Here is a 53274-nt window from a genome sequence, read left to right on the forward strand (position 1 = left end):
GCATGGCTGAAACCGGACAGGTCTTCGCCAATCCGCGCAATTCGGCAGCCGGAAGCCTCAGGCAGAAGGACCCGGCGGTCACGCGTTCGCGCCCGCTCAAGTTCTTTGCCTATGCCTGGGGCGAGACCAGCGAGCCGCTCGGCGAAACCCAGTATGAAGTCGTGCAGCGCTTCGCCGACTGGGGCTTTCCGGTCAACGACCTGATGGTGCGTTGCCGGTCGGTCGAGGAGATAATGGATCACTACCGCGCCATCGAGGCGGAACGTGCGGAACTGCCCTACGACATTGACGGCGTGGTCTACAAGGTCGACAGGCTCGACCTGCAGGAGCGGCTCGGTTTCCGCTCGCGCAGCCCGCGCTGGGCGACGGCGCACAAATTCCCCGCCGAGAAGGCGACTACGGTTCTGACCGATATCGATATCCAGGTGGGCCGCACCGGCGCGCTTACGCCCGTGGCGCGTTTGCATCCGGTCACCGTCGGCGGCGTGGTGGTCACCAATGCCACGCTGCACAACGAGGACTATATCCGGGGCATCGGCAACAACGGCCAGCCAATCCGCGAGGGTCGGGACATCCGCATTGGCGATACGGTGCTGGTGCAGCGCGCCGGCGATGTCATCCCGCAAATTCTGGACGTGGTCCTTGAAAAGCGCCCGGCCGATGCCGTGCCCTACGTCTTCCCCGACCGCTGTCCGGCTTGCAACAGCCATGCAGTGCGTGAGGAGGGCGAGGCGGTGCGGCGTTGCACCGGCGGCCTGATCTGCCCTGCACAGGCCGTGGAACGCCTGCGCCACTTCGTATCGCGCAACGCGCTGGACATCGAAGGGCTTGGCGAGAAGCAGATCGAGTTCTTCTTCAACGCCGAGGACCCGGCGCTACGCATCCGCTCCCCCGCCGATATCTTCACGCTGAAGGCGCGGCAGGAGAGATCGCTGACCAAGCTGGAGAACATCGAGGGCTTTGGCACGGTCTCCGTGCGCAAGCTTTTTGCCGCCATCGACGACAAGCGGCAGGTTGAGTTTTCGCGGTTCCTGTTCGGGCTCGGCATCCGGCATATCGGCGAAACCAACGCCAAGCGGCTGGCGCGGCATTTCCTCAGTTTTTCGGCCCTGCGCGCGGCCGCGGAAAATGCCGTGGTGCCGCAGGCCAAGGGCGATCCAGGCAACGCCGCCTGGCAGGAGCTGAACGGCATCAGCGGCATCGGCAATGTCGTCGCCGAGGCCGTGGTGGAGTTCTTCGCCGAGGAGCACAACCGCGAGGTGCTGGACGCGCTGCTGAAGGAAGTCACGCCGCTGGATGAGCAGCCGGTAGGGGAGGTTTCGTCTCCGGTCGCCGGCAAGACGGTGGTGTTTACCGGCGCGCTGGAGAAGATGTCGCGCGAAGAAGCCAAGGCCATGGCCGAGAAGCTGGGCGCCAAGGTTGCGGGATCCGTCTCCAAGAAAACCGATCTGGTGGTGGCGGGGCCGGGCGCGGGCTCCAAGCTGAAGCAAGCCACCGAACTTGGCATCGAGGTCATCGACGAGGATGCCTGGTTCGAGCGGGTGGCGAAGGGGTGAGCCCGTTTCAGTTTCGCTGATGGTTGGCTCAACCATTTTGATATGACAGATGTGCCCGCGCTCCATACATAGGGCCGTCGCGAGGAATGGCCCCATGTCGGTAGAAGCAGTTTCGCAGCCCCAGTCCGGCGCTTTTTGGCGCGGCGCGCGGCTAAGCATACCGGTGGTGGTCGCGTCCGCGCCCTTTGCCATTCTGTTCGGGGCGCTTGCCGTGGATAACGGCTTCAGCGTCGCCGAGGCCACGCTGATGAGCGCGGCCATCTATGGCGGCGCGAGCCAGCTCGTCGGCATCGAATTGTTCGGCCACCAGGTCGCGCCATGGCTGGTGGTGCTGTCGATCTTCGCGGTCAATTTCCGCCACGTTCTCTATTCGGCGGCGGTGGGCAAGCACATCGACCATTGGCCGCTGTTGAACCAGGCCATTGGCTACTTCTTCCTCGTCGATCCGCAATATGCCGAAGCCGAGCGCAAGGGCGAGAGCGGCGAAGACGTCAGCTTCGCCTGGTACATGGGCATGGCGCTGCCAATCTATGTGTTCTGGGTCGCCGAGAGTGCGCTCGGCGCGCTGTTCGGGCGGCTTATTCCCGATCCCCACGCCATCGGCCTCGACTTCCTGCTGCCGATTTATTTCCTCGGGCTCGTCATGAGCTTCCGAAAGCGCCCGCGCTGGCTGCCCATCGTCATTGCCAGTGCCGTAGCCTCGATGATCGCCTACAAGACGGTCGGTTCGCCCTGGCATGTGTCCCTCGGTGCGCTGGCGGGCGTGCTGCTTGCGGCCGCGTTGCCGGTGCGGCAGGGCGACGCTGTCGAGACGGCGGAGGCGACGATATGAGCACCACGCTGTGGATCATCGTCGCGGGCGCCATCGCGACCTACCTGACGCGCATTGGCGGGCATCTGGTCATCTCGCGCTTCGAGCGCATTCATCCGCGCGTCGAAGCCGGGCTCAACGCGGTGCCCGCGGCGGTGTTGACCACGCTTGTGGCGCCGGCCGCCATGTCGGCCGGTCCGGCTGAACTGGCAGCTCTCGCGGTGGCGGCAATCGTCTCCCTGCGCGGCGGGCTGATGACCATGTTTCTTGCCGGTGCCGCAGTGCTGATCGCCATGCGGCACCTCGCCGGCTGAGCCACGCTCCTCAAGACGCTTTGTAGGTGATCAGGCGATCGGTGCCGTCGCCTGTTCCAGCCACTTCAGCGTTTCGCCATCCACCATCGGCCCGATCTCGGCGAGAACGCGGGCGTGGTAGGCATTGAGCCACTCCAGTTCAGCTGGCGAAAGCAGGTCGGGGCGCACCAGACGGCGGTCTATAGGCGCCAGGGTCAGCGTCTCGAAGCCGTGGACGGGCAGGTCGCCGCCTTCCGGCCGTTCGGCTGGCGTGACGATGATGAGGTTTTCGATGCGGATGCCGTAGTGGCCTTCCTTGTAGTAGCCCGGCTCGTTGGACAGGATCATGCCTTCGAGCAGCTTCTCGGTGCCGGTCTTGGCGATACGCTGGGGCCCTTCATGCACGGCGAGATAAGAGCCGACGCCGTGGCCGGTGCCATGGGCGAAGTCCAGCCCCCGCTGCCACAGGGCTATGCGTGCAAAGGCATCGATGTCGCAGCCGCGCGTGCCGGCCGGAAAGCGCAGCGTGGAAATGGCAATCATGCCCTTGAGCACAAGAGTAAAACGCTCGCGCATTTCCTCCGTGGGCTTGCCCACGGCCACGGTTCGGGTGATGTCGGTGGTGCCGTCCTGATACTGCGCCCCGGAGTCGAGCAGGAACAGCTCGCCTTCGCGCAAGGGGCGATTGGTGGCGTGCGAGACGCGATAGTGCATGATCGCGCCGTTCGGCCCCGCGCCCGAGATGGTGTCGAAGGAAACGTCGCGTAGCGGCATCTGCGTTTCTTCGCCGACGCTGCGCCGCATCTCCTCAAGCTGGGTGACCGCCTTGATCTCGTCCAGCGTGCCCGGCTTCTGCGCATCGAGCCAGCACAACAGCTTCGCTACCGCCGCACCATCGCGCCGGTGCGCGGCGCGCGCGCCCTGGATTTCGGCCTGGTTCTTGGTGGCGCGGGGCAGGCGGGCCGGGTCGGGCTCCAGAACGACCGTGCCGCCGTTCTCTTCGACCAGGGCACGCAGCTTGTCGGCCGCAAGCACCGGATCGAGCGCTATCTTGGCGCCGGAGCGGGCAAGCTCGATCACTTCGGCCTCGAGCGCATCCGGGGCGCGCAGTTCAGCGAGCTGGGTGAGATAGGCCTCGACCTTGCGAGACAGCTTGCGGCTGTCAAGGAACAGGCGATGCTTGCCGTCTGCGGCCAGAATGGCGAAGCCGAGCGCCAGCGGCGTGTGGGGCACGTCGGCGCCGCGAATGTTGAATGTCCAGGCGATCGATGACGGGTCCGTCAGGACGCAATGGGTGGCGCCTTCCCTGGCGATTGCGGCTGCGAGCCGGGCGAGCTTGTCCTTCGCCAGTTCGCCGGCAAAGGCGATGGGATGGATTTCGACCTCCGCCAGTGGCTCGGCGGGTTGATCGGCCCAGATCTCGTCGATGGGGTTGTCGGCCAGCGGTACAAGGGTCGCGCCGGTCTTGGCGGCCGCCTTTTTCAACGCGCTCACTTCGCTGATCGTGTGCAGCCAGGGATCGAAGCCGATCTCGGCACCCTTGCCGATATTTTCGCGAATCCAGGCAGGCGGCGGGTTCTCGATCAGGCTTTCGATGGTGAATATGCCGAGGTCGACCTGCTCGCGCACCTGGAGCTGATAACGGCCGTCGACAAAGATGAAGGCGCGGTCTGCAAGAATGATTGCGACGCCGGCGGAGCCGCTGAAGCCGGTCAGCCAGCGCAGGCGTTCCGAACCGGGGGCGACATATTCGCCCTGATGCTGGTCGGCGCGCGGGACGATGAAGCCATCGAGCTCGCGCGCGGCCAGCCATTCGCGCAATTTGGCCACGCGGGCTGCGGCGGTGGACGGGTCGCTGGCCGAATCGAAGGTCTGGAACATGGGCGAGGTGCCTTCCTGCTGCAGGTGTCTAGCGTGGCGTCAAACTAGAGCATCGTGCCCGAAAGTGGAATCCGGTTTCAGGCATTATCCGATGCCCCGGGCCGGCCCACCCATGTCCGGCTCGATCAGCGCTTGAGGTGGAGCGTCACCCAGCCCTCGCGCAACAAGGTGCGGATGTGGCGAAAACCCTGGTTTGTATAGGCGGCGAGCACGGCGTCACCCTGCCTTTCCAGAATGCCCGAAAGGATGATGGAACCACCCGGGGCGACGTGCTGCACCATTGGAGGGGCAAGCTCGATAAGCGGGCCTGCCAGAATATTGGCTATGACAAGATCGAAGGGGCCGCGCGCCGCAAAGACGGGATGGTCGAAACCGGTCGCGGTTTCGGTCTCGACATAGCCCGACGCGCCGTTGAGCCGCACATTGTCGGCTGCAACCTCGGTGGCCACAGGGTCGATATCGGTCGCCAGCACCGGAATCTGCGCGAGCTTTGCTACGGCGATAGCCAGCACGGCGCTGCCGGTGCCGAGGTCGAGTGCATTGCGCGGCTTTTCCTCCCGGACGACCTGTTCCAGCATTTCGAGGCAGCCCGAGGTCGTGCCGTGATGGCCGGTGCCGAAGGCAAGGCCGGCCTCGATCTCGATGGCCATCTCGCCTTCGCGAGGCTCGTCGCGGTCATGCGAACCATGCACCACGAAGCCGCCCGCCCGCACCGGCTTCAGGCCTTCCAGCGACTTCGCCACCCAATCGACATCTGGTAGCGTCTCGCGCTCGATTTGCCTGTCCAGAGAGAGCGAGGCGAGCACTTCGCGAATGCGCTGTTGGGTCTCGTCAACGTCGCCGTCGGTGTAGAGCGACACTTCGTGGATGTCGCGATCCTCGTCTATTTCCATGACAGCGATGGGAAAGCCCTCGTCCTCGAATTCGGTTTCCAGGGCGGCGAAGATGCGGTCTGCATCGCTGCGCCCGGCCGTGAGGTAAAGGCGTGTCTGGCTCATGGTGCTCACAATCATAAAGAGGGCGATTTGTGCCCGCGCTTGTGGACGTTTCAGCCCTTGCCCGCAAGGCGTTTCAGCTTTGCCACGGCCGTATCCCCGCTTTCGCCGTAGGCGATGGTGCCGAAGAAGTCGCCCTTGCCATCCAGCAGCAGCACCGAAGCGGTGTGGTCCATGGTGTAGTCGCCGCCGTCCAGCGGCACCTTGCGCGAATAGATATGGAACGACTTGGCCATGGCGGCCACCTTGTCGGGGTCGCCGGTGATGCCGGTGATGCGATCCGACACGTTGCTGACATAGGCGTTCATCATCTCGGGAGTGTCGCGTTCGGGGTCGACCGTGACGAAATATGCCCTGATGTCCTTGCCTTCGTCGCCGAGCTGCTTGAGCCAGCCGTCCAGTTCGAACAGCGTCGTCGGGCAGACTTCGGGGCAATGGGTGAAGCCGAAGAACACCGCCGAGGGGTGGCCGCGGAAAGCCGCTTCGGTGATCGGCTGGCCCTTCTGGTCGACAAGGGTGAATGCAGCCCCATAGGCCTGGCCGCCATTGCGGGCCTGGTACCAGTCGAAGGTCAGCCAGCCCACGCCAGCGGCCATGAGAACCAGGATACCGACCAGAATGGAGCGCATCATGACTAGCTGTTTCCCTCGTCCAGCGTTCGGAAGTCGCGCAGCTCTGCGAGCTTGCGCCATGCCTGACAAGATAGTGGCGGAAACGCGCCCGCAAAAGGGGCCATGATGCCGCTGGCGAGCGCGCCTGGGCGGGCCAGAGCTTGCAAGCGCGACCGGGCACACCCAATTGTTGCGAACGGTCTGATTTATCAGGAGGTCTCCATGCGTGCAGCGGCAATCGGTGCGGCGGCTCTTTTGCTTGGTGCGGCAGCACCGGCGCTTGCCGAGGAAGTCGGCAGGGTCGGGGTCGACTGGCTCGGCAACGATATCATTGTGCAGGCGGTGCAAGACCCCAAGATCGAGGGCGTGACCTGCCACTTCTCCTATTTCGATCGCGGCATCGTGGACCGGCTGCAAAAGGGCAACTGGTTCGAGAACCCTTCCGACTCGGCCATCTCCTGTCATCAGACCGGGCCTATCACCATCGGCAAGATCGACCTGAGCTCGAAGGGTGAGGAGGTCTTCAAACAGGGCATCAGCCTGATCTGGAAGAAGCAGGTGGTGAACCGCATCTACGACAAGAAGAACGACACGCTGATTTATCTTTCGCATTCGCGGCAGGTGCAGAACGGCTCGGCCAAGATGGCCGTCACCACAGTGCCGCTCTACGGCCAGAACGTGACCTGGACCGACGGCAAGCCGAAATAGGCGCGGGGCCGCGCCGGCGGCTTGCCGGGCGCCGCGCGGCGGCGTAAAGCCGGGCCATGGACCCCGCACTTCGCTTCAAGGATGCCGAGCCGCGCATCCACCCCACGGCCGAGCTGAAATCCTGCCGCCTCGGTCGCTATGCGGCTATCGGCGAGCGCGTCATCCTGCGCGAGGTGACGGTGGGCGATTTCTCCTATTTCGAGCGCCACGCCGAGGCGATCTACACCACCATCGGCAAGTTCTGCTCCATCGCCGCCAACACCCGCATCAACGCGCTGGAGCACCCGGTCGAGCGCATCACCACGCACAAGGTGAGCTACCGGCCCAACGAGTATTTTCGCTATCTCGGCGTCGACCAGGATTTTCGCGCTCGCCGCCAGGCCAAGGCGGTGACCATCGGCCATGATGTGTGGGTCGGCCATGGCGCGGTCATCCTGCCCGGCGTTTCGATCGGCAACGGCGCGGTGATCGGCGCCAATGCGGTGGTGACGCGCGACGTCGGCGCCTACGAGATCGTGGCCGGCGTGCCGGCGCGCAGCAAGCGGCTGCGTTTTGTGCCCGAGACCATCGCCCGCATCGAGGCGCTGGCCTGGTGGGACTGGCCGCTGGACCGGCTGGCCGATGCGATCCCCGACATGCAGGCCATGACCATCGAGACGTTTCTGGACCGCTGGGAAGGCCGCCCGCTCTAAGTCGCGATACGGGTGCGAGGGCGTAAAGTCCCCGCGTGGGTTGACGCCTCGGGCGTGCAAGGCGCATTTTGCCAGACGGAAGGAAACGTGATGGCAGACTGGCTGGAAATACTGCGCAATCAGGCGGAAACCTGCTCCGAGATGGACAAGGAAGTGCCAAAGATGCTGGCCGATCCCGACATCGCCGCCGACCAGGTCAGGGCGCTGTTCGAGGCGCTGGAAGAGCAGGTGCAGTTCGTCGAACAACTGGTGCGGGCGCTCGAGTTCAACGACTACGACCCGGATGTGGTCAAGGCCGCCGAGGAACTCGAGGAGCGCTATGCCGATCTGGCTGCCGGAGCGGCGGAAAGGCTGAAGCAGATCCTGGGCTGATGCCGCTGCGCTACGAGGGCCAGTCTCACACCGCCGTTACAAAACTATCCAGCACGCGCTTCTGGCCCGCCTTGTCGAAGTCGATGGTCAGCTTGTTGCCGTCGATGGCCGCGACGTTGCCGTTGCCGAATTTCTGGTGGAACACGCGGTCGCCGACCTTGAAGGGCGAGGGGGCGTCGGCAACCGACTTGGCAACGAGTTCGCCCTCGATGGTGCGACCCTTCACCGAGCCGCGGCCGGCGCCATAGCCGGAATCAGTCTCGCCATAGCCGATGCGCTCGACATGGTGGCCGGAGCGCGAGCCCCAGTTGCGGTCGGTCGCCTCGTTGCGGTTTGCCTGCGCGCGCTGCCACCCGGGTGTGGCATAGGTGTTGGAGAAGGATTTCTGGTCCGAGCCGATACTGTCGAAGCGCGAGGCGCCATAGGGATTCTGCCGGCCGCCATAGCCACTGCCATAGCCGCCATAGCTGTCCCCAGCCTCGGCCACCTCCACATGCGCTTCCGGCAGCTCGTCGAGGAAGCGCGACGGAATGGTGGACTGCCACAGGCCGTGGATGCGCCGGTTGGAGACGAACCAGATGTGCAGGTTCCGCTTGGCCCGGGTGAGGCCGACATAGGCCAGCCGGCGCTCTTCCTCCAGCCCCGAACGGCCGCCCTCATCCAGCGAGCGCTGGTGCGGGAACAGGCCTTCCTCCCAGCCGGGCAGGAACACCGTCTCGAACTCCAGGCCCTTGGCCGAGTGCAGCGTCATGATGGTGACAGCGTCGAGCTCCTCATTCTGCTCGCTATCCATTACCAGCGCTACATGCTCCAGGAACGAGCGCAGCGACTCATACTCCTCCATGGAGCGGATGAGCTCCTTGAGGTTTTCGAGCCGGCCCGGCGCCTCGGCCGAGCGGTCGTTCTTCCACATGTCGGTGTAGCCGCTCTCCTCGAGGATGATCTCGGCAAGCTCGGTGTGCGGCGTGTTGTCGAGCGCCTTCTGCCAGCGCTCGAAATTGGCGGCGACCTCGCGCAAGGCCGCACGCGGCTTGGGCTTCAGCTCGTCGCTTTCGGCAAGATTGCCCGCCGCTTCCAGCATGGGGATGCGCAGGGCGCGCGCCGTGTCGTGGATCTGGCGGATGGCGGCTTCGCCAAGCCCGCGCTTGGGCACGTTGACGATGCGCTCGAAGGCGAGGTCGTCGGCCGGTTGCGCGACGACGCGGAAATAGGCCATGGCGTCGCGGATTTCCTGCCGCTCGTAGAAGCGCGGGCCGCCGACAACGCGGTAGTTGAGGCCGAGCGTGACGAAACGGTCTTCGAACTCGCGCATCTGGAAGGAGGCACGCACGAGGATGGCCATGTCGTTCAGCGCATGGCCCTTGCGCTGGAGCTGCTCGATCTCCTCGCCGATGGCGCGGGCTTCCTCTTCCGAATCCCATGCGGCGTGGACGTTGACCTTGGAGTCGTCGGGGTCGGCGACGTCGGTGAACAGCGTCTTGCCCAGCCGGCCCTCATTGTTGGCGATGAGGTGCGAGGCAGCACCCAGTATATGGGCGGTGGAGCGGTAGTTGCGCTCCAGCCGGATGACGACAGCGCCCGGAAAATCCTTGTCGAAGCGCAGGATGTTGTCGACCTCCGCGCCGCGCCAGCCATAGATCGACTGGTCGTCGTCGCCCACGCAGCAGACATTCTTTTTACCCGGGGCGCCGGTTTCCTGCGCTAGCAGGCGCAGCCACATATATTGCGCGGTGTTGGTGTCCTGGTACTCGTCGACGAGGATGTATTTGAACCGGCGGTGATATTCCTTCAGCACGTCGGGATGCGCGCGGAAGATGCGGATCGGGTGGCAGAGCAGGTCGCCGAAGTCGCAGGCGTTCAGCGTCTGCAACCGCTCCTGATAGGCCTTGTAGAGCTCGCGCCCCTTGCCGTTGGCGAAGGCGCGGGCGTCGCCCTCGGGAATTTCGGCAGGACCGAGGCCCTTGTTCTTCCACGCATCGATCATCATGGCGAACTGGCGCGGCGGCCAGCGCTTGTCGTCCAGCCCCTCGGCCTGGATGAGCTGCTTGATGAGGCGGATGACGTCGTCGGTGTCTAGGATGGTGAAGTCGGAGCGCAGGCCGGCAAGCTCGGCATGGCGGCGCAGCATCTTCACGCCGATGGAGTGGAAGGTGCCGAGCCAGGGCATGCCCTCGATCGCTTCGCCGACCAGCAGGCCGATGCGCTGCTTCATCTCGCGCGCCGCCTTGTTGGTGAAGGTCACGGCCAGGATCTGCGAAGGGAAGGCGCGGCCGGTGGCGAGGATATGCGCGATCCGGGTGGTGAGCACGCGCGTCTTGCCGGTGCCGGCACCGGCGAGCACCAGCACGGGGCCTTCGGTGGTTTCGACCGCCAGCCGCTGTTCGGCGTTGAGGCCGTTCAGATAATCGGGCGCGGAGGCCTGGCGCGCGGCCATGGCGCGCGCGGCAATGCCGCCGGGCGCAGGCGCGCCGGCAGGGCGCGGGGCGGGCGCACCGGGCTCATCGAAGAAGGGGATGTCGTCGGGAAAATCTGACATTTCCACCGAATGTAGTGATTCGGGGCCGAAAGGCCAGCGATGTTGCCGTTTTGTGCCCATGGTTGACGCGGAAGGCCGGGGCCGGCACTTCCGCGTGCAAGCGAGGAGGGGGCGGGATCAGAGCCCGATCTGGCTCTTCAGCCCGGGAATGGAGTCGACGATCTGCTTGATCGTATCCGGACCGGCGGCTTGTTCGGCCTTCTGGAACAGGGTTTGTCCGGCTTGCTTGATCTGGTCGGCGTCGAGCCCGCTGGCGCGAAGCTGCGCGATGCCGTTCACCAGAGCGCCGGCCTTTTCGCCCAGAAGCCCGCCAATCGCCGAGGTGATGGAACCCAGAAGCCCGCCGCTTTCGCCGCCGGACTGGGCGGCGGCCATGACGTCGTAGCTATGCGCCAGGTCTTCCGCGCCGGGGACGGCGGCGAAGAGCCCTGCGACGCGCTCTTCGCCCGCCTCGTGCTCGAACATCGACAATATGGTGCCAACGGCCATTTCCGCCCTGGCCTGGTCGAGGCCGCTTTGGTTCGAAACCGCGACTATGATTTCCTGTGCGTTCATGGTTTGCGGCCTCACTGGCTGGTATTCAGCCGAATGTTGCAGTTCTTCCAGTATTTCTTCCAGGTTTCGTTGCCCGATATCTTGCCGGATGCCTTGTCGGCCTTCCACTCGGCCTTGCATTCGTGCACGCGTTGCCGGAAGCCCATCTTGCGCGGCTGATGCTGCTGGCCGCTCGGGCTCGTTGTTGCTGCCACCGGGACTATCTGGGCGGCGGTAGCGTTGGCGGCGAAGCCGTAGGTGGGAAATGCCAGGAATGCTGCGCCGATTGCCAAGGCGCTTGCTGACAGCAAGGTCCTGAAGGTCATCGCACTTCTCCTTCGTTGACGTTGTCGCCTGTTCCGGCACGATCAGGCTGTGCCGACAGCGGCATCTGCGGGAAACACGCGCTGGTTCGCCAGATGGCGAGCCCGCAATAGAAGCCTTGTCCCTGAGATGTGGCGATGCCGCCGGGCTGACACCGATTGACGAAAATTTGATGAGGCTGGACCATGCCCGTCGCTCGCATATTTGCTCGATGGAACGGGAGGCAGGAGGAAGCGATGAACAGACCGGCCATTACGCAGGCAATGATCGACGCCTATGACGAATACACGCATCTGACGCTCGACCGGCGCGGCTTCATGGAGAAGCTGACGAAGCTGGCAGGCTCAGGCGCGGCAGCCGCCGCGATCGCGCCGCTGCTGGCTGCAAATGCTGCACAGGCGGCGATCGTTGCGGAGGACGATGCGCGGGTGAAGGGCCAGGACATCACCTATCCGGGCTCCAAGGGCGAAATGAAGGGTTATCTGGTGCGCCCGGCTGCCGCGGGCGGCAATCTCGGCACGGTCATCGTCATCCACGAGAACCGGGGCCTGAACCCGCACATACGCGACGTGGCGCGGCGCATCGCGCTGGAAGGTTTTATCGCGCTGGCGCCCGACTTCCTTTCGCCGCTTGGCGGCACGCCGTCGGACGAGGACAAGGCGCGCGAAATGTTTGCCCGGCTCGCGCCCGACCAGACCGTCGCGGACGGGCTGGCCACCGTGGCCTATCTGAAGCAGATCGACGGCGGCAACGGCAAGGTTGGTGCCGTGGGCTTCTGCTGGGGCGGCGGCGTGGTCAACGATCTGGCGGTGAACGCGCCGGACCTCGACGCGGCGGTGGCCTATTACGGCCGCCAGCCCAAAACCGAGGACGTGGCGAACATCCATGCGCCGCTGCTGCTTCACTATGCCGGCATGGACGAGCGCATCAACGCCGGCATCGAGCCCTACAGGCAAGCGCTGGAGGCGCAGGGAAAGAAGTTCACGATCTACGTCTATGAGGGCGCCCAGCATGCCTTCAACAACGACACCTCCGAAGCGCGCTACAACAAGGCGGCGGCCGATCTCGCATGGGGGCGCACGATTGCCTTCCTCAAGGAAAAGCTTGCGGAGTGAGGCGCAAGCCTCTCAACCTTCGTTAACGCCAGCACGCCTGCTTGGTTAACGCGAAGTGGGCGAGCGCGGCCTGATTCTCTCGGGCGGGGCTCGCTTCAAAAACAGATTTTTCGGGAGGGGGAGGTGCTGCGGAGGCGCTTACGCCTTGCAGGCGGCGCAAGCACAGAGTCAGTTTACCTTGCGGCGACGCTGGTTTCTGGCAGATGTAATGATGGCGCGGGCATAGATCATCTTCATCGGGATAGGAAGCTGAAGACGTTCAATGCGATAGAGCTCGTTGTTTATTGTCTTCAACGCACGCCAGAAATCATAGTCACTTATTGAGTGGTCGGATGCAAGGCGGCTGGAGAGCTGCGCCACGTCAATCTTCATGCAAATTCTCCGAACGTTGCCGCCCGCCACCGTTCCGGTCGTTGAGTCGAATCGTCGGGATTGTGCCCGCCACGCGGGTGGGATCAATCCGCCCCTTGGCTCAAACTGTGCAAAAACCCTTAAGGTTAATGTGTCCCTCTCCGTTAAAATTTTAACGATTGGCGCGATTTCCCGCGCTTGTTCAGCGCAAATGCGCCGTCGCGGCAGGCATCGCGTGATGCCCGCCGTCGGCCATTCCGCGGGGTGAGCGGCGCGGTGTCGCAGGAAGGTGGCTTAGGCGTTCAGCCGTTCTTGCGCTTGATGGCGATGGAGCGGCCGGCGCGCTCTGGCATCGGCAAGGCGGCGTGAGCGGCACCCATGGCGTCGACCTTGGCCTGGATGTCTGCGGGGAAGGGGGCGACCTTCGGGCCCGACATGTCAATATGCAGCGACAGCGTTTCCGAGGTGGCGGCCAGCCAGCCGTCGACATGGCGGATTTCCTGATAGGCGCGCAGGCGCTTCTCGTCATGGTCGATGAGCTGGAAGCTGACCGTGACCTTGTCGCCCAGATGCAGTTCGCGCACGTAGCAGATGTGCACTTCCGCCGTGTAGATCGTGAGCTTGCGGTCGCGGGCATAGTCCGCCCCCATGCCTAGCAGCTCCAGCGCCCCGTCGGAGCCGCGGTCGAAGATCACGTTGTAATAGGCCATGTTGAGATGGCCGTTGTAGTCGATCCAGTCTTTCTCGATCTCCATCTCCTGGGAGACGAACGGGGCCTGGATAGTCATTGACAGCTTCCTCATTTGGCGGTTGTTGAATGCAACACACTTAGACTCTTCTCGCCGGCCGCTCATGGTCCAATAGCGGAGGAAAGCATGGCTCTTAGCGACGTGGCGATGGTTGAACGCGACGAGGATGGCATTGCGGCGGTGCTGGGCATCCTCAAGCAGCGTTTCGGCGAGCGCCTGCAGACGGGCGCATCGGTGCGCGAGCAGCACGCGCACACCACCACCTATATCCCCACCCAGGCGCCGGACGGGGTGGTGTTTCCCGAAACCACCGAGGAGGTGCAGGAGATCGTGCGGGCCTGCGCGGCGCACCGGGTGCCGGTGATCGCCTTCGGCACCGGCACCTCGCTCGAGGGCCATGTGAATGCGCCGGGCGGCGGCATCTCGCTCGACACCTCACGCATGAACCGCATCCTCGCCGTCCACCCCGAGGATCTCGACTGCGTGGTGGAACCCGGCGTGACGCGTGAGGCCCTGAACACCCATCTGCGCGACACCGGCCTGTTCTTCCCGATCGATCCGGGCGCGAATGCCAGCCTCGGCGGCATGGCGGCAACGCGCGCTTCCGGCACCAATGCGGTGCGCTACGGCACCATGCGCGACAACGTGCTGGCGCTGACGGCTGTGATGGCCGACGGCCGCGCGATCACCACCGCCCGGCGCGCCAAGAAGAGCGCGGCCGGCTACGACCTGACGCGGCTTCTGGTGGGCTCGGAAGGCACCCTCGGCATCATCACCTCGCTGACCCTAAAACTCTATGGCATCCCGCAGGCGATTTCGGGCGGCGTCTGCCCGTTTGCGTCGGTGGAAGCGGCCTGCAACGCGGTGATCGCGACGATCCAGATGGGCATTCCGGTGGCGCGCATAGAACTGGTCAACCAGTTGCAGATGCGGGCGATCAAGCAGCATTCGCGGCTCGACTATCCCGAAAGCCCGTGCCTGTTCGTGGAGTTCCACGGCAGCGAGGCGAGCGTGGCCGAGCAGGCACAGAGCTTTGGCGAGATCGCTGCCGAGCATGGCGGCGGGCCGTTCCTGTGGACCAGCGTGGCCGAGGAGCGGACAAGACTGTGGAAGGCCCGGCACGAGGCCTATTGGGCCTCGCTGACGCTGCGGCCAGGTGCGAAGGGGCTTTCGACCGATGTCTGCGTGCCGATCTCGCGGCTGGCCGAATGCATCGCCGAAACCGAGGCTGACATCGCCCGCATGGGTCTGATCGCGCCGATCGTCGGCCATGTCGGCGACGGCAATTTCCACGTTATGGTGCTGATGGACGCGAGCGACCCGAAGGAGGTGGCGCAGGCGGAGGAATTCGTCGGCCGCCTGAACATGCGCGCCATTTCCATGGACGGCACCTGCACCGGCGAGCACGGCATCGGCCAGGGCAAGATGGGTTTCCTGGAGCATGAGCTCGGCGAGGCGGTTGACGTAATGCGCTCGATCAAGGCCGCGCTGGACCCGCAAAACATCCTCAATCCGGGGAAGATCCTGCCGCGCTGACGTCGAGGGCGGAAGCTTTCCGCCCCGCCCTTGCCCCTTGACTGCTCCGGCATTGTGCCAAACATTTTCTTGCTCAGCCCGAAATCCGGAACGCGCTGCAGGCGCACCGACGAGGAGCAAGCGAGATGGCCATTTCACGCAAGGAAGAAGCCCGGGCCCTGAACGGCGACGAGCGCGAGCTGGTGGAAAAATCCCACCACCCGCTAATCCAGAACCTTTCCGACGCCGAACTCCACGACCTGGTCAAGCTGATGCGCGAGCGGCGCGACAAGGCGCAAGGCGATGTGTTTCGCCGCCGCCGCGAAATCCGCGGCAAGGGGGTGCCGAAAGGCGCCAAGCCCGTGACCGGCGATGCGGGATCGCGCACCAAGCTCGCAGTGCTTGCCATGGCCATGCGTCGCGTGAATACGGAGGTGGAGCGCCGCCAACAGCTCGCGGCAAGCATGCAGCAGATCGAGAACTCTCGCCGGGCGCTGGCCATGAAGCAGCAGGCTGAGGCGCGGGAGGCGGACTTCAACACGCGCCATGCACATAGCGGCATGCGCGCGGTGGAAAGCGGCAAGACCAAGAACCTGATCCGGCCGATGGAGCTTGGCCGCCAGCGCAAGGCCGGCAAGGTCGCGCAGGCCAAGCGCGACACGCGCGGCCATCACGCGCTTTGATCGGAGGCAGCCGCCAACCGAGGTGCCCCATCGTGCAGGCGGGCGGGTTCTGTGCATCCGGCCAAGATGCCTCTTTATCGACACGCTCATACGGGTAGAGTGCAGGAGCGTTTGGGGCGATTTGTCGGAGTGAGATGCTGGCCCGACTTTTTGTATTTGTGGGCGGATTGATCGTACTGGCGCTGACTGCGGCGCTGGTGGCTCCGTATTTTGTCGACTGGACCTCCTATCGCGCCGATTTCGAGCGCGAGGCGAGCGTGATTCTCGGGCGCCAGGTGACGGTGGAAGGGACCGCCACTGCGCGCCTGCTGCCGTTTCCGTCGGTAACCTTCTCGGATGTCGCCGTGGGCGGGCCTGCCAAGGGCGAGCCCGCGATGACGGTCGAAAAATTCTCGATGGATGCCGAGCTGGCGCCATTCATGCGCGGCGAATTGCTGATCTTCGACATGCGGCTGGTGCGTCCGAGAGCGACGATCGACATCGCGGCTGATGGCACGGTTGATTGGGCGATGCGGCCGTCTTCGCCCTTCGACCCGAAGCGGATCGCGCTGGAAAAGCTGACCGTCACCGACGGGCAGGTCGTGATCCGCCACGCCGCCGGCGGGCGCGAGCATCGCCTGACCGAGATCAATACGGAAATCTCGGCCAAGTCGCTTGCCGGTCCGTGGCGGGCCAACGGTACAGCGCTGGTGGACGGCATGCGGACCGCAATTTCTGCCTCCACCGGCACGTTTGACGAGGAAAACGGCCAGCTGCGCGTCAAGGTGAGGGCTGAGCCCGAGCACTATCCGGTCGCCATCGAGGCCGACGGCAATGCCCGGATCGAAAACGGTGCTGCGCTCTATTCGGGCCAGTTCAAGATCCTCGGCGAGGAGCGTGCGGCTGAAAAACTGCGCGGCAGCGACGGCGAGATGGTCAAGGCGGCAGGCTTGAAAGCTGAGCCGGGCTTTCGGCTGAACGGCCAGTTCTCGCTGGACCATCGCAAGCTTGGCATCGACAATTTCCGCTTCGAGACCGGGCCGCTGGACAACCCCTATACGGCCGACGGCACGGCTTTCATCGATCTCGGCACCGCCCCCCGCTTTTCCATCGAGGCCAAGGGCGCTCAGGTGCGCTTCGACGAAGCGGTCGCTGGCGACGAAGCCGACGCGGGGCTGACACTGGCGGAGCGCATCTCCGCGCTGGAAAAGGCGCTTTCCAACCTGCCCAAGCCTGGCATGCCCGGCAGCATCGAAGTCAATCTTCCGGCGATCGTGGCTGGCGACACCACGGTGCGTGACGTGCGCCTGTCGGCCGAGCCCGCCGAGGGCGGCTGGGCGGTAAAGTCGCTGGCCGCGACATTGCCAGGCCGCACGACGCTGGAGGCCGATGGCCTGTTGCGCACCGACGGCGATTTGGGCTTCAAGGGTTCGCTGCTGCTTGCGGTGGGGCAGCCTTCCGGCTTTGCCGCCTGGGTGGCCTCTGATGTCGATGAGGCGATCCGTCGCCTGCCTGCCGCCGGCTTCAAGGCCAATGTCGACATGACCGAGCAGCGCCAGGTCTTCGACGACCTTGAACTGATGCTTGGCAAGGCGAAGTTTTCGGGACGTATAGACAGCCGGCAGCCGGCCGAGATGCGCCCGTCGGTGGAAATCACGCTCGACGGCGAGGCGCTGGACGTTGACGGGCTTTCGGCCTTCGCCTCGCTCTTCGTCAGCGACAAGGGCGCCAACCGTTTTGCCGACCGCGACCTCGATTTCGACATCAAGGCCGGGCCGGTTTCGGCAGGCGGGCTGACCGCCGACAGAATAGACACGGCGCTGAGGCTGCGCAGCGGCCTGCTGGAGATCGACCGGCTGTCGGTCGAGGGGCTAGCCGGTGCTTCGCTGAGCGCGACGGGCCGGATCAAGGACTTTCCGCAGAGCCCGACCGGCAATCTGGACGCCTCGATCGTTTCGGTCGACCTGGCACCGCTGATCGGGCTGGCGGCGCAGCACTATCCGGAAAACTTGCTGCTGGCGGGCCTGGCCTCCCGCGCGGCCGCGCATCATGGCCTGTTCGAGGATGCGCGCATCGATGTGGTGGCCAGCGCTGTGGCCAACGGCGAGGGCGACACCGGGCTGACACTGAGCGTGGAGGGCAGTGCCGGCGGCTCGGCGATCTCGGCCTCGCTTTCTGCCAAGGGTACACCCGACGAACTCGACCGCGCTCCGCTCGACCTATCGCTGTCGGCGCACAATGACGACGCCACCGCGCTGATGGCGCTTGCTGGCCTGCCGACGCTGCCGCTCGGCCTGACGGGCCCCGGCGAGCTTTCCCTCTCTGCTAAGGGCACGGCGGCGGGCGGACTGGACACAAAGTTCCGCTTCGGCGGCGACGGCTTTTCAACCTCGTTTGGGGGCACGACGGGCTATTCCGAAGGGCAGGCGCGCGCGAAAGGCGACGTGAAGCTCGACGCCCAGGACATCGAGCCGTGGATGATGACGGTGGGATTCGGCTTGCCCGGCATGGGCATGGGCACGCCGCTGACGCTCTCCGCCGAGGCCGACTACGAAAGCGGCCTGCTGGTGCTCGACAAGATCGAAGGCGCTGTCAACGAGGGCGCGGTTTCGGGCGCGGTCAATGTTCAGGCGAAGAACGGCGTGCCGCAGCTGACCGGCGCGCTGGCGCTGGACGAGTTGAACCTCGATCCGGCCATTGCGATGGTGCTCGGCGAGCAGGCGGTTGCGTCCACCGGCAAGGGCTGGTCGGAGGTTGCCTTCCAGCCGAAGCCGTTGGCGTCCTTTGCCGCCAATCTCGACCTCACGGTTGCCAACATCATCACAGCCGGAACGAACACCGCCCACGATGCCCGGCTTGCGCTGAAACTGGACGAGGAGGGACTGCGGCTTTCCGATGTGGAGGCAAAGCTCTTCGATGGCCGGCTCAAGGGGCTGTTCGAGATCAAGAACAACGGCGGCACAGGCCTGGTATCCGGCCAACTAAAGCTGGATGGTGCCGATCTCGCGGCGGCCCTGCCCGAAACCGGGCTGGCGGGCCGCGCCGATATCGCCGCCGCGCTTTCGGCAAGCGGCAAGTCGGTAAACGGTCTGGTCGCCGCGCTTTCCGGCTCGGGCACGGCCTCGCTGAAAGGGCTCGTGGTTCCGGGGGTGAACCCCGAAGCATTGCCGACCCTGATCGAAAAGGCAGACGCCATCGGCCGTGACGTCAACGCGGCGCGCACGGCGGCTTTCGCGCCGGAGATCGTCGCTTCCGGGAGCCTTGCGGCCGGCGATGCCGACATAGCCTTCAGCGTGGCTGCGGGCGTGCTGCGCGCGCCGCCCTTCAGCTTCGAAACGCCTAAGGCGAGGCTTTCGAGCGACCTGCGCGCCGACCTCAATGCCGGCACGGTGGCAGCAGATGGCACGATTGCCTACGCGCCGGGCGACGAGGCGCTGGTGGGCTCGGAACCCAGCCTGCGCTTCAGCCTTTCGGGTCCGCTTGCCGCACCGAGGCGGACGCTGGACAGCGATCCGCTCGGCCAGTTCCTGACGCAGCGCGCACTGGAGCGCGAGCAGGCGAGAGTTGAGGCCATGCAGGCGGAGGTGCTGGAAAAGCAGCGCCTGCGCCGCGAGGCGCGCTACTACACCGCGCTGCAGCAGGAGCGCGAACGCGCCGCCGAGGAAAAGCGCCGACGCGAGGCGGAGGAGGCGAGGCTGAAGGCGGAGGCCGAGGCGAGGGCACGCGCCGCAGCCGAAGCCCAGGCAAAGGCGGAAGCCGAAGCAAAGGCAAAGGCAGAGGCCGAGGCGAGAGCCGCCGAGCAGGCGGCAGCGCAGAAGGCCGAAGCTGAAGCCAAGGCGCGGGCTGAAGCCGAAGCTGCGGCCAAGGCGAAGGCGGAGGCAGAGAAGAAGGCGAAGGCCGAAGCCGCGGCCAGGGCCAAGGCGGAGGCGGAATGGAAGTTGGAGCAGGCGCCCGGTATCGAGCGAGAGCCCCTGCCGCCACCGCCGAGGCCGAACCAGCTGGCGCCCGGTGGAGCGAACACCTTCGATCCCGAATCGATAGAAGAGCTGCTGCGCAACCTGCAGGACGGCGGCGGCTAGATGAGAGCGCCACGGCGGCCGTAATGCGGAAAAAGTGCATACCGCTGTCGGGTTTCTGCCGGTTCATGCGTCTAGAGTGGAAAGCGACCAACCGTGGAGACGAGAATGACCGCCGCAATCGAAACCACCCCGACTTCCGACCGCGAACTGGTGCTGACCCGCATCATTGATGCGCCGCGGGAGAAGGTTTTCCGCGCATGGACCGACGCAGAACTGCTCAAACAGTGGTTCGCGCCACTGCCCTGGACCACGCCAGCGGCCGAACTCGACGTGCGTCCCGGCGGCTCCAGCCTGATCGTGATGCGAGATCCCGAGGGCAACGACTATCCGAACCGCGGTATCTATCTTGAGGTGGTGGAAAACGAAAAGCTCGTGTTCACCGACGCCTTTACGGAGGCGTGGCAGCCGTCGCCAAAGCCGTTCTTTACCGGAGTGCTGACCTTTGAGGATGTGGGCGGCAAAACGAGATACACGGCCCGCGCCCGCCACTGGACGGTGGAAGACCGCGACGCGCATGAAAAAATGGGTTTTCATGAGGGCTGGGGCCGCTGTGCCGACCAGTTGGCGGCGCTGGTGGCGAAGCTTTAGAGAGGCGCCGCGCACTTTTCTTTAGCGGAACCCGGCTCTCGCTGAAGTAGCCGGCCTCTTGCCAGCGGCTAGTCCCTGCCGTCCAGCCCACCGTCCGCAATTGGCGCGGTGACGGTGCGGCTGTCGAAACCGGCGATCAGGGGGCGCGCCTTCTCGATCGCCGCCTGCACCTGGGGCAGGGCCAGTGACGCCTTGTGGCTGGCCTCGTCGACCCAGACTTCGGTGATCCAGATGGCGTCGTCGTGGGCGGGGTCGGTGGCGACGACATAGCTGAGACAGCCTGGCATGTTCGCCGTGCCTGCCTGCATGATGGCGACCAGTTCGTCGCGCTTGCCGGGCTGCGCGACCATCCTGACGATAAGCCCGTACATGGTGCGCGCTTCCGCAGACGTGCCCGGCACGGCGGCACTTTTGCGCTTGGCCCACTCCAGAACATGGAGCCGCAGGGCGGAGGAGAGATTCGCCTCGCGCGGGCGCGTTTCGTCGATTTCCGCGACGAGGGCCGCCAGCGGTACATTGCGCTCGGCGGCGATGGTCGCCAGGTCGTCGAAGAAGGGCTGTTCGAGCGAATAGCTGGTGCGGTGGCCGCGGATCGTCACCGAGTGCTTGCGCACCAGGCTCACCGGTCGTCGCCCGAGGAGGGTGAGGGAGCTTCGGTGCCGCGCTCGCGCCGGTGGCCGTCGAGGAAACGCTCAGCCGTGTCTGCGGTCTGGCGGTCGCGGGTCTTCTCGGCCTTGGTGCGGCCGTGCAGGATGCGGTTCTGCTCCGCGGCGCGTTCCTTTTCGGCGCGCGCCTTGTTTTTCCGGGCTTGGCGAAGATTGACGATTTCCGCCAATTGCCGGGCCTCCTATTTCTTGCGGAACGCGTCCAGCGAAACGACGTCCGCGCCCTTGGCGGGGGCTTCGCTTTCGGCTTCGGAGGATTTTGCCGCCTTCTTGCCGCTCTCGGCCTTGGCCGGAGCGCTCTTCTGCCGCTTGGCAGGTACTTCGGGCTCGGGCTCTTCCTCGATGGAATCGATGAGGCCCTCGATCTTGACGTCGAACTCCAGTTCGAAGTTCACGGAAGGATCGTAGAAGCCGCGCACGGCGGAGAAGGGGATCTCGAGCTTCTCGGGTATGTCGGAGAAGGACAGGCCGATCTCAAAGCCGGTCTCGCTGACCTTGAGGTCCCAATACTGGAACTGGATGACGATGGTCATCTGCTCGGGGTAGCGTTCGCGCAGCCGACTGGAGATGCGAACGCCGGGCGCGCCGGTAAGAAAGGTGATGAAGAAGTGGTGGTTGCCCGGCAGGCCGGTGCGGGCCACCTCTCCGAGCACCTTGCGCATGACGCCCCGCAGCGCTTCCTGGGCAAGAATATCGTAGCGAATCTGGTCTTCGGGCATATGCGGGCGTGCTTCCGGTGAATCGAGTTGGCTAGCTGTACTCAAGCTCGGCCCTATCGTAAACCGCATATAGCGCACGAGCGCAACAGGCACAGGGCCGGTCGCGGTCTGGAAAAGTTACCGCCAGGTTAGCAACCGGCCGGCGGAATTCCTTGGGTCCGAACGGGTTAGCTGCGCCCTGATCCAACGGGTGAAGAAAGCGGCGCAACTTCGAGGGAGAAGTGGAGGTTTCTGTTGCCAGGTACCTCCGAACCCCGCCTAGAGGTGCGAACCGCTAGGGCTTGATTTGAAGCTATCGCGCCGCATTAAGCAGCGAGACGTGCTTCCGCATAGTTGTCGTTGGCAACTATAAGAATAGCCCGATAACGGTGGTACAATGCCGAGCAAAAGTACGATCTTTACGCCTTCGTCGATCCTATTTCGCCCCCATCAAAAGCCGCTCCAAAAAGCGGTTTTTGGTGGAGGCGCCGGGTACCGCCCCCGGGTCCGAACGGTTTATTGCATCGCCCATTTATTGCCATAGTCAGGCAAGCTGACAGCGCGAATATAGGCAGGGTCTGCTAAAAATAAAAGGGCCCATCTGCGTTATCCGCCGCCGGCACGTGCTTGACACGACGCTGGTCCCCGCGGAAGCTTCGCGACGGTGGGAAGGACGCGGAAACGCCCGGTTTGCGGTCCGCGGGGGCGAAAATCCTGTTGTTGTTCAACGAGGGGATACCCATGACCGACTATCTCGCAGACGTGAAGAAATACGATGCCAACGCCGACGCTGCGGCGGTCGACAAGATCGTGAAGCATCTGGGGATCGCATTGCGCAATCGCGATTCCTCGATGGTGTCCTGCACCGATCCCAAGGAACTGGAGCGCGTCAAGGAAAGCTGGATCGTCCGGAAGTTGGGCGTGGCCGACGACGCCCAGGCAGATGCCGCGATGGAGAAGGTCTGCAAGACCATGTCGGCCGACCGCACCAAGAGCCGCGTGACCTTCTATTACCTTGCCGCGAAGGAGCTGGGACAGTTGGCTGCGCTCTGATTTGGCGTGCGTCCCACGCTGCCGCTCGGCAGAAGGCGCGAAATGAGCCCCGGTTGGCATGGCGCGAGCCGGGGCTTACGCTATAATTAGCTTTCCCCGACCATTCCCCGAATCGAAGCGGAACAATGCGCCAGTATCTCGACCTCCTGAAACACGTGCTCGAAACCGGCGTGGACCGCAGCGACCGTACCGGAACCGGCACGCGCTCGGTGTTCGGCTACCAGATGCGCTTCGACCTGGCCGATGGCTTTCCCGTCACCACCACGAAAAAGCTGCACCTGAAGTCGATCATCCACGAACTGCTCTGGTTTCTGGCCGGCGACACCAACATCAAGTATCTGCACGATCATGGCGTGACGATCTGGGACGAATGGGCCGACGAGAATGGCGACTTGGGCCCCGTCTATGGCGCGCAGTGGCGTTCCTGGCCGGCTCCGAACGGCGAGCGCATCGACCAGATCGCGAACCTTCTGCAGCAGTTGCGCAACAACCCCAATTCGCGGCGGCTGATCGTCTCGGCCTGGAACCCGTCCGAGGTTGACGAGATGGCGCTGCCTCCATGCCACTGCCTGTTCCAGTTCTATGTTTCGGAAGGGCGGCTGTCCTGCCAGCTCTACCAGCGTTCGGCAGACATTTTCCTCGGCGTACCCTTCAACATCGCCTCCTATGCGTTGCTCACGATGATGGTGGCGCAGGTGAGCGGGCTGAAGCCGGGCGAGTTCATTCATACGCTGGGCGATGCGCACCTCTACTCGAACCATTTCGAGCAGGCGCGCGAGCAGCTTTCGCGCACGCCGAAGCCACTGCCCACGATGTGGGTCAATACGGAGGTGAACGACCTGTTCGCCTTCCGCTTCGAGGATTTCCGGCTGGAGAACTATCAGGCCGACCCGAACATTCGCGCGCCGATTGCAGTGTGAGGCGCGAAGCCATGCGAGCCTGAGGAAGCGGGAGCGGCCTGAAACAAGCGGCCGCTCCCGTTTTTCATTCCGCGGTCACGCGAAGAAACCGACGGCGAAATAGGTGAGCGCCGAGATGGCCGCCGCCGCGGGCAGGGTGACCACCCAGGCAATCACAATATTCCCGGCGATGCCCCAGCGCACCGCCGACACACGGCGTGCCGCGCCGACGCCGATGATGGCGCCGGTGATGGTGTGGGTGGTGGAAACCGGAATGCCGAGCCATGTCGCCATGAACAGGGTGATGGCGCCGCCGGTTTCGGCGCAAAAGCCTTGCATCGGATTTAGCCGCGTGATCTTCGAGCCCATCGTGTGGACGATGCGCCAGCCGCCGAACAGCGTGCCGAGCGCCATGGCGCTCTGGCAGGTGATGACGACCCAGAATGGCACGTAGAATTCGCTGCCGAGATAGCCCTGCGAGAACAGCAGCACCGCAATGATGCCCATGGTTTTCTGCGCGTCGTTGCCGCCATGGCCCAACGAATAGAGCGACGCCGAGATGAATTGCATGACGCGGAAGGTACGGTCGACCGCAAACGGCGTCTGGCGGATGAACAGCCAGGACACGAACAGCACCAGGCTCAGCGCAAGCAGGAAACCGACCATCGGCGACATCACGATCGCCGCCGAGGTCTTGAGCAGGCCCGTCCACACCACCGCGCCGCCGCCGGCCTTGGCCACGCCAGCCCCAACCAGGCCGCCGATGAGCGCATGCGAGCTGCTCGAGGGAATGCCGAAGATCCAGGTCAGGATGTTCCAGATGATCGCGCCCATGAGGGCGGCGAAGATCACCTGCGGATTGACGATCTCGGCATTGATGATGCCGGTGCCCAGCGTCTGGGCCACATGCAGGCCGAAGAACAGGAAGGCGATGAAGTTGAAGAACGCCGCCCATGCGACCGCATATTGCGGCCGCAGCACCCGCGTGGAAACGATGGTGGCGATGGAATTGGCGGCGTCGTGCAGGCCGTTGAGGAAGTCGAAGAACAGTGCGACCGCGATCAGGCCGGCCAGCAGCGGAAAGGCGAGGGAGGCATCCATCACGAGGCGCTATATGTTCTCGATGACGATGCCGCTGATCTCGTCCGCGACGTCTTCGAAGCTGTCGACCACCTTTTCGAGATGTCCGTAGATCTCCCTGCCGATGAGATAGGCCATCGGATCGCTGTGGCCGTGGACGCGGAACAGCTCCTTCAAGCCCTGGTCGTGCAGCTCATCGGAGCGACCCTCGATGCGCGTCACCTCCTCGGTGATCGCCGCAAGCCGCGGGGCGTTCGGGTTGACCTTGTTGAGAAGCGGGATCGCCTCGTCGATCAGCCGTGCGGCAGAGACGATGATGCTGCCCATATCCTGCATCAGCGGATCGAACCGCTTCTGTTCATACAGGCTGACCGTCTTCACGGTCTTGCGCATCATGTCGATGGCATCGTCCATGGACTGGATCAGGTCCTTGATGTCGCCGCGATCGAACGGGGTGATGAAGCTGCGCCGCACGGCCAGCATCACCTCGTGGGTAATGGCGTCGGCCTGGGTTTCCAGTTCGACGATCCGCCGGCCGTATTTCTCGACCTCTTCGCCGCCGGCCAGCAGGCCCTGCAGGGCTTCGGCGCCGCTGACCACCAATTGGGAATGCCGTGTGAACAGATCGAAGAAGCGGTCTTCCCGCGGCATCAGCGCCCGAAACCAGCCCAGCATCTCAAATACCTTCTATACTTTTCCACGAGGACAGCCGCAGGCGAGAAACCACGCGGCGGCGTTCCGGCCTTGGGACGGGAGCCCGGCCAAGGATATCCGGCTTCCGTCTATTGCACGATGCAGCGCCTCGCTAGTGCAGAAATGCCGAGATCAACCGCGAAATTGCCTCACCCCGACAGCTGAGATGCGGCGCGAGCGCTTGTGGAAAGTCCGGCAGCCGCGCCTTTTGCTTTGATTGTGCTTCGACCGGAGGGTTAGATACCGCCGCGTCGGCCGACTCGTGCCAGGCGCTGCGCGAGGAGAATTTTTCCATGTTCCGCCGCCTGATGTTCGCCTTGCCGTTCCTGGCTCCGGCCCCGGCGCTGGCCAACGACTCCATTGCAGAGCTCGGCACCGGCGGGTTGATCCTGTCGCGCAGCGATGTCGTGGCGATGGAAAAGGAAGAGCTGTTCATTTCCCGCGAAAAGATCACGGTGGACTACGTGTTTCGCAACACTTCCGACAAGGACGTGGCGACCATCGTGGCCTTTCCGATGCCTGAGATAACCGGCAATCCCTATTTCATGCCGGCCATTCCGAAGCGCGAGGACGACAATTTCCTCGGCTTCGAGGTCTTCGTCGACGGCACGGACGTGCAGCCTGAACTCGAGCATCGGGCGATGGCGGTCGGCATCGACATTTCCGACGAGCTGAAGGCCCACGGCGTGCCCTTCTATCCGTTCGGTCCGGAAACCACCAAGTCGCTGCAGGCGCTGCCGCAGGAGGTCGCCGACGACTGGATCGACCGCGGCATTATAATGATCGAAGAATATGACGACGGCTCGGGCTGGAAGCGCGAGCGGTCGCCCTTCTGGCAGCTGCGCTCGACCTATTGGTGGCGCACGGTGTTCCCGGCGGGCCAGGCGGTGAAAGTGTCGCACCGCTACCAGCCGAGCCTGGGCGGCAGCGTTGGCCTGACTTTCATGGGCGGCGGCAGGCTCGCCGGAGCCACCTATGAAGACTACAAGCGGCGCTACTGCATGGACGCGGCATTCGAGAAGGCCGTTCTGAAGGCAGTAAAGGCAGCCCCGAGCGACTATCCGGCGCTTTACGAGAACCGCCTGTCCTACATTCTGAAGACCGGCGGCAACTGGGCCATGGGAACCATCGGCGACTTCACGCTGACCGTCGACAAGGGCGATGCGAAGAACCTGATCAGCTTCTGCGGCAGCAAGGTCGAGAAGATCGGCCCGACCACCTTTCGCATGAAGGCGCAGGATTTCTATCCCGAGCGCAACCTCGACATTCTGATCCTCAGCCATCCCGACCCGGAAGGCGCTGAAGCCAGCCAAGACGGGAGCGGCAATTGATGAGACTAGCGATCTATGTGGCCATAGCCGAAAACGGCGTGATCGGGCGCGAGGGCGGGCTGCCCTGGCGGCTTTCCAGCGACCTGAAGCGCTTCAAGGCCGACACGATGGGCAAGCCGATCATCATGGGCCGCAAGACCTGGCAGAGTATCGGCCGGCCGCTGCCCGGCCGCCTGAATATAATAGTGACGCGGGACAAGGATTTTCGTGCCGAGGGCGCGGAGGTAGTCGGCTCGCTGGCCGAGGCCATAACGCTGGCCACCGCGCGTGCGCGCTGCATGGCCGGTGCCGACGAGATCTGCGTCGTGGGCGGCGGCGAGATCTACCGCGAGGCGCTGCCGCTGGCGGACAGGCTGCATGTCACGCATGTGCTGGCCGAGGTTGAGGGCGACACGCGCTTTCCCGACATCGATCCGGATATCTGGCAGCTTGTCAGCGCGATCGACGTGCCGGCGGGCGAAAAAGACAGCCACGCGACGCGCTATGCAGTCTACGAGCGGCGCCGCGATGCGATGAAAGAGCCTAAAGCGGCGGTTTCGTAAGCAAATCGACGAATGCGCGCGGTCGCCGCGTTGAAAGCGCGTGGCGGCGTCCCTATAGAAGGAAGCACGTGCACATGGCGCCTGGCCGAAGGCCGGAAGATTTTGAACCGAAAGGACATTCATGCCCTGGAACAATCAGAGCGGTGGCGGCCCATGGGGGGGCGGCGGTGGAAACAGCGGTGGCCCCTGGGGCCAGGGATCTCGAGGCCCGGGCGGCCCGCAAGGCACCCCTCCCGATCTTGAAGACATCATCCGGCGCGGCCAGGACCGCCTGAAGAATGTTCTGCCCGGCGGAAACGGCGGCGGGGCGGCCATGTTCGGGCTGATTGCCGTTGCGCTTGTGGTGTTCTGGGCCTTCCAGGCCGTCTACACCGTCCAGCCGGACGAGATGGCGGTGGAGCTACGCTTCGGCAAGCCGAAGGAAGAGATTTCCGGGCCCGGCCTGCATTTCCACTGGTGGCCGGTCGAAACCATCGAAAAGGCCAATATGGCCGAAAAGCTCATCAATATCGGCGGCGGCACCGACCGCTCGACTTCGGGCCTGATGCTCTCGGGTGACCAGAACATCGTCAACGTGCAGTTCTCGGTGGCCTACCAGGTCTCCGACCCGAAGGCCTATCTGTTCCGTGTGTCCGACCCGGACGGCATGCTGCGCCAGGTGTCCGAAAGCGCCATGCGCGAGGTTGTGGGTCGCCGTCCCGCGCAGGACATCTTCCGCGATGACCGCCAGGGCATCGCCGACTCGGTCCGTTCCACCGTGCAGGGCACGCTGGACGAATATGGCGCCGGCATTGCGGTCAACGCGATCTCGATCGAAGATGCGGCCCCGCCGCGCGAAGTCGCGGACGCCTTTGACGAGGTGCAGCGCGCCGAACAGGACGAAGACCGCTTCGTGGAGGAGGCCAACCAGTACTCCAACCAGAAGCTGGGCCAGGCTCGAGGCCAGGCCGCGCAGATCCGCGAGGATGCGGCCGCCTACAAGAACCGCGTTGTCCAGGAGGCCGAGGGTGAGGCGCAGCGCTTCATCTCCGTCTACGACGAATATGCCAAGGCACCCGACGTGACCCGCCAGCGCTTGTTCCTCGAAACCATGGAATCGGTTCTCAAGGGGGCCAACAAGGTCATCGTCGACCAGGGTAATGGGCAGGGCGTGATACCCTATCTGCCTCTGCCGGAATTGCAGAACCGCGCGCCGAACGCGACCCAAGGAGGCAACAAGTAATGTCTAACCGTCTCCCAATCATCGGCGTGATCGCAGCGGTCATCCTGTTGCTGCTCTACTCCTCGGTCTATGTCGTCAATGCGCGCCAGCAGGCCATCGTGTTGCGCTTCGGTGAGATCGTCGACGTCAAGAGCGAGCCCGGCATCTACTTCAAGATGCCGTTCTCGATGTTCGACGCCGACACGGTGCAATATGTGGATGACCGCATCCTGCGCTTCGATCTCGACAACATCCGCGTCCAGGTTTCGGGCGGCAAGTTCTATGAGGTGGATGCTTTCGTGGCCTACCGCATCAAGAACCCGCGCCTGTTCCGCGCCGCCGTTTCGGGAAGCGTGACGCTTGCCGAGCAGCGCCTGAAGACCCGCCTCGACGCGGCGCTGCGTCGCGTCTACGGCGTGCGTGGCTTTGAAGCTGCGCTGTCGGAAGAGCGCGCCTCGATGATGCGCGAAGTGCGCGACCAGCTTCGCCCCGACGCCACCTCGCTGGGGCTGGAGATCGAGGACGTGCGCATTCGCCGCACAGACCTGACAGCCGAGGTTTCGCAGCAGACCTACGAGCGCATGAAGGCCGAGCGCCTGGCCGAAGCCGAAAGGCTGCGGGCACGCGGCCGCGAAGCGGCGCAGCGCATCCGCGCTCGCGCAGACCGCGAGGTCGTGGAAACGGTTGCCGAAGCGCAGAAGGAAGCAGAGATCGTGCGCGGTGAGGGCGAGGCGGCGCGTAACGCCACTTTCGCCGACGCTTTCCAGCGCGACCCTGAGTTCTTCGAGTTCTACCGCTCGATGAACGCCTACAACAAGGCGCTCGACAGCGCCGACACCACCATGGTGCTGTCGCCGCAGTCGGAGTTCTTCCGCTACTTCCGCAGCCCTTCGGGTGGTGCAGCGGGCGCGGCGCCGTCCACGAACGCACCGACCACGAACGCACCGGCTGCTGCAAGCGGGGCACCCACAGCCGGCGCCAGCCAGTAAGCAGCGCCGGTGTCCGACTTCCTTGTCGCCATAGGGCTTGTCTTCGTCATCGAGGGCCTGATCTATGGCGGCTTCCCCTCGCTTGCGCGGCGGCTGGCCGCGCAGGTTCTGGTGATGCCTGAGAACATGCTGAGAGCGGTGGGGCTTGCGGCAATCGCCGCGGGCGTCGCCCTTGTGTGGCTGGCCCGCGCATAGGACCAGCGGCGCTTCCGCCGGATTTCGCCTGCGGGCGCCTACGTGGCCGCGGCGGCGGCGCGGAAACCGCCGCCGACCAAGATTGTCTTGCCGAGCCAGTAGGCAAAGCCGCAAACACGCCTTATTTTTCCTCACACATGGCGCTGTCTGAACCGGAGGCTATTTTCCCATGACGTCCAATCCCTTCCTGCCCGTGGTCCGCAAGACCGTATTGGCGGCGACCATGGCCATGCTGACCGCCGGGGTCGCGACGCCGCACCTCGTCACTCCGGCTTTGGCGCAGGAACAGTCACGCCCTCCCGCGCATGGGCCGGCTTCCGTCGCCGACCTGGCCGAAGGCCTGCTGGGCGCGGTGGTGAACATTTCCACGTCGCAGACGGTGAAGGGAAGTGAAGGGCCGGGAGCCGTGCCGATGCCCCAGCTTCCCGAGGGCTCGCCCTTCCAGGACTTCTTCGACGAATTTTTCAAGAACCGGCAGGGCAAGAAGGAAAGCGGACCCCAGAAGGTGCAGTCGCTGGGCTCCGGATTCGTGGTCGATGCCGAGAAGGGCATCATCGTGACCAACAACCACGTGATCGCCGATGCCGACGAGATCGAGGTCAATTTCTCCGACGGCAGCAAGCTGAAGGCGACGCTGGCCGGTACCGATACCAAGACCGACATTGCCGTGCTGAAGGTCGACCCCAAGGCCAAGAAGCTGACCGCGGTGAAGTTCGGCGATTCCAACAAGATGCGGATCGGCGACTGGGTAATGGCCGTGGGCAACCCGTTCGGCCTGGGCGGCACTGTGACCGTGGGCATCGTCTCGGCGCGCAACCGCGACATCAATGCTGGTCCTTATGACGACTTCATCCAGACCGACGCCGCGATCAACCGCGGCAATTCCGGCGGGCCGCTGTTCAACATGGACGGCGAGGTGGTGGGCATCAACACCGCCATCATCTCGCCTTCGGGCGGCTCCATCGGCATCGGCTTCTCGATCCCCTCGGAGCTTGCCGCAGGCGTAGTGCAGCAGCTGGCCGAATATGGTGAGACGCGGCGCGGCTGGCTGGGCGTGCGCATCCAGCCGGTGACGGACGAGATCGCCGAAAGCCTCGGCATGAAAGCTGCCAAGGGCGCGCTGGTGGCCGGCGTGATCAAGGGCGGACCGGTGGACGATGGCACCATCCAGCCGGGCGACGTGATCACCAAGTTCGACGGCAAGGACGTGCACGAGATGCGCGACCTGCCGCGCGTCGTGGCCGAAAGCCCGGTGGGCAAGGCGGTGGACGTGGAGCTCGTGCGCAAGGGCGCCGAACAGAGCGTAAAGGTGACGCTGGGCCGCCTCGAGGACGGCGAGAAGCTGAGCAAGGAAGAGGTCAAGCAGACCAAGGGCGGCGACGCCGTTGCGACCGCATCCGTGCTGGGCATGACCGTCGGCGACCTGGACGAGGCCGCACGGGCCCAGTTCGGCATCAATGCCGATGTGGCCGGCGTGCTCATCCGCGAGGTGGATCCGAACTCGCCGGCGGCCGAACGCGGCATCGCGGCGGGCGAGGTGATCACCGAGATCGCTCAGGAATCCGTTGCCTCGCCCAAGGACGTGATGGACCGCATCGCCGCGCTGAAGGAGCAGGGCCGCAAGAACGCGCTTCTGATGCTGGCTTCGAAATCGGGCGAGTTGCGCTTTGTCACGGTGCGGATGGATTGATTCCGCAAGCCGGTCCAAGCCTTTGAAGGAAAACGGAAAGGGGGGCTACAGGGCTGCCCTTTTTCTTTGTTGCCAATCCGCGCGGGTCATGCGGTAGAGCACGTGCCGCTTCAATTGCGGGTGCGTGTCGGGCACGTTGGGATTGTCGAAATCGGCGGCCGGATCGCGGCGCATGCCCAAACGTTCCATCACTGCGGTGGAACGCATATTGCCGGCCACGGCAAAGGAGATGATCTCTTCCTTGCCGAGTTGGTGGAAGCCGAAGTCGAGCAGGGCGCAAGCGGCCTCGGTGACATAGCCGAAGCCCCAAAATTCCGGCGCGAGTCGCCAGCCGATCTCGATCGAGCCGGGCGGCACTACGGGCTCGATCTCCGCGTCGTGCAGCCCGACGAAGCCGATGCATTCGCCAGACTCGGCAATTTCGACCGCCGACCAGCCATAGCCTTGCGCCGCGATTTCGGCGCGCATCCTGTCCATCACCGCGTCGGCCTGGGCACGGTCGCGCCGGAAGGGGAAGAACTCCATCACCGTCTCGTCAGAATTGATGCGGTGGAACAGGTCGCGGTCGCGCTCTTCCCAGTTGCGCAACAATAGACGCTCGGTGCGGATCGGGTTCAAGTGGCGAAATCCTTCTGGCTATAGCCCTGCAGATAAAGAAGGGCGGTGAGGTCGCCATGATCGATGCGCACCCGCGCCTCGGCGGCCACCGTGGGCTTGGCATGCAGCGCCACGCCGGTGCCCGCAAGATGGATCATGTCGAGATCGTTGGCGCCGTCTCCGACCGCGATGGCATCCGCCGGCGAGAGGCCGAGGCGGGCGGAAATGTCGAGCAGGGCTTCGGCCTTGGCGGCGCGGCCGAGAATGGGCTCCACCACCTCGCCGGTGAGGCGGCCGTCAACCTCGATGAGCCTGTTGGCGCGGTGCTCGTCGAAGCCGAGCTTGGCGCCGATACGCGAGGTGAAGACGTCGAAGCCGCCGGAGACCAGCACCGTATAGGCGCCATGTGCGCGCATGGTGGCAACCAGCTGGCGCCCGCCCGAGGCGAGCGTCAGCCGTCCGCTGATGATGCGCTCGATGACGGTGGCGTCGAGCCCCTTGAGAAGGGCGACGCGCTCGCGCAGGGCCGGTTCGAACTCGATCTCGCCGTTCATCGAACGCGCGGTGATGGCTGCGACATGCTCCTTGACGCCGATTTCGTCGGCCAGCTCGTCGATGCATTCCTGGTCGATCATGGTGGAGTCCATGTCGGCCAGCAGAAGCTTCTTGGCGCGGCCGTCGGTCTCCTGCACTGCAACGTCGATGGGCTCGGAGGCCAGCGCCTCGCGCAAGAGCGCCTGTGCGCTTTCGCAGTCGGCTGCGTCGGGCAGGATCAGGTCGCAGGCGATTTCCTCGGCAAGCCAGCGAAGGGAGCTTGCACCGACGGCCTGCGAGGCCATATTCGCGAGCGAGTGCGAAAGACGGCGCTGGGCCGGGTGCGAAATGAGGGTGGCGACGAGCGGCATGGAAAATTCCGGCAAATGCGAAGGCGGCGAGCGCGTGAAGGACGCGATCCTGATAGCCGGGCCGACGGCCAGCGGCAAGTCGGCGCTGGCTTTGGACCTCGCCCTCGACAAGGGCGGCGTGATCGTCAACGCCGATTCCATGCAGGTCTATTCGGTTCTGGACGTGCTGACAGCGCGCCCCAGCGACGAGGATCAGGCCCGCGCGCCGCATTTTCTCTACGGGCACGTTTCGCCGGCGACGCTGTATTCCACCGGCACCTGGCTTCGGGATGTGGGCAAGCTGGTGGCCGAGGGGCGCCTTGAGGGAAAGGTGCCGATCTTCGTCGGCGGCACGGGCCTCTATTTCCGCGCGCTGACGGAGGGGATTTCGAACATGCCCGACATTCCATCCGCGATCCGCGAAGGCTGGCGTGGCCGCATGGCCGATGAAGGCTCGGTGGCGCTGCACCGCATCCTCGGCGAGCGCGACCCGGAAATGGCCCTGCGCCTGAAGCCGGGCGACAGCCAGCGCATCCTGCGCGCGCTGGAGGTGCTGGACGCTTCCGGCCGCTCCATGCTGGCATGGCAGAGCGAGCGCGGCGGCGCGTTGGTTGACAGGGAGACGGCCCGTTTCATCGTGATCGAGCCCGATCGCGGCGAGCTTGTGCGCCGTATCGATGCGCGCTTCGACCGCATGCTGGAGGCCGGAGCGCTGGAGGAAGTGCGGACGCTGACCGCAATGAGGCTCGACCCGGCGCTGCCGGCGATGAAGGCCATCGGCGTGCGCGAGCTACAGGCCGCGGATGTCGGCGAGATGGCGTTTGCCGAGGCGATCGAGCGCGCCAAGATTGCCACCCGGCAATATGCCAAGCGCCAGTCGACATGGTTCCGAAACCAGTTTGGACCGGAGTGGAAACGCATTCCCGGCGCGGCCGCGATGGCCTGAGCCGAAACCGCGTCGGAAAGTCAAGCGGCGGAAAGTACTCGGCTTTTAGCCGATCGGATTAACCGACCGTAAGGCCCGATATGGCACAACCTGAGTCGACGGTCGTTCCGGATTCCGGAACTGATATCGCCAGCGGGAGGTCCATGCGTTTCCACCAGTCGGAATCGGCGTTCTTCGTACTGATCACCGTGATCCTTGCGGCTGGTGGCGTGACCTTGCACGCCTATAACGTGCTGCATAGCGGAGACGCTACGCTGTTCCAGCCAGAGCATATTGAAAGCGTGGCCTATCTTTCGCAGCTGCTGTTCCTGACGGCGGTGCTGGTAATCACCGCGCTGTTCTTCGGCGTGTTCTTCATCTACCCGCAGATCCGTACGCAGGTGAAGGAGGGCGGCAAGCTGCGTGCCATGACCGCCTCGCTCAGCGCGCGCTCCGAGACCCTGGAGCACGCGGCGCTGACGGACGGCCTGACGGGCATGCAGAACCGGCGCTATTTCGACGAGGCGTTGAAGGAATATCTTTCGGAGTTCGGGCGCATCGACAAGCCGGTGGGGCTGATGATCCTCGACCTCGATCATTTCAAGCAGGTCAACGACACGCACGGGCACGACATTGGCGACGAGGTGCTGCGCGCGGTAGCCAGATGCCTTCGCGACATGACCCGCTACCACGACGTGGTTGCCCGCCTGGGCGGCGAGGAGTTTGCCGTGGTGGCGCCCGACATGGATGCCGAAAAGCTGGTGAGGTTTGCCGAGCGCATTCGCAAGGCCATCGCTTCCCAGACGATCCTGTCGGGCAATGTCCGGCTGAGAGTCACTGCCAGCGTTGGGCTGGCGGTGTGGGACCGCAAGGAAGCGGCCGAAGAATTCTTCCGGCGCGCCGACAAGCAGCTTTATCACGCCAAGAGAGAAGGCCGGAACCGCGTCTGCGCCTGAGAGGGCAGGGTATCCGGCCGCGAAACCACGAAGCTTTGAGGCGGCGGGCCGTCAGTCCGAACGGGGACGGAGCCCGAAGGTGGTCGGCTTGAGCCCGAAGCTGACATCCAGGTCCTCAGGGACTGGTGCCGGCGCGGCCTTTCTGAAGCCGGGATCTCCGGCCTGGAGCTGGACGTCGACGGTTTCGGCGAAGCCGAGTTGCTGCTGCGGGCGCGGCACGTTGCGCAGCCTTTCCACGATCAAGGCAAGATCGACTTCGCCTTCGGCCGCCGCCGCTCCCTCGGTGCGGCGCTTGTGGGCGCCGGGGATGAGGCTCTGCGGCAGGCGCTCGAACTTCAGCCGCATGGTGGTGGCCACGCCTTCGCCAAAGGCGATCGCCTCGCGCTGGCCCATCGACGACAGGAACGACAGCGTCGAAGCAGAGGAATCGGCGATGGCCGAGCGGATGATCTGCTGGTCTTGATCGTTGGCGAGCCGCATGGCGAAGATCGTGGAGCATTGCGACAGGATGGTCGGGTCGAGTTCGCCCGGCCGCTGGGTGACGATGCCCAGATAGCAGCCATATTTGCGGCCTTCCTTGGCGATGCGCGACAGCGCATGCCGGGTCGGCGCGAAGCCAAGCCGCGTATCGGCCGGCATGTAGCGATGCGCTTCCTCGCACAGGATCAGCAGCCGCAGCTTGCCCTCGCTCCACAGCGCCAGGTCGAAGGCGAGGCGGGCCAGGACGGAGCAGACCGCGTTGACCACTTCGGAAGGCAAGCCGGCCATCTCGAAGCAGGTGATGGGGCGGCCGCCATGCGGAATTCGAAAGATGTTGCCGATGGTCTGGTGGATCGTGTCCTCGATCAGCCGCGAATTGAACATGAAGCGATAGCGCGGATCGGCGACGGCCGATTCGATGCGCGTCTTCAGGGCGCGGTAGACCGGGCGGTCGTTCTTGCTTTCCAGGAGCCCCATGCGTTCGTCGATCTGCTTGATCAGGTCGGCCATGCGGTAGGGAACCGGTGTGTCCGCGGTGAGCGCATCGGCGCCACGGCGCAGGAAGGCGCCGGCTTGGGGGTTGCGATAGAGGTTCTTGGCCTGCGGAATGAGGTCGCGCAGCACGTCGATCTCTTCCGCCACCACTTCGCGCCCGCGAAACAGCACCTCGGCGAATTCTTCCAGCCGAAACAGCCAGAAGGGCAGGTCGAGCGTGCCGGTGTCTATGGTGACGCTGTGGTCGGGCAGGGCCTCGGCGAATTCGTTGTGCGGGTCCATGATGAGAACGCGCAGGTCGGGCCTTGCCTCGATGGTTTTGCGCAACAGCAGCGACACGGCAGTCGACTTGCCGACGCCTGTGGTGCCGACAACGGCGAAATGGCGCGACAGTGTGTCCTCGACGGCGATGCAGGCATTGATCGTTTCGTCCTGCGAGAGCTGGCCGATGGTGACCGACTTGCGCCCCGCCAGATCGTAGACTGCCTGCAGGTCGCGCGAGCGGATGCGGTGGGCAACCGCACCGATATGCGGATAGACGGTGATGCCGCGGTCGAAGACGGGCGCGCCGCCGGCGAGGCCGTCGCGCACTTCGCCGACCAGTTCGACGCTGACTTCGATGGGGTTGCGCCCTTCTTCCCTCCACACGCGATCGGGCCTGCCCACTGCGTAGACAAGGCCGACCGTGCGTGCCTTGCCGAGATTGATCGAGATCATCTTGCCGACGGTCCAGAGGCCGGACAGCGTGCCTTCGTCCGCCTCCGCGAAGGCGGCGATGGTGGCGCGGGCGCCATCGCAATGCACGACATGGCCCAGCACGCGCGCGTCCGGCTGGGCATCCTCGCGGCGTTCCTGCGAAATGGCTTCTCCGCCGGATTTCTCGCGGTCGATGAACATTGTCGGCTCTGGCCCCCTGGCATTCCCTGCGCGGCATCCTAGCGAATGGCGGTTAAGCGGCGGTGAGGCGAAATGGTGCAGAAAGCACTAATGAAATGGCTTCAACCTTAGCGGGGGAGGGCCGCGGCGGCATTTCCAGCATTCTGTGCCAAAATTGTGCGTTGACACCTGGCCGAATCCCCACCTAATGTCCGCCTCGATGAACAAGTTGGCACTCATTCTCGTAGGCAGGCGCGTGGGCAAGGCGGTGTAACCGCCGGGCAAAGTCCTCCCATGCGCAAACACAGGCTCCCTCGGGGGCCTTTTTTATTGGCAAAAATATCGATACGACGGCAAAGCTGAAGCGGAAGAGACGGAACCAGACTGATGAGTAACGGACAGAACGAAACCGGCCGGCGCGAAATGACAGGCGCCGAAATGGTGGTGCAGGCGCTGAAGGACAATGGCGTCAAGCATATCTTCGGATATCCGGGCGGTGCGGTTCTTCCCATCTATGACGAGCTTTTCCAGCAGGAGGATGTCGAGCACATCCTGGTGCGCCACGAGCAGGGCGCCGGCCACGCGGCCGAAGGCTATGCCCGCTCGACCGGCAAGGCCGGCGTGATGCTGGTGACCTCCGGCCCCGGCGCGACCAACGCCGTCACGCCACTGCAGGATGCGCTGATGGATTCGATCCCGCTGGTCTGCATCACCGGCCAGGTGCCGACATCGCTGATCGGCTCGGACGCTTTCCAGGAATGTGACACCGTTGGCATTACGCGCCCATGCACCAAGCACAACTGGCTGGTGAAGGACGTCAACGATCTGGCCCGCACGCTGCATGAAGCCTTCCATGTCGCCACGACCGGCCGGCCGGGCCCGGTGGTTGTCGATATCCCCAAGGACGTGCAGTTCGCCCGCGGCATCTACACGCCGCCGCAGACCGCGCCGCGCACCAGCTATCATCCGCAGGTGCAGGCCGACCTGCAGCGGGTCAAGGACGCGGTGGCGCTGCTGGCCAATGCAAAGCGGCCGATCATCTATTCGGGCGGCGGCGTCATCAATTCCGGCAACGAGGCCAGCCAGCTGCTGCGCGAGCTGGTGGAGCTCTCCGGCTTCCCGATCACCTCGACGCTGATGGGGCTTGGCGCCTATCCGGCATCGGGCAAGAACTGGCTCGGCATGCTGGGCATGCACGGCACCTACGAAGCCAACATGGCCATGCATGACTGCGACGTGATGCTGTGCGTCGGCGCGCGCTTCGACGACCGCATCACCGGCCGCCTCGACGCCTTCTCGCCGGGCTCGAAGAAGATCCACATCGACATCGATCCGTCCTCGATCAACAAGAACGTCCGCGCCGATATTCCGATCATCGGCGACGTCGGCCACGTGCTGGAGGATATGGTGCGGCTATGGCGTGCCACCGTGAAGGCCGACAAGAAGACGCTCTATCCATGGTGGGAGCAGATCGCCAAATGGCGCGCGCGTGACTCGCTGGCGTTCAAGATGAACGACGAGGTGATCATGCCGCAATATGCGATCCAGCGGCTTTACGAGTTGACCAAGCATCGCGACACCTACATCACCACCGAAGTGGGGCAGCACCAGATGTGGGCGGCGCAGCACTTCCATTTCGAAAAGCCGCATCATTGGATGACTTCGGGCGGCCTCGGCACGATGGGCTACGGCCTGCCGGCCGCACTGGGCGTGCAGATCGCGCATCCGGACGCGCTGGTCATCGACATCGCCGGCGACGCGTCGGTGCAGATGACCATGCAGGAGATGAGCGCGGCGGTGCAGTATGAGGCGCCGATCAAGATCTTCATCCTGAACAACCAGTACATGGGCATGGTGCGCCAGTGGCAGCAGCTGCTGCACGGCAACCGGCTGTCGCATTCCTACACCGAGGCGATGCCGGACTTCGTCAAGCTGGCCGAGGCCTACGGCGGCCACGGCATCCGCTGCGACAAGCCGGCCGACCTGGACGACGCGATCAAGGAGATGATCTCGGTGAACAAGCCGGTGATCTTCGACTGCCGCGTGGCGAACCTGGCCAACTGCTTCCCGATGATCCCCTCCGGCAAGGCGCACAACGAGATGCTGCTGCCCGACGAAGCCACCGACGAGGCGGTGGCCAACGCCATCGACGCCAAGGGGCGCGCGCTGGTTTAGGCGGAAGTTTTCAACGATCGCGCGGCTTCAAAAGGCCGCGCGAAAACAACGAATTGAGCGAGACGCTTGAAGACGGGATCCAAATGAACGCACAGCTACAGGCGACCGGCTCCGCCTACTTCATCTCCAAGGAGACGCAGCGGCCGGAAATCCACACGCTATCGGTTCTGGTCGACAACGAGCCGGGCGTGCTGGCCCGCGTGATCGGCCTGTTCTCCGGCCGCGGCTACAACATCGAAAGCCTCACGGTTTCCGAAACCGAACACGAGCGGCACCTTTCGCGAATTACCATCGTAACGCGGGGAACGCCCCACGTGCTGGAACAGATCAAGCATCAGCTTGAGCGCATCGTGCCGGTGCACCGCGTGATCGACCTGACGGTTAGGGCAGCCGAGCTCGGCCAGGACCGGCCGCTGGAGCGCGAGCTGGCGCTGGTCAAGGTGGCCGGAACCGGCGACGCGCGGGTCGAGGCGCTGCGGCTGGCCGATGCCTTCCGCGCCAAAGTGATCGACGCCAACACCGAGCACTTCATCTTCGAGATCACCGGCAAGGTGTCGAAGATCGAGCAGTTCATCGCCATCATGAAGCCGCTGGGCCTGGTCGAGATCTGCCGCACAGGCGTGGCGGCGATGAACCGCGGCCCGCAGGGAATGTAATCCCAAAAGGCAAGCCGCCCACGGTCGAGCGACCGGGGCGGCGCGCAAGGCAGACCGGACGGGCAGTGCCCGCCCGGATCAGAAGCCGACGTTTTCGTTGATATAGAAGGTGTTGAGCAGGGTGACCCGCGGTTGCTCGATCGGCGTGTGGATCTTCGGGCGGCCGTGCCAGCTCATCTTCGTCAGCGAATGATAGGCCTTCAGCACCACGAAGGCATAGCCGACATTGGGCAGGAACGGCAGCGTCTTGACCGGTTCCAGCCCGTAGGAGCCGACATGCAGCAGGCCTTTCAGAGAAGCCTGATAGAGGGTCGTGCCAAGCTCCCGCTGGCTCTCGTCGGCGGGGCAGTAGAGCTGCATGGTCACCACCTTCTTGCGCGCATCGGGATGCGGCTTGATCTGGTATCCGTCCTTGTCGCTGTAGAGCACGGGCTTGGCCACCAGCCTGAGGTCGTCCACGCTGGCGACCTTGTCGCCGCGGGCGCGAATTTCAAGACCCTCGTGAAGCTGTCGGCGGATGGCGTCCTCGATCTCGCGCGAGGTCAGCATCGCGGACACCGCCGCCCACATTTCGCGCAGGCTTTCGTCAACCTTGGCGACATTGTCGCCATAGAGCCGCAGCGCCATGCGCGTGCCGTCGCCCGTGATGGGGTCGTAGCCCTCGGTCGGGATCGACTTGATCAGGTCGGCATAAAAATCCTTCGGAAAGAAGTTGCGGAAGAAGATGTGGGGAAAGGGCAGCGAGAACCGGTCGGACCCCTCGATGCTCGCCACGGCGTGGTCGATGAGTTCGCGGGTGAGGCTGGTGGGCTCGGCTTTGGCAACTGCAGACATTTGTCACCTGAATTACATGGAATTTCAGATATCAGATCTTTATCGAAGCCATGCCGGCAGAAGATCTGGTCGATGTCGATAGAAACAGAACGTTCACCCCGAATATATCTGTTTCCCTTCGCCGTTCAATCCTGCGCGCGACGCGCGGATTCGACATCGGAAGGCCGCGCAAACATGCGGCGTTCCGATGCATTCCGGCCGGCGCACCACTCCAGACAGGTCCAATGATGACAGCAGACGCATTCTTCGCCCTCGTGGTTTATGCCCTGGTGACCTCGATCACGCCGGGGCCGAACAACTTCATGCTGCTGGCCTCGGGCGTGAATTTCGGCTTCATGCGCACCATTCCGCACATGCTGGGCATCGGCATGGGTTTCCTTTCGCTGCTGCTGGGCGTGGGCTTCGGGCTCGGCGCGGTGCTGACGGCATTCCCGGCGCTGCATACTGGGTTGAAGATCGCCGGCGGCGCCTATCTGGTCTATCTCGCCTGGCGGATCGCCATGTCGCGCTCGATGGGCAAGGACGGCGACGCCAAGGCGCGGCCGATGACCTTTCTCGAGGCCGCCGCCTTCCAGTGGGTCAACCCGAAGGCATGGGTGATGGCGCTGACGGCCATGGCCGTCTACACCAATCCGGAGGCGCCGTTCCTCTCGGTGCTGTCGATTTCCTTCGCGTTTGCGCTGGTCAACCTGCCCAGCGTCTCGTCCTGGGCGGGGTTCGGCATGGCGCTGCGCGGCTTCCTGGCCGACCCAGTGCGGCTGAAATGGTTCAACATCTGCATGGGTCTGCTTTTGGCGGCCACGCTGTGGCCGATGCTGCGGTGATGGCTGGCCCGCTTGCGCGCGGGCCGCACGCGGCATAGCCTGCGGTCATGTCGCACGATCATGACCACGACCATCATCACGAAAACGAACTCGACCCGATGGCCGCGCGGGTGCGGGCGCTGGAGACGATCCTGACGCAGAAGGGGCTGATTGACCCCGCCGCGATCGACGTGATCGTCGACACCTACGAAACCAAGGTCGGCCCGCGCAACGGCGCCCGGGTGGTGGCGAAAGCCTGGAGCGACCCGGAATTCGCCGACTGGCTGAAGCGCGACGCCACCGCGGCGATCGCCTCGCTGGGCTATACCGGCCGCCAGGGCGAGCACATGCAGGCGGTGTTCAATACGCCTGACCAGCACAACATGGTCGTCTGCACCCTGTGCTCCTGTTATCCGTGGACGGTGCTCGGCCTGCCGCCGGTCTGGTACAAGTCGCCGCCCTACCGCTCGCGCGCGGTGATCGATCCGCGCGGCGTGTTGGCCGAATTCGGCGTGACGCTGCCGCCCGAGACAAGAATCCGTGTCTGGGATTCCACTGCCGAGCTACGCTACCTCGTTATTCCACTGCGTCCGGAAGGAACCGAGGGCTGGAGCGAGGAACAACTTGCCGACCTGGTGACGCGCGACTCGATGATCGGCACCGGCCTTGCGAGGGCGGCTGCATGAACGGGCCGCAGGACCTCGGCGGCCAGATGGGGTTCGGGCCTGTCGCGCCCGAGAAGGATGAGCCCTATTTCCACGCCGAATGGGAAAAGCGCGCGCTGGGCGTGACGCTTTGCGCCGGCGCCATGGGCCACTGGAACATCGACGAGAGCCGCCATACGCGCGAAAGCCTGCACCCCGCCGACTATTATTCCTCCAGCTATTACGAGATCTGGATCAAGGCGCTTGAGACGCTGTTGAAGCGGCACGGCTTCGTCACGCAGGACGAGTTGCTGGTGGGCAAGTCATTGGGCGGCGATGTACGGCCGAAGCGCGTGCTGCAGGCGGAGGACGTTCCGGCCGCTCTGGCGCGTGGCGGGCCGTGCAACCGCCCGGTGAGCGCGCCGGCGCGCTTCAAAGCGGGTGAGCGCGTGCGCACGAAGAATTTTCATCCCCAAGGCCATACGCGCCTGCCGCGCTATGCACGGGACAAGGTGGGGGTGATCGATGCCGTGCGCGAGGGTTTTGTGTTCCCCGACACCAACGCCCACGGCCGCGGCGAGCATCCGCAGTGGGTCTATACGGTCGTCTTCGACGGCCGCGAGATCTGGGGCGAGGGGGCCGACCCGGCGCTTGTCGTCAGCATCGATGCCTGGGAGAGCTATCTTGAGCCGGCATGAAAAGGGGCGGCCGCTGCCGCCCGGCATGGACGAGCCGGTGTTTGCCGAGCCGTGGCAGGCCGAGGCCTTTGCGCTGACGGTGGCCCTGCACGAGAAGGGGCTGTTTTCCTGGAGCGAGTGGGCGCAGATGCTTTCGGCCGAGGTGAAGGCGCCGGGCGCGGCCCAGGACGGCAGCGACTATTTTTACGACTGCTGGCTGTGCGCGCTGGAAAAGCTGCTCGCAGCCAAGGGCGTTGCGCCGCGGCACGCTGTCGACGACCTCGCCGCTGCCTGGCAGCGCGCGGCCCATGCCACGCCGCATGGAAAGCCGATCCTGCTGGAAAACGATCCGCAGCGCTCTCGGTAGAACACGCCGCTCCCCCGAGCCTCACTCCAGCGGCTTCAGATCGCCCAAGATCGTGGGGATAAGCTCCGACACGGTGGGGTGGATGTGCACCGCCCGCTGCATCGTCGTGTAGGGCGCCTTGGCGTACATGACGTCGAGGATGCAGTGGATGGCTTCGTCGCCACCGGTGCCGAGGATGGCGGCGCCGAGGATCTGGTTGCTCTCGGCGTCGACCAGCACCTTCATGAAGCCCTGCGTTTCGCCCTTCTCGACCGCGCGGGCAACCCGCGTCATCGGCCGCGTGCCGACCAGAACTTGCCGGCCCGACTTGCGGGCTTCGGCCTCGGTCTTTCCGGCACGGCCGAGCGGCGGGTCGGTATAGAGCGCATAGGCGGTGATGCGATCGCTGACGCGGCGCGGCTGATCGTCGAACAGGTTGGCCGCCACGATCTCGAAATCATTGTAGGCGGTATGGGTGAAGGCACCCTTGCCGTTGCAGTCGCCCAGCGCCCAGATGCCGGGAACGCTGGTGCGCAGTTGGTCGTCGACGGTGATGTAGCCGTGCTTGTCTGTGGCCACGCCGGCATTTTCCAGGCCGAGATCGTCGGTATTGGGGCGCCGACCGACCGCCAGCAGCACATGCGAGCCGATGACCTCCGGCTCGCCTTCGGTGCAATCCACGCTTACGGCGACGTCTTCGCCGTGCGGCGAGAAGCTGATGCATTCGGCATTGCAGCGCACCACTATTCCTTCGCGCTCGAGGATTTCGCGGACAGCCTCGGAAACATCTTCATCCTCGCGCTGGATGAGGCGCGAGCCCTTCTCCACGACCGTGACTTCGCTGCCGAAGCGCCGGTACATCTGGGCGAACTCGAGCCCGACATAGCTGCCGCCGACGATGACGAGATGGCGCGGCAGGGCGTCGAGTTCCAGGATCGAACTGTTGGTGAGGTATGGCACCTTGTCGACGCCCGGCATGTCCGGCACGATCGCGCGGCCGCCGACATTGATGAAGATGCGTTCGGAAACTAGGGTCTCGTCGTTGACCCTGACTTCGTCTGGCGAGACGAAGTGGGCATGGCCCTCATAGACGGTGCAGTTTTTCATGCCCTTCAGCCAGCTTTCAACGCCCTCTCGGGACTTGCCCGAAACGGCGTCCTTGCGCGCCTTGACCGCTTTCATGTCCACGCCCACGCTATCGCCGAGCGTCACGCCATATTCTGTGGCGCGGCGCGCCAGCTGCGCGGCATAGGCACTGGCAATGAGGGTCTTGGTGGGAGTGCAGCCGGTGTTGATGCAGGTGCCGCCGAACTGCTTGCGCTCGATGATGGCGACTTTCATTCCAGCGGTCGTGAGCCTGCCGGCAAGCGGCGGCCCCGCCTGGCCGGTGCCGATGATGATGGCGTCGAACTGTGTGCTCATAGTGCCTCCCGGACGATGAGATAGGCTCCGACGATCGCGACCGCATCCTCCAGAAGTGCGATCGGCAGATCGCGTCCGCCGGTGGCGGCTACGAGCCGCTTGCGGGCCTCGTATCCGCCGAACGTGCCGATCGCCGCGCCAATCGCACCGACGATCAGCCCGCCGATCCATGGACCGCCGGCGGCTCCGATGACCGCGCCGCACAGCGCACCGCTGAAGACGCGGGCGGCGAATTGCTGCGGCACGGTGCGCGCGGGCGTGCTCGGAAACTGATCCGTGACGAGCTCCACGATCGCAAGAAGGGTGAAGATGTAGGGCGTGTAGCGGTAGCCCATGAAAGCCGCCCAGCTGTTTTCAACCGGCAACCAACCGAGCAAGGCGGCCCAGCTTACGGCGGCCGGGGCTGTGAGCGCCCGCAAGCCGGCGATGATGCCGATGAGGAGCGCGAAAACATAGATCGACATGCTCACTCTCCGCGCGGCCTACGTCAAGCCGCCGGTGCCTGGGCGCCCGTGAGGCGGGCATTCACCGGCGACAGCCCATTAGCTTCGGCCCGCGGCGTCTTGTCTTGTCAGGTAAACCCGCAGCTGAAAAACGGGGCAGATTTGTTCTCCTTGTGTTCTTTTTCGGTGCAAGATACAGTGTTGCTTACTGAGTTATCCGGGGTTGCGTTTAAATGGTGATGCACGGCGCGGGATCGCTACGGCAAGGGCTCCGGCCATCCGGCGCGCCTGAACATGGGCGACTGCATTTCCTACGCGATGGCCAAGCAGGCCGGGGTGCCTTTGCTCTACAAAGGTGACGATTTCGCCGCTACCGATCTGGCCTGACTGGCCGCAAGGCTCAAATGGCTTGCCCTTCGGGCGCGAATCCTGTCTGTCGAGGCCATGGAATTCTCTCCGCAACAAGACGATGCGCTGCAGGCGGTGGCGCGGTGGCTGAAAGGCGGCGGCACGCCAGTGTTCCGGCTATTCGGCTATGCCGGCACGGGCAAGACGACGCTGGCGCGCTATTTCGCCGAGCATGTCGACGGACAGGTGCAGTTCGCCGCCTTCACCGGCAAGGCCGCGCAGGTGCTGCGCTCCAAGGGCGCGGTCAACGCCCGCACCATCCATTCGCTGATCTATCGCCCGCGCGGCGAGGAAGCGGTGGAGGACGAGACGACCGGCAAGACCTCGATGTCGCCGACCTTCTCGCTCAACCGCCAGAGCCCGATCGCCAAGGCCAAGCTGGTGGTGATCGACGAGTGCTCGATGGTGGACGAGGAACTCGGCCGTGACCTGTTGAGCTTCGGCACGCCGATCCTGGTGCTGGGCGACCCCGGCCAGCTGCCGCCGATTTCAGGCGGCGGCTTCTTCACCGAGCACGAGCCGGATTTCCTGCTGACGGAGATTCACCGCCAGGCGCGCGACAACCCCATCATCCGGCTGGCGCTCGACGTGCGCGAGGGGCGCGAATTCATGCACGGAGACTACGGCACCGCCCAGGTCATCGGCAGGGATCAGGTGAACCAGGATCTGGTGCTGTCGGCCGATCAGGTTCTGGTGGGCACGAACCGCACGCGTCGACGCTACAATACGCGCCTGCGCGAGTTGAAGGGGTTTAGCGCGAGCTATCCGCAGGCCGGCGACAAGCTGGTTTGCCTGCGCAACGATCCGGCCAAGGGCCTGCTCAACGGCTCGCTCTGGAAGGTCATGACTTCCTCGCGCGAGACGGTGAAGCCCGGCATCAACCTGCTGGTTTCGCCGGAAGAGGACGATCCGGACCGCGGCGTGGCCAAGATCAAGCTGCTGAAAGCTGCGTTCGAAAACCCGGACGAGGACATTCCCTGGCAGCAGAAGAAACGCTTCGACGATTTCGACTATGGCTACGCGCTGACCGTGCACAAGTCGCAGGGTTCGCAGTGGAACAATGTTGTCCTGTTCGACGAAAGCTTTGCCTTCAAGGACACCCGCCAGCGCTGGCTCTACACGGCCATCACCCGCGCCGCCGAGCGGTTGACGGTGGTGCGCTAGGCCGCGGCGCCCAGCGCCCGCGCTGTCTGGAGCGGCTGGCGCTGATGCCGCTCTCTGGGGTTCGATCCGATTGCGGCGGACGTGTTGACCGCCCGCCGACCCCGGCTGCTAGTCCACAATCTCGAACAGCACGGCCGTGGCGTCGTCGCTCATCTTGAAGCGGGGGTATTTCAGGCCATCAGGGTCCTCTACGCGCTCGATGCGGCGCAGTTCGTCGAGAAGGCTCGAAAGGCCGCCTTCGCGGGCGGCGCAGACGAACTCGCAGGCTTCGTAGCGCTGATACTGGTCAACGAGCGCGGCGAAGCCGTCGGTGCACAACAGGCCGGTGGCGGGCAGGGCGCAATGCAGTGCCTCGCTGGCCAGGTGCTCGCCGGCTTCAGGCTCGACCCCCAGCGTCCAGATGCCGGATGCGGGGCTGTTGTAGGCAGCGCGGTGCCGTCGCAGTTCGTCGCGCACCATTGGCTCTTCGGCCAGCGCCTGGAAGGCGGAAAACCCGCCGGCATGGGCAAGCGCCAGCCGTGCCCCTTCGCGCTCGGCGGCCGCCGCTTCCTTCAGCGCGGTGGTTTCGAAGGTGAAGCCATCGCTGCCGAGCAGGAACAGGCGGCAGTCACCGAGGCCGTGGGTGACAACGGTGTCGTCCTCGATCCGCACCATCTGGAAGCCCGCCACCGGCAGGTTCCATGGCTCGAGGGGCAGTGCATGCGCGGCCTCGTGCACGACATTGGCTGCACGCTCGTTGAATTCGCGCACGATTTCGGCCATGGCCCGGCCGGGCCGCACCATCTGCTCGAAGGCGCTTTGCGCGAATTGTGCCAGCCAGGCGGCGTCCGAGCCGTTCAGGCCGACGATGTTCTTGCCGCCAAGCCCGGTCGCCCCGTCTATGACGAAGGCGCAGCTTGCGTTGCCGCCGCCGGCGTCCTCATTGGGGCGCGAGGCGGAACCGGCGTCGGAAATCGAATCGATGATGCGAATATTTGGCATGATGCGGGGATTTGACCTGCGGCAGTGTCGGCAATGTGACGCTAGCCTGCCGTTCCGCCGGTGGCTATGCCGCCTTCACTGGATGCGCGTCGATCCACGCCCAGGCTTCATTTTCTTCAGCGGCGGCAAAATGGCGGAGTTCCACCGGCAGCGGAGCCGAGAACAAGCCGCTGGCGTAGGTGGTCCAGTCGGGCTCGCCCACGGCCGCGCAGCGCCGTATGTGCTGCAGCGCATGGCGGCGGCCTTCCCGGCGGGTAATCTTGGAGACGTTTTCCCAGTCGACGCCGTCGTAATTGATAATGCGGATGAGCAGATCGATCCGCTCGTGCAGGATGTAGGCGCCTTCCAGCAGGCCGTAGAGATTTTCGATGTCGGCCGCCGAAACATGTCCGACGAGCTCGAATGCATAGGCATCCGCGCGGTTGGTGTCGATGCGACGCACGGCAGGGACGTCGTCTAGCAGGCCCATTTCGCCTCCTTTCACCAGAGATGGGATTGGAACACACAAAGTCGCTGTCCGTTCCCGCCGGACGCGCTATAGATCGAGCAGTCGAGGATGAGGTCCCAGGAATGCCGGCAAAACTTTCCGTCAACTTGAACGCCGTCGCCATGCTGCGCAATCGTCGCGATCTGCCCTGGCCGAGTGTAACCGGCCTCGGGCGGGTGGCGCTCGCCGCCGGCGCGCACGGGCTGACGGTGCATCCGCGCCCCGACCAGCGCCATACCCGCTTTTCCGACCTGCCGGAGTTGCGCGCGCTGATCGACGACGAGTTCCCGCAAGCCGAGTTCAACATCGAGGGCTATCCCAACGAGGAGTTCCTGCGGCTGGTGGAAGAGCATCAGCCCGACCAGGTGACTCTGGTGCCGGACGATCCGGCGCAGGCCACCTCCGACCACGGCTGGAACTTCATCGAGCACCAGGCGTTTTTGTCGCAAACTGTGAAGAGGTTGAAGAAGAGCGGGTTTCGCGTGTCGCTGTTTTCCGACCCGGATCCTTCGCAGGTGTCGGCAGCGCGGGACACGGGGACGGACCGGATTGAACTCTATACCGGGCCTTACGGCAGTTGCCATTCCGATCCGGAGAGGGCAGCCAGGGAATTGGAAAAGCTTGGCAAAACGGCTGGCGCCGCGCTGGCGGTTGGACTGGCGGTCAACGCCGGCCACGATCTGGTGGTGGCCAACCTTCCGGCGCTGGTAAAGCGCGTGCCCGGCCTTGCCGAAGTGTCCATCGGACATGGCCTCACGGCCGATGCGCTCGAATACGGAATGGCCGAGACGACGCGGCGCTTCCTGAAGGCATGCGGATGGTGAACGCGGGCGGCATGATGCCGCCTGTTGCCATTGCCGCCGGACAGGAGTAGAGCACCCGCCGCTTTACCGGAGTGTCAGGCATGGCCCATACCAATCTTGGTCATGAGGCGGAACAGGTGGCGTCGGCGAGTGTCGTCGCCTCCCAAAACACCAAATTGCTGATGATCGGCGCCCTGGGCGTCGTATACGGGGATATCGGCACGAGCCCGATCTACGCGTTTCGCGAAGCGCTTGTCGCCTCGTCGAGCGGCGGAGCGGTGGCCTCGGAAGAATCCGTGCTCGGCGTGCTGTCGCTGATCATCTGGGCGCTGACCATCATCGTCACGATCAAATATGTGATCTTCGTGCTCAGGGCCGACAACCATGGCGAGGGCGGCACGCTTTCGCTGATGGCGCTGGCGCGGGCGAGCTTCGGCAAGCGTTCGGGGCTCATCCTGGCGGCCGGAATATGCGGGGCGGCGCTGTTTTTCGGCGACTCCCTGATCACGCCGGCGATTTCTGTTCTGTCGGCCGTCGAAGGCATCGAGGTCATCACGCCGACATTCGATCCCTATGTGGTGCCGATGACGCTGCTGATCCTGGCGGTGCTGTTTGCCGTGCAGCGCTTCGGCACCGGCCGAGTGGCGTCCGTGTTCGGGCCGATCATGCTGCTCTGGTTCCTGTTCATAGGCTATTCGGGGCTGAGGCACATAGCCGACGAACCGGCCATACTGGCGGCGCTGAACCCGGCCTACATTCCCTACCTGCTTTCGGACTCGCCCGGCGTCGCCTTCGTCACCATAGGAGCGATCTTCCTTGCCGTGACCGGTGCGGAAGCGCTCTATGCCGATCTTGGCCATTTCGGCCGCCGCCCGATCATAGCGGCGTGGCTTGCCGTGGTGTTTCCCTGCCTGTTGCTGAACTATTTCGGGCAGGGCGCCTATGTGCTGGCCAACACCGGCAAGATCGGCCACCCGTTCTTCGAGATGACGGAAGGCTGGGCGCTGGTGCCGATGGTGGCGCTGGCGACTGTCGCCACAGTGATTGCCAGCCAGGCGGTGATATCCGGCGCCTTTTCGCTGACCCGTCAGGCGGTGCAATTGAACCTGCTGCCGCGCTTCACCATTCTGCATACGTCGGAAACGCAGTCCGGCCAGATCTACATGCCGCGCGTCAACTTCCTGCTGGCAATGGGGGTGATGCTGCTGGTGCTTGGCTTCGAGCAATCCAGCAACCTGGCCTCAGCCTATGGTATCTCGGTGACCGGCAACATGCTGGTGACGACGACGCTGCTGTTTGTCGTGATGCGGCGCATCTGGAAATGGCCGCTGGGCGTGGTGATTGGCCTTACACTGGTGTTCGGCCTGATCGATCTTGGTTTCTTCGCCTCCAACGTGGTCAAGGTCAGGGAAGGCGGATGGGTCTCGCTGGTGGTCGCCAGCGTCGTCATACTGGTGATGTGGACCTGGGTGCGCGGCAGCCATCTGCTGTTTGAAAAGACACGGAAAAACGAGGTGCCGCTCGATTTCCTGGCGGATAATATGGCCAGACACCCGCCGCAGATCGTGCCCGGAACTGCAGTGTTCCTCACCAGCGACCCGCACAGCGCGCCCACCGCGATGATGCACAGCCTCAAGCACTACAAGGTGCTGCACGAGAACAATGTCATCCTGTCGGTGGTTACCGCTCAGGCACCCTACGTACCACCGAGCGCGCGGGTGAAGATGGAAAGGATCAACGACCTGTTCATGCGCGTGTCGTTGACCTTCGGCTATATGGAGCAACCCAACATACCCAAGGCCCTGGCCATCTGCCGCAAGATGGGCTGGAAGTTCGACATCATGGAGACCTCGTTCTTCCTGTCGAGGCGCTCGCTGAAGGCTTCGCCAAGTTCGGGCATGCCGCTATGGCAAGATCGGCTTTTCATCAAGCTGGCGCGCTCGGCTTCCGACGCGACCGAGTATTTCCAGATTCCCACCGGGCGTGTGGTGGAAATCGGAACGCAGGTGGCGGTGTAACAGCCCGCTGTGCAGTTCGCCGGCCTGGCCGCCGCGCCGGCCGGCTCACGAATCTCCTCGATCCTGCGTGGTCGGCGCCGCGCATGATTAGCTGATGATGCTCGGGAAATGCGCTTGCCAAGACCGCGGCGTTTGGCCATAACTACCGAACCGTAACGTACGGTACGGTTCATGAATGGAAGAGCGGATCAGGCGTTGCAGACGAGCCTCGACATCAATGGCGGCGAAGAGCTGACGGAGCGTCAGATGGACGTTCTGAACGCCGTTCTGCGCCTGTTGGTGGAGGAGGGCGACCGGCTGACGATGACCGCCGTGGCCCGCCGGGCCAGTTGTTCGAAGGAAACGCTGTACAAATGGTTCGGCGATCGCGACGGGCTGCTGACCGCTACGGTGCAGTGGCAGGCTTCCAAGGTGCGCGTCGCCCGCGTCGACCGGGCCAGGCTGGACATGGCCTCCCTGACGGCAAGCCTTGAGCGCTACGCCTCGGACTGGCTGCATGTGATTTCCAGCGACACCTCGATTGCGCTGAACCGCGTGGCGATCGCCCATGCGGGCGAGGAGAAACGCAATCTCGGCGCCATTGTGCTCGAGAATGGGCGCCTGGCCATGGGCCGCCGCCTGAAGCCGGTGCTGCTGGCCGGCCGCGAGGCAGGGCTGCTTGCCTTCGGGGACGATGAGCAGGCCTTCAGGACCTTTTTCGGGCTCGTCGCCCGGGATGTGCAGATCCGGTTGCTGCTTGGCGACCGGGTGAAACCGACTGACGCGGAGATCGGCCGGGATGCGGCCGAGGCGACGCGGCAGTTTCTCGCTCTTTACGGAGCACAAACCGGGGCGGCCACAGCCGGCCTCTGAAACACCCCATGGGAAGGAAGACCGCAATGCGCGTTTATTACGATCGTGACGCCGATCTCAATCTGATCAAGGGCAAGAAGGTCGCCATCATCGGCTACGGCAGCCAGGGCCGTGCGCACGCCCTGAACCTGAAGGATTCGGGCGCCAAGGAAATCGCCATCGGCCTCAAGGCCGGTTCGGCGACCGCCAAGAAGGTCGAGGCCGATGGCTTGAAGGTCATGACGGTTGCCGAGGCTGCCAAGTGGGCCGACCTGATGATGATGGCGACGCCTGACGAACTGCAGGCCGACATCTACAAGGATGAGATTGCCCCGAACATCCGCGACGGCGCCGCGATTGCCTTCGCCCACGGCCTCAACGTGCATTTCGGCCTGATCGAGCCGAAGGCGACCGTCGACGTCGTCATGGTCGCGCCTAAGGGCCCTGGTCACACCGTGCGCGGCGAATACCAGAAGGGCGGCGGCGTGCCGTGCCTGGTGGCCGTGCATCAGGACGCCTCGGGCAACGCGCTCGACCTCGCGCTCTCCTACGCCTGCGGCGTGGGCGGCGGCCGTTCGGGCATCATCGAGACCAACTTCCGCGAGGAGTGCGAGACCGATCTGTTCGGTGAGCAGGTGGTTCTGTGCGGCGGCCTGGTCGAGCTCATCCGCGCCGGCTTCGAGACGCTGGTGGAAGCCGGCTACGCGCCGGAAATGGCCTATTTCGAGTGCCTGCACGAAGTGAAGCTGATCGTCGACCTCATCTACGAGGGCGGCATCGCCAACATGAACTACTCGATCTCCAACACCGCCGAGTGGGGCGAGTACGTTTCCGGCCCGCGCATCATCACTGCCGAAACCAAGGCCGAGATGAAGCGCGTGCTGAAGGACATCCAGTCCGGCAAGTTCACTTCCGAGTGGATGCAGGAATACCGTTCGGGCGCGGCCCGCTTCAAGGCCACCCGCCGCCTCAACGACGAGCATCCGATCGAGCAGGTTGGCGAAAAGCTGCGCGGCATGATGCCGTGGATCTCGAAGAACAAGCTGGTCGACAAGGCCAAGAACTAAGCCGGTTGCCCCGGCGCCTGCCTTGCGCAGGTGCCGGAGCCGACTTTGGACGAGACGCAAAAGGCCGGCGGAGCGATCCGCCGGCCTTTTGATTTTCCGAAACCGTTCAGGAGGAGGCGATCTGCCTAGCCGTAATGCCAGCTCGGCTTTGGCCTGGTGCCGGTGAACTGGACGCCGATGCGGTCTTGCTTGCGCCAGCGCACAGTCGCTTCGTAGCCGATGCCGTCGACCGGGACGTAAAGCAGGAATTCCTGCGGAACATGGGCGTCGATCGAGACCTTCAGCTCCGCGCCATTCTTATGCATGTTGCGAATGGTGCATTTGACCTCGGAATTCGAGATGCCGGTGAGGATCGAAGCTCCCTTCAGGACGCGCTGGCGATGTTCCCTCCGCTGTTCGGATGGTTCTTGTTCCGCCATGCGCCACTCCCAAGTCTCTTGCCGGGCGCAGTCATAAGCAGGTCAGGTCAAGAAAATCTTTAAAGGCTGGGACAAAAGGCGGATGGAAAAAGGGCGCCGCGTGGCGACGCCCTTCCCATGATCTCACTTCTGCCGCTCAAGGCGATACGCACTGACGACGCGGTCCATTGAAAGGCTGGAACGTGTTGTCGGAAACGCGATACGACCGATAGCGCGCGGCGCACCAGGCGACGTGCGACGAGGGAGAGTATGCGGCCGGGTAGTAGGCGGGGTTGTACGCGCCGTAGAAATTCCCGCCGTAGTAGTCGTCGTAGTAGGGATATAGGAGAGGCAGTCCTATGCCCCACCAGCCGCCGTCGCCACCGCCCCAGCCGCCATTCCAGGCACCCATCCCATGCCAGCCGCCGCGCCACACGCCGCCGCGCCAGCCTGGGCCGCGCCAACCAGCGCCCCGCCACACGCCGCCGCGCCAGCC

At 64.4% G+C, this 53274-nt stretch carries 56 protein-coding genes, 1 other RNA gene and 2 pseudogenes (1 of these 59 cut by a window edge); 33 read left to right on the forward strand and 26 right to left on the reverse strand.

What is annotated here, in order from left to right; genetic code table 11:
* The 3 genes from ligA to AC3A4H_RS10475 form a co-directional block, all read left to right on the forward strand.
* On the forward strand, window positions 1-1556 hold the 3' portion of the coding sequence (gene ligA / locus AC3A4H_RS10465) for an NAD-dependent DNA ligase LigA (RefSeq protein ID WP_487766631.1). 586 nt of this gene lie to the left of the window's left edge; 1556 of the gene's 2142 nt are visible here — the last part of the coding sequence; its start codon lies off the left edge, out of view; its stop codon occupies window positions 1554-1556.
* A 94-nt stretch (window positions 1557-1650) separates the two neighbouring features.
* On the forward strand, window positions 1651-2388 hold the full coding sequence (locus tag AC3A4H_RS10470) for an AzlC family ABC transporter permease (RefSeq protein ID WP_487766632.1): 738 nt from the start codon (window positions 1651-1653) through the stop codon (window positions 2386-2388).
* The gene (locus AC3A4H_RS10475; protein ID WP_487766633.1) at window positions 2385-2681 is read left to right on the forward strand and encodes an AzlD family protein; all 297 of its coding nucleotides are present in this window, start codon (window positions 2385-2387) and stop codon (window positions 2679-2681) included. The genes AC3A4H_RS10470 and AC3A4H_RS10475 overlap by 4 nt, the downstream gene beginning before the upstream one ends.
* Before the next feature lie 30 nt (window positions 2682-2711).
* On the opposite strand, the gene AC3A4H_RS10480 is transcribed toward AC3A4H_RS10475, so the two are convergent.
* The 3 genes from AC3A4H_RS10480 to AC3A4H_RS10490 form a co-directional block, all read right to left on the reverse strand.
* Complete coding sequence (locus AC3A4H_RS10480) at window positions 2712-4541, reverse strand: aminopeptidase P family protein (RefSeq protein WP_487766634.1); 1830 nt, start codon at window positions 4539-4541, stop codon at window positions 2712-2714.
* Between the two features lie 125 nt (window positions 4542-4666).
* Window positions 4667-5539 carry a 50S ribosomal protein L11 methyltransferase gene (locus tag AC3A4H_RS10485; protein ID WP_487766635.1) on the reverse strand — a complete coding sequence of 291 codons (873 nt, stop codon included), beginning with the start codon at window positions 5537-5539 and terminating at the stop codon, window positions 4667-4669.
* 50 nt (window positions 5540-5589) lie between these two features.
* Window positions 5590-6168, reverse strand: coding sequence for an SCO family protein (locus AC3A4H_RS10490; protein ID WP_487766636.1), 579 nt, complete (start codon window positions 6166-6168; stop codon window positions 5590-5592).
* A gap of 201 nt (window positions 6169-6369) precedes the next feature.
* On the opposite strand from AC3A4H_RS10490, the gene AC3A4H_RS10495 reads away from it, so the two are divergent.
* From AC3A4H_RS10495 to AC3A4H_RS10505, 3 genes are all read left to right on the forward strand, one after another.
* Window positions 6370-6855 carry a CreA family protein gene (locus tag AC3A4H_RS10495; RefSeq protein ID WP_348777348.1) on the forward strand — a complete coding sequence of 162 codons (486 nt, stop codon included), beginning with the start codon at window positions 6370-6372 and terminating at the stop codon, window positions 6853-6855.
* Between the two features lie 56 nt (window positions 6856-6911).
* Window positions 6912-7547: a DapH/DapD/GlmU-related protein gene (locus tag AC3A4H_RS10500; RefSeq protein ID WP_487766637.1), complete on the forward strand. Its 636-nt coding sequence runs from the start codon at window positions 6912-6914 to the stop codon at window positions 7545-7547.
* A gap of 90 nt (window positions 7548-7637) precedes the next feature.
* Window positions 7638-7919 carry a hypothetical protein gene (locus AC3A4H_RS10505; RefSeq protein WP_487766638.1) on the forward strand — a complete coding sequence of 94 codons (282 nt, stop codon included), beginning with the start codon at window positions 7638-7640 and terminating at the stop codon, window positions 7917-7919.
* Between the two features lie 25 nt (window positions 7920-7944).
* Here AC3A4H_RS10505 and AC3A4H_RS10510 read toward each other — a convergent pair whose 3' ends face one another.
* The 3 genes from AC3A4H_RS10510 to AC3A4H_RS10520 all read right to left on the reverse strand — a co-directional run bounded on the left by AC3A4H_RS10510 (window position 7945) and on the right by AC3A4H_RS10520 (window position 11315).
* Window positions 7945-10455, reverse strand: coding sequence for an ATP-dependent helicase (locus AC3A4H_RS10510; protein ID WP_487766639.1), 2511 nt, complete (start codon window positions 10453-10455; stop codon window positions 7945-7947).
* Window positions 10456-10572: 117 nt separating this feature from the next.
* Entirely contained in the window at window positions 10573-11010 is a 438-nt protein-coding gene (locus tag AC3A4H_RS10515; RefSeq protein WP_348777343.1) for a hypothetical protein, read from the reverse strand.
* Window positions 11011-11021: 11 nt separating this feature from the next.
* Entirely contained in the window at window positions 11022-11315 is a 294-nt protein-coding gene (locus AC3A4H_RS10520; protein WP_487766640.1) for a hypothetical protein, read from the reverse strand.
* A gap of 234 nt (window positions 11316-11549) precedes the next feature.
* Between AC3A4H_RS10520 and AC3A4H_RS10525 the strand changes: the two genes are divergently transcribed.
* A complete protein-coding gene (locus tag AC3A4H_RS10525) occupies window positions 11550-12428 on the forward strand; it encodes a dienelactone hydrolase family protein (RefSeq protein WP_487766641.1) in 879 nt (292 codons plus the stop codon).
* 168 nt (window positions 12429-12596) lie between these two features.
* Here the strand turns inward: AC3A4H_RS10525 and AC3A4H_RS10530 are convergent, their stop codons facing one another.
* Window positions 12597-12800: a hypothetical protein gene (locus AC3A4H_RS10530; protein ID WP_348777340.1), complete on the reverse strand. Its 204-nt coding sequence runs from the start codon at window positions 12798-12800 to the stop codon at window positions 12597-12599.
* 281 nt (window positions 12801-13081) lie between these two features.
* Complete coding sequence (locus tag AC3A4H_RS10535; RefSeq protein ID WP_487766642.1) at window positions 13082-13567, reverse strand: thioesterase family protein; 486 nt, start codon at window positions 13565-13567, stop codon at window positions 13082-13084.
* A gap of 87 nt (window positions 13568-13654) precedes the next feature.
* Between AC3A4H_RS10535 and AC3A4H_RS10540 the strand changes: the two genes are divergently transcribed.
* From AC3A4H_RS10540 to AC3A4H_RS10555, 4 genes are all read left to right on the forward strand, one after another.
* On the forward strand, window positions 13655-15064 hold the full coding sequence (locus tag AC3A4H_RS10540; RefSeq protein ID WP_487766643.1) for an FAD-binding oxidoreductase: 1410 nt from the start codon (window positions 13655-13657) through the stop codon (window positions 15062-15064).
* A gap of 125 nt (window positions 15065-15189) precedes the next feature.
* A complete protein-coding gene (locus AC3A4H_RS10545) occupies window positions 15190-15726 on the forward strand; it encodes a hypothetical protein (RefSeq protein WP_487766644.1) in 537 nt (178 codons plus the stop codon).
* Window positions 15727-15860: 134 nt separating this feature from the next.
* Window positions 15861-19784 (forward strand): AsmA family protein, encoded by a 3924-nt coding sequence (locus tag AC3A4H_RS10550; RefSeq protein WP_487766645.1) that lies wholly within the window; start codon window positions 15861-15863, stop codon window positions 19782-19784.
* 105 nt (window positions 19785-19889) lie between these two features.
* A complete protein-coding gene (locus AC3A4H_RS10555) occupies window positions 19890-20372 on the forward strand; it encodes an SRPBCC family protein (RefSeq protein WP_487766646.1) in 483 nt (160 codons plus the stop codon).
* 68 nt (window positions 20373-20440) lie between these two features.
* Here AC3A4H_RS10555 and AC3A4H_RS10560 read toward each other — a convergent pair whose 3' ends face one another.
* From AC3A4H_RS10560 to ssrA, 5 genes and pseudogenes are all read right to left on the reverse strand, one after another.
* Window positions 20441-20743 carry a putative quinol monooxygenase gene (locus AC3A4H_RS10560; protein ID WP_487766695.1) on the reverse strand — a complete coding sequence of 101 codons (303 nt, stop codon included), beginning with the start codon at window positions 20741-20743 and terminating at the stop codon, window positions 20441-20443.
* Window positions 20744-20785: 42 nt separating this feature from the next.
* A pseudogene (locus AC3A4H_RS10565) lies at window positions 20786-20995 on the reverse strand (ribbon-helix-helix domain-containing protein); the annotation flags it as partial.
* Window positions 20992-21207: a DUF4169 family protein gene (locus AC3A4H_RS10570; protein WP_487766647.1), complete on the reverse strand. Its 216-nt coding sequence runs from the start codon at window positions 21205-21207 to the stop codon at window positions 20992-20994. The gene AC3A4H_RS10570 and the pseudogene AC3A4H_RS10565, both read right to left, overlap by 4 nt.
* Window positions 21208-21219: 12 nt before the next feature.
* Complete coding sequence (locus tag AC3A4H_RS10575; protein WP_487766648.1) at window positions 21220-21756, reverse strand: SspB family protein; 537 nt, start codon at window positions 21754-21756, stop codon at window positions 21220-21222.
* 220 nt (window positions 21757-21976) lie between these two features.
* Window positions 21977-22332: a transfer-messenger RNA gene (gene ssrA, locus AC3A4H_RS10580) on the reverse strand.
* A gap of 144 nt (window positions 22333-22476) precedes the next feature.
* Between ssrA and AC3A4H_RS10585 the strand changes: the two genes are divergently transcribed.
* Together AC3A4H_RS10585 and AC3A4H_RS10590 are read left to right on the forward strand one after the other, a co-directional pair.
* Window positions 22477-22788 carry a DUF2853 family protein gene (locus tag AC3A4H_RS10585; protein ID WP_487766649.1) on the forward strand — a complete coding sequence of 104 codons (312 nt, stop codon included), beginning with the start codon at window positions 22477-22479 and terminating at the stop codon, window positions 22786-22788.
* A 125-nt stretch (window positions 22789-22913) separates the two neighbouring features.
* Window positions 22914-23708, forward strand: a complete 795-nt coding sequence (locus AC3A4H_RS10590; protein WP_487766650.1) for a thymidylate synthase — start codon at window positions 22914-22916, stop codon at window positions 23706-23708.
* Window positions 23709-23783: 75 nt separating this feature from the next.
* On the opposite strand, the gene AC3A4H_RS10595 is transcribed toward AC3A4H_RS10590, so the two are convergent.
* From AC3A4H_RS10595 to AC3A4H_RS10605, 3 genes are all read right to left on the reverse strand, one after another.
* Entirely contained in the window at window positions 23784-24788 is a 1005-nt protein-coding gene (locus tag AC3A4H_RS10595; protein WP_348777330.1) for an inorganic phosphate transporter, read from the reverse strand.
* Between the two features lie 9 nt (window positions 24789-24797).
* Window positions 24798-25442 carry a DUF47 domain-containing protein gene (locus tag AC3A4H_RS10600; protein WP_487766651.1) on the reverse strand — a complete coding sequence of 215 codons (645 nt, stop codon included), beginning with the start codon at window positions 25440-25442 and terminating at the stop codon, window positions 24798-24800.
* A gap of 130 nt (window positions 25443-25572) precedes the next feature.
* A complete protein-coding gene (locus AC3A4H_RS10605) occupies window positions 25573-25755 on the reverse strand; it encodes a hypothetical protein (protein ID WP_487766652.1) in 183 nt (60 codons plus the stop codon).
* On the opposite strand from AC3A4H_RS10605, the gene AC3A4H_RS10610 reads away from it, so the two are divergent.
* The 6 genes from AC3A4H_RS10610 (at window position 25754) to AC3A4H_RS10635 (ending at window position 31408) form a co-directional block, all read left to right on the forward strand.
* Window positions 25754-26791 (forward strand): DUF4424 domain-containing protein, encoded by a 1038-nt coding sequence (locus AC3A4H_RS10610; RefSeq protein WP_487766653.1) that lies wholly within the window; start codon window positions 25754-25756, stop codon window positions 26789-26791. The genes AC3A4H_RS10605 and AC3A4H_RS10610 overlap by 2 nt on opposite strands.
* On the forward strand, window positions 26791-27333 hold the full coding sequence (locus tag AC3A4H_RS10615; protein ID WP_487766654.1) for a dihydrofolate reductase: 543 nt from the start codon (window positions 26791-26793) through the stop codon (window positions 27331-27333). Before AC3A4H_RS10610 ends, AC3A4H_RS10615 begins: the two co-directional genes overlap by 1 nt.
* Window positions 27334-27454: 121 nt before the next feature.
* Window positions 27455-28555, forward strand: a complete 1101-nt coding sequence (gene hflK / locus AC3A4H_RS10620; protein WP_487766655.1) for an FtsH protease activity modulator HflK — start codon at window positions 27455-27457, stop codon at window positions 28553-28555.
* On the forward strand, window positions 28555-29523 hold the full coding sequence (gene hflC, locus AC3A4H_RS10625) for a protease modulator HflC (RefSeq protein ID WP_487766656.1): 969 nt from the start codon (window positions 28555-28557) through the stop codon (window positions 29521-29523). The genes hflK and hflC overlap by 1 nt, the downstream gene beginning before the upstream one ends.
* A 9-nt stretch (window positions 29524-29532) precedes the next feature.
* Entirely contained in the window at window positions 29533-29718 is a 186-nt protein-coding gene (locus AC3A4H_RS10630) for a DUF2065 domain-containing protein (RefSeq protein WP_487766657.1), read from the forward strand.
* Window positions 29719-29887: 169 nt separating this feature from the next.
* A complete protein-coding gene (locus tag AC3A4H_RS10635) occupies window positions 29888-31408 on the forward strand; it encodes a DegQ family serine endoprotease (protein ID WP_487766658.1) in 1521 nt (506 codons plus the stop codon).
* A 45-nt stretch (window positions 31409-31453) separates the two neighbouring features.
* Here AC3A4H_RS10635 and AC3A4H_RS10640 read toward each other — a convergent pair whose 3' ends face one another.
* Window positions 31454-32026, reverse strand: coding sequence for a GNAT family N-acetyltransferase (locus tag AC3A4H_RS10640; RefSeq protein WP_487766659.1), 573 nt, complete (start codon window positions 32024-32026; stop codon window positions 31454-31456).
* Entirely contained in the window at window positions 32023-32910 is an 888-nt protein-coding gene (gene serB / locus AC3A4H_RS10645; protein WP_487766660.1) for a phosphoserine phosphatase SerB, read from the reverse strand. The genes AC3A4H_RS10640 and serB overlap by 4 nt, the downstream gene beginning before the upstream one ends.
* Between serB and miaA the strand changes: the two genes are divergently transcribed.
* Entirely contained in the window at window positions 32909-33835 is a 927-nt protein-coding gene (gene miaA, locus AC3A4H_RS10650; protein WP_487766661.1) for a tRNA (adenosine(37)-N6)-dimethylallyltransferase MiaA, read from the forward strand. The genes serB and miaA overlap by 2 nt on opposite strands.
* Before the next feature lie 143 nt (window positions 33836-33978).
* A complete protein-coding gene (locus AC3A4H_RS10655; RefSeq protein ID WP_487766662.1) occupies window positions 33979-34770 on the forward strand; it encodes a GGDEF domain-containing protein in 792 nt (263 codons plus the stop codon).
* 51 nt (window positions 34771-34821) lie between these two features.
* Here AC3A4H_RS10655 and AC3A4H_RS10660 read toward each other — a convergent pair whose 3' ends face one another.
* On the reverse strand, window positions 34822-36642 hold the full coding sequence (locus tag AC3A4H_RS10660) for an ATP-binding protein (RefSeq protein ID WP_487766663.1): 1821 nt from the start codon (window positions 36640-36642) through the stop codon (window positions 34822-34824).
* 366 nt (window positions 36643-37008) lie between these two features.
* Between AC3A4H_RS10660 and AC3A4H_RS10665 the strand changes: the two genes are divergently transcribed.
* Together AC3A4H_RS10665 and ilvN are read left to right on the forward strand one after the other, a co-directional pair.
* Window positions 37009-38796 carry an acetolactate synthase 3 large subunit gene (locus AC3A4H_RS10665; RefSeq protein ID WP_348777316.1) on the forward strand — a complete coding sequence of 596 codons (1788 nt, stop codon included), beginning with the start codon at window positions 37009-37011 and terminating at the stop codon, window positions 38794-38796.
* An 83-nt stretch (window positions 38797-38879) separates the two neighbouring features.
* On the forward strand, window positions 38880-39452 hold the full coding sequence (gene ilvN, locus AC3A4H_RS10670; protein WP_348777315.1) for an acetolactate synthase small subunit: 573 nt from the start codon (window positions 38880-38882) through the stop codon (window positions 39450-39452).
* A gap of 78 nt (window positions 39453-39530) precedes the next feature.
* Here the strand turns inward: ilvN and AC3A4H_RS10675 are convergent, their stop codons facing one another.
* A complete protein-coding gene (locus AC3A4H_RS10675) occupies window positions 39531-40286 on the reverse strand; it encodes a hypothetical protein (RefSeq protein WP_487766664.1) in 756 nt (251 codons plus the stop codon).
* A gap of 227 nt (window positions 40287-40513) precedes the next feature.
* Between AC3A4H_RS10675 and AC3A4H_RS10680 the strand changes: the two genes are divergently transcribed.
* From AC3A4H_RS10680 to AC3A4H_RS10695, 4 genes are read left to right on the forward strand one after another with little or no spacing between them, the layout of a single operon-like run.
* Window positions 40514-41110, forward strand: a complete 597-nt coding sequence (locus AC3A4H_RS10680; RefSeq protein WP_348777728.1) for a LysE family translocator — start codon at window positions 40514-40516, stop codon at window positions 41108-41110.
* 47 nt (window positions 41111-41157) lie between these two features.
* The gene (gene nthA / locus AC3A4H_RS10685) at window positions 41158-41775 is read left to right on the forward strand and encodes a nitrile hydratase subunit alpha (RefSeq protein ID WP_487766665.1); all 618 of its coding nucleotides are present in this window, start codon (window positions 41158-41160) and stop codon (window positions 41773-41775) included.
* Window positions 41772-42431, forward strand: coding sequence for a nitrile hydratase subunit beta (gene nthB, locus AC3A4H_RS10690; protein WP_487766666.1), 660 nt, complete (start codon window positions 41772-41774; stop codon window positions 42429-42431). The genes nthA and nthB overlap by 4 nt, the downstream gene beginning before the upstream one ends.
* Entirely contained in the window at window positions 42400-42777 is a 378-nt protein-coding gene (locus AC3A4H_RS10695) for a nitrile hydratase accessory protein (protein WP_487766667.1), read from the forward strand. The genes nthB and AC3A4H_RS10695 overlap by 32 nt, the downstream gene beginning before the upstream one ends.
* Before the next feature lie 21 nt (window positions 42778-42798).
* Here AC3A4H_RS10695 and AC3A4H_RS10700 read toward each other — a convergent pair whose 3' ends face one another.
* Both AC3A4H_RS10700 and AC3A4H_RS10705 read right to left on the reverse strand, forming a co-directional pair.
* Window positions 42799-44178 carry an FAD-containing oxidoreductase gene (locus AC3A4H_RS10700; RefSeq protein WP_487766668.1) on the reverse strand — a complete coding sequence of 460 codons (1380 nt, stop codon included), beginning with the start codon at window positions 44176-44178 and terminating at the stop codon, window positions 42799-42801.
* A complete protein-coding gene (locus AC3A4H_RS10705) occupies window positions 44175-44642 on the reverse strand; it encodes a DUF4126 domain-containing protein (protein WP_487766669.1) in 468 nt (155 codons plus the stop codon). Before AC3A4H_RS10705 ends, AC3A4H_RS10700 begins: the two co-directional genes overlap by 4 nt.
* Window positions 44643-44867: 225 nt before the next feature.
* Here AC3A4H_RS10705 and AC3A4H_RS10710 point away from each other — a divergent pair.
* A pseudogene (locus AC3A4H_RS10710) lies at window positions 44868-45008 on the forward strand (type II toxin-antitoxin system VapC family toxin); the annotation flags it as partial.
* A gap of 57 nt (window positions 45009-45065) precedes the next feature.
* Entirely contained in the window at window positions 45066-46193 is a 1128-nt protein-coding gene (locus tag AC3A4H_RS10715) for an ATP-dependent DNA helicase (protein WP_487766670.1), read from the forward strand.
* Window positions 46194-46301: 108 nt separating this feature from the next.
* On the opposite strand, the gene AC3A4H_RS10720 is transcribed toward AC3A4H_RS10715, so the two are convergent.
* Together AC3A4H_RS10720 and AC3A4H_RS10725 are read right to left on the reverse strand one after the other, a co-directional pair.
* Window positions 46302-47174 (reverse strand): hypothetical protein, encoded by an 873-nt coding sequence (locus AC3A4H_RS10720; protein WP_487766671.1) that lies wholly within the window; start codon window positions 47172-47174, stop codon window positions 46302-46304.
* A 64-nt stretch (window positions 47175-47238) separates the two neighbouring features.
* Window positions 47239-47643 (reverse strand): SpoIIAA family protein, encoded by a 405-nt coding sequence (locus AC3A4H_RS10725; RefSeq protein WP_487766672.1) that lies wholly within the window; start codon window positions 47641-47643, stop codon window positions 47239-47241.
* Between the two features lie 101 nt (window positions 47644-47744).
* On the opposite strand from AC3A4H_RS10725, the gene AC3A4H_RS10730 reads away from it, so the two are divergent.
* The 4 genes from AC3A4H_RS10730 (at window position 47745) to ilvC (ending at window position 52380) form a co-directional block, all read left to right on the forward strand.
* The gene (locus tag AC3A4H_RS10730; protein WP_487766673.1) at window positions 47745-48485 is read left to right on the forward strand and encodes a pyridoxine 5'-phosphate synthase; all 741 of its coding nucleotides are present in this window, start codon (window positions 47745-47747) and stop codon (window positions 48483-48485) included.
* 80 nt (window positions 48486-48565) lie between these two features.
* A complete protein-coding gene (locus AC3A4H_RS10735) occupies window positions 48566-50482 on the forward strand; it encodes a potassium transporter Kup (protein ID WP_487766674.1) in 1917 nt (638 codons plus the stop codon).
* A gap of 171 nt (window positions 50483-50653) precedes the next feature.
* On the forward strand, window positions 50654-51334 hold the full coding sequence (locus AC3A4H_RS10740; protein WP_487766675.1) for a TetR/AcrR family transcriptional regulator C-terminal domain-containing protein: 681 nt from the start codon (window positions 50654-50656) through the stop codon (window positions 51332-51334).
* Between the two features lie 26 nt (window positions 51335-51360).
* Window positions 51361-52380, forward strand: coding sequence for a ketol-acid reductoisomerase (ilvC, locus tag AC3A4H_RS10745; protein WP_348777301.1), 1020 nt, complete (start codon window positions 51361-51363; stop codon window positions 52378-52380).
* A gap of 125 nt (window positions 52381-52505) precedes the next feature.
* Here the strand turns inward: ilvC and AC3A4H_RS10750 are convergent, their stop codons facing one another.
* Together AC3A4H_RS10750 and AC3A4H_RS10755 are read right to left on the reverse strand one after the other, a co-directional pair.
* On the reverse strand, window positions 52506-52799 hold the full coding sequence (locus AC3A4H_RS10750) for a PilZ domain-containing protein (protein ID WP_348777300.1): 294 nt from the start codon (window positions 52797-52799) through the stop codon (window positions 52506-52508).
* 136 nt (window positions 52800-52935) lie between these two features.
* Window positions 52936-53274, reverse strand: a 339-nt coding sequence (locus AC3A4H_RS10755) for a BA14K family protein (RefSeq protein WP_487766676.1), incomplete at its 5' end; no start/stop codon positions are given.

The sequence above is a fragment of the Pseudaminobacter sp. Soil_N_29 genome (genome assembly GCF_057656055.1).

Bases quoted from the DNA above. Each gene is read 5' to 3' on its own strand.
- AC3A4H_RS10600 (WP_487766651.1), bottom strand. From the start codon at position 25,442: ATGCTGGGCTGGTTTCGGGCGCTGATGCCGCGGGAAGACCGCTTCTTC.
- hflK (WP_487766655.1), top strand. From the start codon at position 27,455: ATGCCCTGGAACAATCAGAGCGGTGGCGGCCCATGGGGGGGCGGCGGT.
- AC3A4H_RS10720 (WP_487766671.1), bottom strand. From the start codon at position 47,174: ATGCCAAATATTCGCATCATCGATTCGATTTCCGACGCCGGTTCCGCC.
- AC3A4H_RS10705 (WP_487766669.1), bottom strand. From the start codon at position 44,642: ATGTCGATCTATGTTTTCGCGCTCCTCATCGGCATCATCGCCGGCTTG.
- AC3A4H_RS10680 (WP_348777728.1), top strand. From the start codon at position 40,514: ATGACAGCAGACGCATTCTTCGCCCTCGTGGTTTATGCCCTGGTGACC.
- AC3A4H_RS10590 (WP_487766650.1), top strand. From the start codon at position 22,914: ATGCGCCAGTATCTCGACCTCCTGAAACACGTGCTCGAAACCGGCGTG.
- AC3A4H_RS10560 (WP_487766695.1), bottom strand. From the start codon at position 20,743: ATGTACGGGCTTATCGTCAGGATGGTCGCGCAGCCCGGCAAGCGCGAC.
- AC3A4H_RS10750 (WP_348777300.1), bottom strand. From the start codon at position 52,799: ATGGCGGAACAAGAACCATCCGAACAGCGGAGGGAACATCGCCAGCGC.
- ilvC (WP_348777301.1), top strand. From the start codon at position 51,361: ATGCGCGTTTATTACGATCGTGACGCCGATCTCAATCTGATCAAGGGC.
- AC3A4H_RS10545 (WP_487766644.1), top strand. From the start codon at position 15,190: ATGGCCATTTCACGCAAGGAAGAAGCCCGGGCCCTGAACGGCGACGAG.
- nthB (WP_487766666.1), top strand. From the start codon at position 41,772: ATGAACGGGCCGCAGGACCTCGGCGGCCAGATGGGGTTCGGGCCTGTC.
- AC3A4H_RS10495 (WP_348777348.1), top strand. From the start codon at position 6,370: ATGCGTGCAGCGGCAATCGGTGCGGCGGCTCTTTTGCTTGGTGCGGCA.
- AC3A4H_RS10550 (WP_487766645.1), top strand. From the start codon at position 15,861: ATGCTGGCCCGACTTTTTGTATTTGTGGGCGGATTGATCGTACTGGCG.
- AC3A4H_RS10655 (WP_487766662.1), top strand. From the start codon at position 33,979: ATGCGTTTCCACCAGTCGGAATCGGCGTTCTTCGTACTGATCACCGTG.
- AC3A4H_RS10595 (WP_348777330.1), bottom strand. From the start codon at position 24,788: ATGGATGCCTCCCTCGCCTTTCCGCTGCTGGCCGGCCTGATCGCGGTC.
- AC3A4H_RS10540 (WP_487766643.1), top strand. From the start codon at position 13,655: ATGGCTCTTAGCGACGTGGCGATGGTTGAACGCGACGAGGATGGCATT.
- AC3A4H_RS10740 (WP_487766675.1), top strand. From the start codon at position 50,654: ATGAATGGAAGAGCGGATCAGGCGTTGCAGACGAGCCTCGACATCAAT.
- hflC (WP_487766656.1), top strand. From the start codon at position 28,555: ATGTCTAACCGTCTCCCAATCATCGGCGTGATCGCAGCGGTCATCCTG.
- AC3A4H_RS10605 (WP_487766652.1), bottom strand. From the start codon at position 25,755: ATGGAAAAATTCTCCTCGCGCAGCGCCTGGCACGAGTCGGCCGACGCG.
- AC3A4H_RS10515 (WP_348777343.1), bottom strand. From the start codon at position 11,010: ATGAACGCACAGGAAATCATAGTCGCGGTTTCGAACCAAAGCGGCCTC.
- miaA (WP_487766661.1), top strand. From the start codon at position 32,909: ATGGAAAATTCCGGCAAATGCGAAGGCGGCGAGCGCGTGAAGGACGCG.
- AC3A4H_RS10675 (WP_487766664.1), bottom strand. From the start codon at position 40,286: ATGTCTGCAGTTGCCAAAGCCGAGCCCACCAGCCTCACCCGCGAACTC.
- AC3A4H_RS10585 (WP_487766649.1), top strand. From the start codon at position 22,477: ATGACCGACTATCTCGCAGACGTGAAGAAATACGATGCCAACGCCGAC.
- AC3A4H_RS10490 (WP_487766636.1), bottom strand. From the start codon at position 6,168: ATGATGCGCTCCATTCTGGTCGGTATCCTGGTTCTCATGGCCGCTGGC.
- AC3A4H_RS10480 (WP_487766634.1), bottom strand. From the start codon at position 4,541: ATGTTCCAGACCTTCGATTCGGCCAGCGACCCGTCCACCGCCGCAGCC.
- AC3A4H_RS10555 (WP_487766646.1), top strand. From the start codon at position 19,890: ATGACCGCCGCAATCGAAACCACCCCGACTTCCGACCGCGAACTGGTG.
- AC3A4H_RS10575 (WP_487766648.1), bottom strand. From the start codon at position 21,756: ATGCCCGAAGACCAGATTCGCTACGATATTCTTGCCCAGGAAGCGCTG.
- AC3A4H_RS10475 (WP_487766633.1), top strand. From the start codon at position 2,385: ATGAGCACCACGCTGTGGATCATCGTCGCGGGCGCCATCGCGACCTAC.
- AC3A4H_RS10615 (WP_487766654.1), top strand. From the start codon at position 26,791: ATGAGACTAGCGATCTATGTGGCCATAGCCGAAAACGGCGTGATCGGG.
- ilvN (WP_348777315.1), top strand. From the start codon at position 38,880: ATGAACGCACAGCTACAGGCGACCGGCTCCGCCTACTTCATCTCCAAG.
- AC3A4H_RS10735 (WP_487766674.1), top strand. From the start codon at position 48,566: ATGGCCCATACCAATCTTGGTCATGAGGCGGAACAGGTGGCGTCGGCG.
- AC3A4H_RS10470 (WP_487766632.1), top strand. From the start codon at position 1,651: ATGTCGGTAGAAGCAGTTTCGCAGCCCCAGTCCGGCGCTTTTTGGCGC.
- AC3A4H_RS10635 (WP_487766658.1), top strand. From the start codon at position 29,888: ATGACGTCCAATCCCTTCCTGCCCGTGGTCCGCAAGACCGTATTGGCG.
- nthA (WP_487766665.1), top strand. From the start codon at position 41,158: ATGTCGCACGATCATGACCACGACCATCATCACGAAAACGAACTCGAC.
- AC3A4H_RS10535 (WP_487766642.1), bottom strand. From the start codon at position 13,567: ATGACTATCCAGGCCCCGTTCGTCTCCCAGGAGATGGAGATCGAGAAA.
- AC3A4H_RS10660 (WP_487766663.1), bottom strand. From the start codon at position 36,642: ATGTTCATCGACCGCGAGAAATCCGGCGGAGAAGCCATTTCGCAGGAA.
- AC3A4H_RS10730 (WP_487766673.1), top strand. From the start codon at position 47,745: ATGCCGGCAAAACTTTCCGTCAACTTGAACGCCGTCGCCATGCTGCGC.
- AC3A4H_RS10500 (WP_487766637.1), top strand. From the start codon at position 6,912: ATGGACCCCGCACTTCGCTTCAAGGATGCCGAGCCGCGCATCCACCCC.
- AC3A4H_RS10695 (WP_487766667.1), top strand. From the start codon at position 42,400: ATGCCTGGGAGAGCTATCTTGAGCCGGCATGAAAAGGGGCGGCCGCTG.
- AC3A4H_RS10610 (WP_487766653.1), top strand. From the start codon at position 25,754: ATGTTCCGCCGCCTGATGTTCGCCTTGCCGTTCCTGGCTCCGGCCCCG.
- AC3A4H_RS10725 (WP_487766672.1), bottom strand. From the start codon at position 47,643: ATGGGCCTGCTAGACGACGTCCCTGCCGTGCGTCGCATCGACACCAAC.
- AC3A4H_RS10510 (WP_487766639.1), bottom strand. From the start codon at position 10,455: ATGTCAGATTTTCCCGACGACATCCCCTTCTTCGATGAGCCCGGTGCG.
- AC3A4H_RS10485 (WP_487766635.1), bottom strand. From the start codon at position 5,539: ATGAGCCAGACACGCCTTTACCTCACGGCCGGGCGCAGCGATGCAGAC.
- serB (WP_487766660.1), bottom strand. From the start codon at position 32,910: ATGCCGCTCGTCGCCACCCTCATTTCGCACCCGGCCCAGCGCCGTCTT.
- AC3A4H_RS10700 (WP_487766668.1), bottom strand. From the start codon at position 44,178: ATGAGCACACAGTTCGACGCCATCATCATCGGCACCGGCCAGGCGGGG.
- AC3A4H_RS10525 (WP_487766641.1), top strand. From the start codon at position 11,550: ATGAACAGACCGGCCATTACGCAGGCAATGATCGACGCCTATGACGAA.
- AC3A4H_RS10505 (WP_487766638.1), top strand. From the start codon at position 7,638: ATGGCAGACTGGCTGGAAATACTGCGCAATCAGGCGGAAACCTGCTCC.
- AC3A4H_RS10530 (WP_348777340.1), bottom strand. From the start codon at position 12,800: ATGAAGATTGACGTGGCGCAGCTCTCCAGCCGCCTTGCATCCGACCAC.
- AC3A4H_RS10665 (WP_348777316.1), top strand. From the start codon at position 37,009: ATGAGTAACGGACAGAACGAAACCGGCCGGCGCGAAATGACAGGCGCC.
- AC3A4H_RS10520 (WP_487766640.1), bottom strand. From the start codon at position 11,315: ATGACCTTCAGGACCTTGCTGTCAGCAAGCGCCTTGGCAATCGGCGCA.
- AC3A4H_RS10715 (WP_487766670.1), top strand. From the start codon at position 45,066: ATGGAATTCTCTCCGCAACAAGACGATGCGCTGCAGGCGGTGGCGCGG.